Origin of the sequence: Streptomyces sp. DSM 15324, assembly GCF_001514285.1 — a bacterium.
In the GTDB taxonomy this organism is placed as follows: Bacteria; Actinomycetota; Actinomycetes; order Streptomycetales; family Streptomycetaceae; genus Streptomyces.
This window is the reverse complement of record NZ_KQ949030.1, coordinates 1-56715: the sequence shown is the minus strand read 5'-3', so window position 1 is coordinate 56715 and position 56715 is coordinate 1. Positions and strand designations below refer to the sequence as shown.

50 protein-coding genes and 7 pseudogenes (1 of these 57 only partly in view) are annotated in these 56715 nt (G+C 69.3%); 25 read left to right on the top strand and 32 right to left on the bottom strand.

Translation table 11 applies throughout. From position 1 onward, the window contains the following. Positions 1 to 128, top strand: the 3' portion of a protein-coding gene (locus tag AQJ58_RS43465; RefSeq protein ID WP_159056316.1) for a hypothetical protein. It extends 124 nt beyond the left edge of the window; 128 of the gene's 252 nt are visible here — the last part of the coding sequence; the start codon falls outside the window, past its left edge; it ends in the stop codon at positions 126 to 128. Positions 129 to 227: 99 nt separating this feature from the next. On the opposite strand, the gene AQJ58_RS43925 is transcribed toward AQJ58_RS43465, so the two are convergent. Continuing rightward, on the bottom strand, positions 228 to 470 hold the full coding sequence (locus AQJ58_RS43925) for an ATP-binding protein (protein WP_324613820.1): 243 nt from the start codon (positions 468 to 470) through the stop codon (positions 228 to 230). Further along, positions 407 to 1155, bottom strand: a pseudogene (locus AQJ58_RS24580) (transposase family protein). The gene AQJ58_RS43925 and the pseudogene AQJ58_RS24580 overlap by 64 nt, the downstream one beginning before the upstream one ends. 243 nt (positions 1156 to 1398) lie before the next feature. On the opposite strand from AQJ58_RS24580, the gene AQJ58_RS24575 reads away from it, so the two are divergent. Next, entirely contained in the window at positions 1399 to 2145 is a 747-nt protein-coding gene (locus AQJ58_RS24575) for a transposase family protein (RefSeq protein WP_067253598.1), read from the top strand. A 5-nt stretch (positions 2146 to 2150) separates the two neighbouring features. Here AQJ58_RS24575 and AQJ58_RS24570 read toward each other — a convergent pair whose 3' ends face one another. After that, on the bottom strand, positions 2151 to 2921 hold the full coding sequence (locus AQJ58_RS24570; RefSeq protein WP_199844669.1) for an alpha/beta hydrolase: 771 nt from the start codon (positions 2919 to 2921) through the stop codon (positions 2151 to 2153). Between the two features lie 1615 nt (positions 2922 to 4536). Between AQJ58_RS24570 and AQJ58_RS24565 the strand changes: the two genes are divergently transcribed. Further along, complete coding sequence (locus tag AQJ58_RS24565) at positions 4537 to 5466, top strand: catalase family protein (protein WP_067253592.1); 930 nt, start codon at positions 4537 to 4539, stop codon at positions 5464 to 5466. Positions 5467 to 5523: 57 nt separating this feature from the next. Then, positions 5524 to 6402, top strand: a complete 879-nt coding sequence (locus AQJ58_RS24560; protein ID WP_067254210.1) for a LysR family transcriptional regulator — start codon at positions 5524 to 5526, stop codon at positions 6400 to 6402. Positions 6403 to 6553: 151 nt separating this feature from the next. On the opposite strand, the gene AQJ58_RS43460 is transcribed toward AQJ58_RS24560, so the two are convergent. Further along, a complete protein-coding gene (locus AQJ58_RS43460; protein WP_067253588.1) occupies positions 6554 to 6763 on the bottom strand; it encodes a nuclear transport factor 2 family protein in 210 nt (69 codons plus the stop codon). A 112-nt stretch (positions 6764 to 6875) separates the two neighbouring features. Here AQJ58_RS43460 and AQJ58_RS45700 point away from each other — a divergent pair, with 112 nt between their 5' ends. Then, positions 6876 to 7103 (top strand): hypothetical protein, encoded by a 228-nt coding sequence (locus AQJ58_RS45700; protein WP_067253585.1) that lies wholly within the window; start codon positions 6876 to 6878, stop codon positions 7101 to 7103. A 212-nt stretch (positions 7104 to 7315) separates the two neighbouring features. Here AQJ58_RS45700 and AQJ58_RS24545 read toward each other — a convergent pair. The 3 genes and pseudogenes from AQJ58_RS24545 to AQJ58_RS43450 all read right to left on the bottom strand — a co-directional run bounded on the left by AQJ58_RS24545 (position 7316) and on the right by AQJ58_RS43450 (position 8903). Beyond that, positions 7316 to 8447 (bottom strand): annotated as a pseudogene (locus AQJ58_RS24545) (GTP-binding protein). A gap of 6 nt (positions 8448 to 8453) precedes the next feature. After that, positions 8454 to 8624 carry a 50S ribosomal protein L32 gene (gene rpmF / locus AQJ58_RS24540; RefSeq protein ID WP_067253584.1) on the bottom strand — a complete coding sequence of 57 codons (171 nt, stop codon included), beginning with the start codon at positions 8622 to 8624 and terminating at the stop codon, positions 8454 to 8456. A gap of 135 nt (positions 8625 to 8759) precedes the next feature. Further along, positions 8760 to 8903, bottom strand: a complete 144-nt coding sequence (locus AQJ58_RS43450; protein ID WP_159056315.1) for a hypothetical protein — start codon at positions 8901 to 8903, stop codon at positions 8760 to 8762. A 29-nt stretch (positions 8904 to 8932) separates the two neighbouring features. Here AQJ58_RS43450 and AQJ58_RS41355 point away from each other — a divergent pair. Then, a pseudogene (locus AQJ58_RS41355) lies at positions 8933 to 9061 on the top strand (HAD family hydrolase); the annotation flags it as partial. Between the two features lie 142 nt (positions 9062 to 9203). On the opposite strand, the gene AQJ58_RS44715 reads toward AQJ58_RS41355, so the two are convergent. Continuing rightward, positions 9204 to 9353 (bottom strand): hypothetical protein, encoded by a 150-nt coding sequence (locus tag AQJ58_RS44715; RefSeq protein WP_234360274.1) that lies wholly within the window; start codon positions 9351 to 9353, stop codon positions 9204 to 9206. Positions 9354 to 9572: 219 nt separating this feature from the next. On the opposite strand from AQJ58_RS44715, the gene AQJ58_RS24535 reads away from it, so the two are divergent. Continuing rightward, on the top strand, positions 9573 to 9860 hold the full coding sequence (locus AQJ58_RS24535; RefSeq protein WP_067253581.1) for a hypothetical protein: 288 nt from the start codon (positions 9573 to 9575) through the stop codon (positions 9858 to 9860). Between the two features lie 302 nt (positions 9861 to 10162). After that, entirely contained in the window at positions 10163 to 10723 is a 561-nt protein-coding gene (locus AQJ58_RS24530; RefSeq protein ID WP_159056314.1) for a hypothetical protein, read from the top strand. 127 nt (positions 10724 to 10850) lie between these two features. Here the strand turns inward: AQJ58_RS24530 and AQJ58_RS24525 are convergent, their stop codons facing one another. Next, positions 10851 to 11747 carry an alpha/beta hydrolase gene (locus tag AQJ58_RS24525; RefSeq protein ID WP_067253577.1) on the bottom strand — a complete coding sequence of 299 codons (897 nt, stop codon included), beginning with the start codon at positions 11745 to 11747 and terminating at the stop codon, positions 10851 to 10853. A 625-nt stretch (positions 11748 to 12372) separates the two neighbouring features. Here AQJ58_RS24525 and AQJ58_RS45455 point away from each other — a divergent pair. Next, positions 12373 to 12705: pseudogene (locus AQJ58_RS45455) on the top strand (MMPL family transporter); the annotation flags it as partial. Beyond that, positions 12706 to 13860 (top strand): MMPL family transporter, encoded by a 1155-nt coding sequence (locus AQJ58_RS45980; RefSeq protein WP_420712184.1) that lies wholly within the window; start codon positions 12706 to 12708, stop codon positions 13858 to 13860. It abuts the pseudogene before it with no gap. Positions 13861 to 14215: 355 nt separating this feature from the next. Here the strand turns inward: AQJ58_RS45980 and AQJ58_RS24515 are convergent, their stop codons facing one another. From AQJ58_RS24515 to AQJ58_RS24480, 8 genes are all read right to left on the bottom strand, one after another. Beyond that, entirely contained in the window at positions 14216 to 15145 is a 930-nt protein-coding gene (locus tag AQJ58_RS24515; RefSeq protein WP_159056313.1) for an alpha/beta hydrolase, read from the bottom strand. A gap of 50 nt (positions 15146 to 15195) precedes the next feature. Further along, positions 15196 to 16173 (bottom strand): alpha-L-rhamnosidase-related protein, encoded by a 978-nt coding sequence (locus AQJ58_RS41345; RefSeq protein ID WP_234360272.1) that lies wholly within the window; start codon positions 16171 to 16173, stop codon positions 15196 to 15198. 254 nt (positions 16174 to 16427) lie between these two features. Further along, positions 16428 to 18674 carry a glycoside hydrolase family 3 C-terminal domain-containing protein gene (locus AQJ58_RS24505; RefSeq protein ID WP_067253569.1) on the bottom strand — a complete coding sequence of 749 codons (2247 nt, stop codon included), beginning with the start codon at positions 18672 to 18674 and terminating at the stop codon, positions 16428 to 16430. Between the two features lie 174 nt (positions 18675 to 18848). Continuing rightward, the gene (locus tag AQJ58_RS24500) at positions 18849 to 20135 is read right to left on the bottom strand and encodes an MFS transporter (RefSeq protein ID WP_159056312.1); all 1287 of its coding nucleotides are present in this window, start codon (positions 20133 to 20135) and stop codon (positions 18849 to 18851) included. Between the two features lie 86 nt (positions 20136 to 20221). Continuing rightward, complete coding sequence (locus tag AQJ58_RS24495) at positions 20222 to 20992, bottom strand: SDR family NAD(P)-dependent oxidoreductase (RefSeq protein WP_067253564.1); 771 nt, start codon at positions 20990 to 20992, stop codon at positions 20222 to 20224. Positions 20993 to 21324: 332 nt separating this feature from the next. Further along, positions 21325 to 21960, bottom strand: a complete 636-nt coding sequence (locus AQJ58_RS24490) for a TetR/AcrR family transcriptional regulator (RefSeq protein WP_067254207.1) — start codon at positions 21958 to 21960, stop codon at positions 21325 to 21327. Between the two features lie 55 nt (positions 21961 to 22015). After that, on the bottom strand, positions 22016 to 24454 hold the full coding sequence (locus AQJ58_RS24485) for a glycoside hydrolase family 3 protein (RefSeq protein ID WP_067253562.1): 2439 nt from the start codon (positions 24452 to 24454) through the stop codon (positions 22016 to 22018). A gap of 60 nt (positions 24455 to 24514) precedes the next feature. Then, entirely contained in the window at positions 24515 to 26008 is a 1494-nt protein-coding gene (locus AQJ58_RS24480) for an MFS transporter (protein WP_067253561.1), read from the bottom strand. Positions 26009 to 26527: 519 nt separating this feature from the next. Here AQJ58_RS24480 and AQJ58_RS24475 point away from each other — a divergent pair. The 11 genes and pseudogenes from AQJ58_RS24475 (at position 26528) to AQJ58_RS24430 (ending at position 38394) form a co-directional block, all read left to right on the top strand. Then, positions 26528 to 29374 carry a glycoside hydrolase family 78 protein gene (locus tag AQJ58_RS24475; protein ID WP_067254205.1) on the top strand — a complete coding sequence of 949 codons (2847 nt, stop codon included), beginning with the start codon at positions 26528 to 26530 and terminating at the stop codon, positions 29372 to 29374. A gap of 45 nt (positions 29375 to 29419) precedes the next feature. Next, complete coding sequence (locus AQJ58_RS24470; RefSeq protein ID WP_159056311.1) at positions 29420 to 30472, top strand: alpha/beta hydrolase; 1053 nt, start codon at positions 29420 to 29422, stop codon at positions 30470 to 30472. A gap of 400 nt (positions 30473 to 30872) precedes the next feature. Beyond that, positions 30873 to 33239 carry a SpoIIE family protein phosphatase gene (locus tag AQJ58_RS24465; RefSeq protein ID WP_079079168.1) on the top strand — a complete coding sequence of 789 codons (2367 nt, stop codon included), beginning with the start codon at positions 30873 to 30875 and terminating at the stop codon, positions 33237 to 33239. Between the two features lie 462 nt (positions 33240 to 33701). Beyond that, positions 33702 to 34136: a cytochrome P450 gene (locus AQJ58_RS24460; RefSeq protein ID WP_067253557.1), complete on the top strand. Its 435-nt coding sequence runs from the start codon at positions 33702 to 33704 to the stop codon at positions 34134 to 34136. Between the two features lie 5 nt (positions 34137 to 34141). Next, positions 34142 to 34465: a 2Fe-2S iron-sulfur cluster-binding protein gene (locus tag AQJ58_RS24455; protein ID WP_067254201.1), complete on the top strand. Its 324-nt coding sequence runs from the start codon at positions 34142 to 34144 to the stop codon at positions 34463 to 34465. 42 nt (positions 34466 to 34507) lie between these two features. Then, a pseudogene (locus tag AQJ58_RS44705) lies at positions 34508 to 35335 on the top strand (NAD(P)/FAD-dependent oxidoreductase); the annotation flags it as partial. A 134-nt stretch (positions 35336 to 35469) separates the two neighbouring features. Further along, complete coding sequence (locus AQJ58_RS44700) at positions 35470 to 35763, top strand: oxidoreductase C-terminal domain-containing protein (protein WP_324613819.1); 294 nt, start codon at positions 35470 to 35472, stop codon at positions 35761 to 35763. Then, a complete protein-coding gene (locus AQJ58_RS24445; RefSeq protein WP_067253554.1) occupies positions 35760 to 36281 on the top strand; it encodes an HtaA domain-containing protein in 522 nt (173 codons plus the stop codon). Before AQJ58_RS44700 ends, AQJ58_RS24445 begins: the two co-directional genes overlap by 4 nt. Next, positions 36278 to 37354 carry a hypothetical protein gene (locus AQJ58_RS24440; RefSeq protein WP_067253552.1) on the top strand — a complete coding sequence of 359 codons (1077 nt, stop codon included), beginning with the start codon at positions 36278 to 36280 and terminating at the stop codon, positions 37352 to 37354. The genes AQJ58_RS24445 and AQJ58_RS24440 overlap by 4 nt, the downstream gene beginning before the upstream one ends. A gap of 33 nt (positions 37355 to 37387) precedes the next feature. Beyond that, entirely contained in the window at positions 37388 to 37732 is a 345-nt protein-coding gene (locus AQJ58_RS24435) for a zinc-binding dehydrogenase (RefSeq protein WP_067253550.1), read from the top strand. 311 nt (positions 37733 to 38043) lie between these two features. Next, positions 38044 to 38394 (top strand): hypothetical protein, encoded by a 351-nt coding sequence (locus AQJ58_RS24430; protein ID WP_067253547.1) that lies wholly within the window; start codon positions 38044 to 38046, stop codon positions 38392 to 38394. 72 nt (positions 38395 to 38466) lie between these two features. Here AQJ58_RS24430 and AQJ58_RS45695 read toward each other — a convergent pair whose 3' ends face one another. From AQJ58_RS45695 to AQJ58_RS24370, 13 genes and pseudogenes are all read right to left on the bottom strand, one after another. Then, on the bottom strand, positions 38467 to 38652 hold the full coding sequence (locus AQJ58_RS45695; RefSeq protein ID WP_324613827.1) for an ATP-binding protein: 186 nt from the start codon (positions 38650 to 38652) through the stop codon (positions 38467 to 38469). Next, positions 38649 to 38987: an ATP-binding protein gene (locus tag AQJ58_RS45690; protein ID WP_324613818.1), complete on the bottom strand. Its 339-nt coding sequence runs from the start codon at positions 38985 to 38987 to the stop codon at positions 38649 to 38651. Before AQJ58_RS45690 ends, AQJ58_RS45695 begins: the two co-directional genes overlap by 4 nt. Then, positions 38981 to 39430: a DUF6262 family protein gene (locus tag AQJ58_RS41330; RefSeq protein ID WP_079079163.1), complete on the bottom strand. Its 450-nt coding sequence runs from the start codon at positions 39428 to 39430 to the stop codon at positions 38981 to 38983. The genes AQJ58_RS45690 and AQJ58_RS41330 overlap by 7 nt, the downstream gene beginning before the upstream one ends. Beyond that, positions 39427 to 41583, bottom strand: a complete 2157-nt coding sequence (locus AQJ58_RS24415) for a tyrosine-type recombinase/integrase (RefSeq protein ID WP_067253542.1) — start codon at positions 41581 to 41583, stop codon at positions 39427 to 39429. Before AQJ58_RS24415 ends, AQJ58_RS41330 begins: the two co-directional genes overlap by 4 nt. Continuing rightward, positions 41573 to 42709 (bottom strand): tyrosine-type recombinase/integrase, encoded by a 1137-nt coding sequence (locus tag AQJ58_RS24410; RefSeq protein WP_199844668.1) that lies wholly within the window; start codon positions 42707 to 42709, stop codon positions 41573 to 41575. Before AQJ58_RS24410 ends, AQJ58_RS24415 begins: the two co-directional genes overlap by 11 nt. A 152-nt stretch (positions 42710 to 42861) precedes the next feature. Further along, positions 42862 to 43209: an ATP-binding protein gene (locus AQJ58_RS24405; RefSeq protein WP_324613817.1), complete on the bottom strand. Its 348-nt coding sequence runs from the start codon at positions 43207 to 43209 to the stop codon at positions 42862 to 42864. Beyond that, complete coding sequence (istA, locus tag AQJ58_RS24400) at positions 43206 to 44801, bottom strand: IS21 family transposase (protein ID WP_067253539.1); 1596 nt, start codon at positions 44799 to 44801, stop codon at positions 43206 to 43208. The genes AQJ58_RS24405 and istA overlap by 4 nt, the downstream gene beginning before the upstream one ends. Positions 44802 to 45451: 650 nt before the next feature. Beyond that, positions 45452 to 46007, bottom strand: a pseudogene (locus tag AQJ58_RS24395) (IS5 family transposase); the annotation flags it as partial. A gap of 216 nt (positions 46008 to 46223) precedes the next feature. After that, positions 46224 to 46685, bottom strand: coding sequence for a hypothetical protein (locus tag AQJ58_RS24390; protein ID WP_067253537.1), 462 nt, complete (start codon positions 46683 to 46685; stop codon positions 46224 to 46226). Between the two features lie 179 nt (positions 46686 to 46864). Further along, positions 46865 to 47569: a helix-turn-helix domain-containing protein gene (locus tag AQJ58_RS24385; RefSeq protein WP_067253536.1), complete on the bottom strand. Its 705-nt coding sequence runs from the start codon at positions 47567 to 47569 to the stop codon at positions 46865 to 46867. A gap of 224 nt (positions 47570 to 47793) precedes the next feature. After that, positions 47794 to 49017 carry a tyrosine-type recombinase/integrase gene (locus AQJ58_RS44695; protein ID WP_234360269.1) on the bottom strand — a complete coding sequence of 408 codons (1224 nt, stop codon included), beginning with the start codon at positions 49015 to 49017 and terminating at the stop codon, positions 47794 to 47796. Positions 49018 to 49509: 492 nt separating this feature from the next. Further along, positions 49510 to 50601 (bottom strand): sensor histidine kinase, encoded by a 1092-nt coding sequence (locus AQJ58_RS24375; RefSeq protein ID WP_107122158.1) that lies wholly within the window; start codon positions 50599 to 50601, stop codon positions 49510 to 49512. A gap of 38 nt (positions 50602 to 50639) precedes the next feature. Further along, a pseudogene (locus AQJ58_RS24370) lies at positions 50640 to 51316 on the bottom strand (response regulator transcription factor). Between the two features lie 250 nt (positions 51317 to 51566). Between AQJ58_RS24370 and AQJ58_RS43920 the strand changes: the two are divergent. The 3 genes from AQJ58_RS43920 to AQJ58_RS41320 are packed head-to-tail and all read left to right on the top strand — an operon-like array spanning position 51567 to position 53033. Continuing rightward, the gene (locus AQJ58_RS43920; RefSeq protein WP_234360268.1) at positions 51567 to 51983 is read left to right on the top strand and encodes a hypothetical protein; all 417 of its coding nucleotides are present in this window, start codon (positions 51567 to 51569) and stop codon (positions 51981 to 51983) included. Continuing rightward, a complete protein-coding gene (locus tag AQJ58_RS24360; RefSeq protein WP_067253528.1) occupies positions 51980 to 52441 on the top strand; it encodes a nucleotidyltransferase domain-containing protein in 462 nt (153 codons plus the stop codon). Before AQJ58_RS43920 ends, AQJ58_RS24360 begins: the two co-directional genes overlap by 4 nt. A gap of 16 nt (positions 52442 to 52457) precedes the next feature. Next, complete coding sequence (locus AQJ58_RS41320) at positions 52458 to 53033, top strand: alpha-isopropylmalate synthase regulatory domain-containing protein (protein WP_079079159.1); 576 nt, start codon at positions 52458 to 52460, stop codon at positions 53031 to 53033. Positions 53034 to 53107: 74 nt separating this feature from the next. Here the strand turns inward: AQJ58_RS41320 and AQJ58_RS24355 are convergent, their stop codons facing one another. Further along, positions 53108 to 54103 (bottom strand): Lrp/AsnC family transcriptional regulator, encoded by a 996-nt coding sequence (locus tag AQJ58_RS24355; RefSeq protein WP_067253525.1) that lies wholly within the window; start codon positions 54101 to 54103, stop codon positions 53108 to 53110. Between the two features lie 127 nt (positions 54104 to 54230). Between AQJ58_RS24355 and AQJ58_RS24350 the strand changes: the two genes are divergently transcribed. Next, positions 54231 to 55703, top strand: a complete 1473-nt coding sequence (locus AQJ58_RS24350) for an MFS transporter (RefSeq protein ID WP_079079158.1) — start codon at positions 54231 to 54233, stop codon at positions 55701 to 55703. Between the two features lie 329 nt (positions 55704 to 56032). On the opposite strand, the gene AQJ58_RS24345 is transcribed toward AQJ58_RS24350, so the two are convergent. After that, on the bottom strand, positions 56033 to 56647 hold the full coding sequence (locus AQJ58_RS24345; protein WP_067253522.1) for a hypothetical protein: 615 nt from the start codon (positions 56645 to 56647) through the stop codon (positions 56033 to 56035). Positions 56648 to 56715: the final 68 nt, after the last annotated feature.

Sequence of the window (56715 nt, the reverse complement as noted above, 5' to 3'; positions counted from 1 at the left end):
GTTTTCGATCTGAAGGCCAGTGGACGGTCGATCTATTGGGCTGTGTGGTGTGGAGCATTGTGCTGACTGTTTTGGGGTGGTGGCGGGCAGGACGTCGATTCATTACATCAATGAGCGATCACGGATAGTTCGTGACGGGCCAAGGGGCCGCACGTTCAAATCCTGTCAGCCTGACGGGCAAAACAGGGCCGTTGACATTGCCGACTCGCCAGTATTGCGTCTGATCTTTATTCAGCGGGCTCGGCGGCCGCGGGTACGCGACCCAGATCTTTTTCTTTCAAACGGTAGCTGGTGCCCTTCGTGGCGACCACCTCGGTGCGGTGGACCAGCCGGCCGATCATCGCGCCAAGCACGACCTCGTCGCCGAAGACCTCGCTCCATTTCCCGAATCCCTTATTGAGCTCCTTCAGTGTTGCCGCTCCAGGGTGAGGACGGCTTTGGTGATTGACGTCATGCGGTTGGGGCTGCATCGGGACCTGCGGAAGATCCGCCAGGACTTCAGACGCGCGACACCGCGTTCGACCGGCGCCCGTGCCGCGGCCAGGGCCCGATTCCGGGTCTTCTCGGTGAGGCTGAGTTCCTGCAGGGGTCTGCGTTTGATGCCCATGGTCAGCCAGGGGCCACCGCCCTGGTAGGCGAGATCGGCCAGGATCGGGACGCCACGGCGCTCGCAGATGCGGATGATCCGGTGGGTGCGGGCCGCGGTCAGGTCGTGAGCTCGGCCCGGCAACGCGGGTGGGAGCCACAACAGCCGGCCGTCCGGATCGGTGACCACCCGCACGTTCACGCCGTGCCGACGGTGCTTGTGGGAGTAGTCGGCCCGTCCGTCGCCGACCCGGTCGCACTCGGCGAGCGTGCCGTCCAGCAGGACGAAGTCCGCATCGGCCTCGCGCAGGACTTTCAGCAGCCCCGGGGCGCGGTAAAGCCAGCAGGTTGATGATGGCGCTGCTGTAGGCGTGCGGTGGACTCGCTGATCCCGAACCCGGCAGCGATCTTCGCCAGGGTGGTGTGCTCGCGCAGGTACATCAGTGCCACCATCGCACGCTGAGAGGGGCGGAGCTTGCAGCGGCGGTCGCCCTCACGGATGACGACGAGCATCGTCACCCACTCCACGAGCGCATGTGGCAGGTCGAGTGCGGCAGGATAGATGACCAACGAGGCCCCCGAGCAACGTGATTGAGACGTCAGACACCTCGATCAACAGCCCGGGGGCCTCGCTCGTTGCGCTTCGCGGCCGTCACCTGATCGGTGGCCAACTCGAAGAAGCTCACTGAGCGTTTTCAGCGTGACCACTGATCGGGTGACGCCTGTGGGGTCGAGGTGAGGGCCGCAACGCACCAAGCCCCCGCGCCGTTGGGGAGGTGTTCGAAGTCTCAACCCATCGGCACAGGAGCCCTGTTGGCTCCCTATCCTGCCGCACTCGACCTCCCGCATGCCCTCGTCGAGTGGGTCACGATGCTCATCGTCACGCGTGAGGGTGACCGACGGTGCAAACTCCCGCCGCACCAGCGGGCGCTCGTCGCTCTGGTGTACCTACGCCGCCGCGACACCCTTACCCGGCTCGCATCCGGCTTCGGGATATCCGGCGGCACCGCCCACGGGTATGTCACCGCCGTGACCGTCCTGCTCGCCGAAGGGGCCCCGGGCCTGCTCAAGACACTGCGCGAGCATGATCCGGAGTTCGTCCTGCTGGACGGGACACTCGCCGAGTGCGACCGCGTCGGCGACAGCCGAGCCGACTACTCGGCCAAGCACCGCCGGCACGGCGTGAACGTCCAGGCCGTCACCGACCCCGCCGGAGAGGTCCTGTGGATCTCGCCCGCGCTGCCGGGCCGCACCCACGACCTGACCGCAGCCCGCACCCACCGCATTATCCAGATCTGCGAACGCCAGGGCGTCCCGATCCTCGCCGACCGCGCCTACCTGGGCGCCGGCCCCTGGGTCACCACGGGACTCAAACGGTCACCGGGTGGTGAGCTCTCCCTCACCCAGCGCACTGTCAACCTGGCCCTGGCCGCGGCGAGAGCACCAGTCGAACGCGGCATGGCACGGCTGAAGTCCTGGCACATCCGCAGGTCCCGGATCAGCCCCGACCGCATGACCGTCATCGCCAGAACCGTCCTCACCTTGGAGAGGCAACGCTGAAACGCTCAGTGCACGGTGTTGGCGGCGGCGACGATGGCACGGTCGACCGCTCCCGGGCTGATCGAAGGAACATCGTGGCCCGAGCGGGTGTAGCTGATGTGGGCGCCCACTCGGCGGGCCGCGAACTTCTGGGCGACCGTCGGCACGGCGTGGTCCTCGGTCGAGACGACCGCCCACTTCGGCGTCTGCGCCGGTGGATTCACCGTGGCTTTGTCGGTGAACGCCGAAAGGGCGACCGGCTCCTGAGTGACCGAGGCGACCTGGATGTCCGACTTCGACAGCCCATTGCCGTAGACGGTGCCGAACTTGTCGGCCTTGAGGTACACGTCGGTGTCACCGCCGGGCAGGGGAATAGTGCGGAAGTTCTCCGGAATGAGCTGCGATCCGGGGAACTGTCCGATCAGGGAGCCGGCGGTTTCTCCCGCCTTCGGAATGAGAGCCGCCACGTACACGAGGGCCTTGACCTTCGACGTCTTTGCGGCGACCTGGCTGACGACCTCTCCTGCGTAGGAGTGGCCGACCAGCACGACGGGGCCCTTGATGGTCTTGAGCTGTGCCTCGACGTAGGCGCTGTCGAAGGCCAGGCCGCGCAGCGGGGTGTCGATCGCGAGGACCGGGTAGCCGTGGCGTCGGAGGTAGCCGATTTCGTTGTTCCAGCCGGAGGAATCGGCGAATGCCCCGTGGACCAGGACCACCGTCGGCTTCGCTCGGTGCTCCGTCTGCTTGGCGACGGTGTGATGATTCGCGCCGGTCGCGACAGCGCTCGCGTTCGTCACGGCCAGCGAGGCTACGAGCGCGCCACTCGCAAGCCCGGCAGCCGCCAGCGCTTTGATTCGAACGGTGGACTTCATGTGGCGTTATTCCTTTGGTCAGTTGCTTAGCGAAATTTGCTGGGGAGGCGGTCGTGGTCCGTGTGAATCGGAACTCCATCGGGGTGCCCACCCGCATTGCTTGGTGAAAACGACTATGGCGGCCGCAACCGCAGTCCGCCAATGCCGATCCTGCTTCCGTCCATGCCGATTCGGCATGAGTCGGCTCTAACGTTCCTTGTTCTCAGCGGGCAGGCCCGAGATGTCAGAATTTCCGGAGCTGAATTTCTGACCTTTGCCGTACCGAGTTCGTCGTGCTCCCGGCCTGACTCGCCGATTTGTACTGTCGGCCCGGTGGCATTGCCGCCCTCTCGCGGAGGCTGCCGTGGTGGTGCTGACGTAGTGATCGGGAACTGCCGACGGCTCGTCGCAGCAGCGCATCGCGAGGCTTCCGTCTGATGTCCCAGGGGGCGAGGTCGGGCCCAGATGTCGGTGCTGTGGGTGTGGCCAGGTCGAGCAGGGTGGCGTTCGGACAAAGAGGGGATCCGGGCGCGGGCCGGCCCTCTCGTGAGAGTGCTCCGGTCAGGATCTGCGGCCTGAGGCTGCAACGGGGCGTGGCTGGCATCGGTGTTCGCGAATCGAGGGTGCGGGAAGGTCGTCGCCTGGACGGTGAGTCGTTCGCGTGGTTCGGATCGTCTGGTCGCCGTCATCGCTACGGCGACTGGCGACGGTGAGGAGGGCCTCTGTACTGCTGTCATGCCGGTTCGACATGACAGTGCAGGTGATCGGCATTGGCATGAAAAGTCGGGTGACGCAATGCTCGGTGGAAGACGGAACTCGGCTTGAGGAAAAGGTTTTGACAATGCGTCGTCGCGGCTCGCTGGTGCATGAAGGACAGATGTCCATGCACCTCTGTCCTGTGCCGCAACGTGACGGAGCTGGGGGCTCTCTCGGGCTGGCCGCTCGTTGGGCGGTAGGTGAACCCCCTGGTACCGCATGTTCCCGCAGAGGCCCACCAACTCGGTGACCTCGCTGCCGGGTCGGGCTTCCGGGCACCGGCAGGCGGGGGCAGGAACATGACAACGTTCCACAACATCGTCGGCACCTCAGATCGGGATGGACGCCCTCGCTGTCGCCGACTCGGAGCTGAAAGTGCACGGCGTCGACGGTCCGTGTGTCGTGGACCCTCGGGGTTGCCGTCCATGTGCAACACCGGAGTCAACGCGACTGTGCTGCTCGTCGCCGAACGGGATGCCGATAATCTCCGGCACGATATGCCACATCCCTGAGTACCCGTTGGGAGAAAGGCCGCACGGTGGCCCTGAATGCGAATGAATGAGAAGGTGCGGTAGTGATGAAGTTCTTGTGGCGGATGGTGGATGAAAAGCTCGTCGGAGCAGTGATCTACGCACTTACGTGCAGGCTGCTCCGCGGCTTGCCTCGAATGGGCGTCGCGTGTGTGGACACACAACAACCACGAACGCCTGCACAACAGGGCTGAAGTCCCTGGGCGCCGACGCCGGCGTCAGGCCGTGGCCGCCTTCTGTCCAGCAGAGGGCCCGAACAATAAGAAGGTTTACCTATGCCGAGCACTCGATGGCGCGAAGTGTTTCTGCCTGATGAGAGTACCCAGCATGAGGAACAGGCGCACGTTTTCACTGAACTGCAACGCAAGCGCATGAAAAAGCAAGGCCACGGCAGAGCGCTGCACCGTAATCAAGTGGCTGCTCTGAGAGCCGCCTTCGTGGTGGAAGAAGATCTTCCTGATTATGCGAGGCAAGGAATTTTTGCCACTCCTACTGCCCTTGAGGCGCATGTTCGGCTGTCCAACGGAAACTTCTCCGCCGACCGGACTCCCGACATCCGCGGGTTCGCGATCAAGGTGTTCGGGGCTTCGACGCCGTCGTCCGCCGATGTCGAACAGAACTTCACGCTGGTCAGTCAGGAGACCCTGAACGTCCGTGGCAGCGCGGACGTCGTCGGAATCGTCGACCTCTCCACGAGTGCGCCCGGCGCCGCGCTCCGTAAGGCCGCGATGAAGCCGCAGCTGACCCGCAGTGCTGTCGCGAACTTCCGGGACATGGTGAAGCCGTTCAGCGGATTCGCCACGCATGACTTCTTCAGCGTCATGCCCATCACGTTCGGCGGCTACGCGGCACGGTTGAAGCTGTGCGCCGCCTCGTCGGAGATCAGCAAAGAAGCGCGCAAGGATCTGGCCGCCGACATCTGTGCGCGACTCGCCGACGGCGACCTGGAGTTCCTCTTCCAGGCCCAGTTCTTCGAGGACGAGAGTCGTACGCCGATCGAAGACTCCTCTGTCTCATGGGACGCGCCGTGGCTCACCGTGGCGCGGCTGCGCTTGCCTCGGCAAGCGCCGGACGAGGCATTGGCGGAAACCGTCGAGAAGAGCAGCTTCAACGCTTGGATCGCGGCAACGGAGCATCGACCTCTCGGAGAACTGATGCGTGCCCGCCAGGCAGCCTATTCGCTCAGCTGGCGCAACCGGTCTTGACGTCGGTGCTCTGGCCCGGCCCCACCATCACCCATCTGTTCGATTATGATGACCCTCATGGACCTCGAATTACGCCGGGTTCGCTACTTCGTTGCCGTGGCGGAGGAGTGCAGCTTCGTGCGGGCAGCGAGCCGCCTCTACATGACGCAGCCGGCGCTCAGCCGTCAGATCCGAGCGCTGGAGGAGGATCTGGGCGTGGTCCTCTTCCAGCGCGACCGGCAAGGCACCGCACTGACGCGGGCGGGGCACCAGTTGCTGGAGGACGCCCGGCCGTTGCTGGCGATGGCGCAGGCGGTGCAGCAGCGGGTGCGGACGGCGAGCCGGGAGGTGAACCAGTTCACCATCGGCTTCATGCCGGGTGTCATCGTCACTCCCATCGTGCGGGAGTTCGCCCGGATGGCGCCGCAACTGGACATCGATGTCGTCCACACCTCGGTCACCGACCAGGTTGACTTCCTGCTCGACGGGCGGGTGGACGTCTGCTACGTCCGACTGCCGCTGCCTGAGGGCATGTTCGAGGTGGTCCCCCTCTTCCCGGAGCCACGCGTGGTGGCGTTGTCCAGTGAGCATCCGTTCGCGGAACTCAAGGCGGTACATGTAGAGGACCTGCGCGACATGACCTTGTTGCAGGATCCGAGGGACGTACCCGAATGGCGCGGCCGCATCCCGCTCGATCCGGTCGCGCCGCCGGGGGACAGCGGACGGTTCCCGTCGACGATCGAGGAATGCCTGCAGAACGTCGCCTTCGGGTCCAGTTGCTATGTCATGCCGGCCGGCATGGCCGGCTTCTACCGCCGTGACGACGTCGTCTACCTGACGCTGGAAGGCGTCGCACCGCGCATGGTCGCCCTGGCCTACTCCAAGCACCGGACCATGCCCGAGCTGCTCCAGTTCGCCGAGCTCTCCCGCCGCATGCTCGGCCCGGGCCCGGATTGATGCCCGGGCCCGCTCGCCGAGCATGATCGGACAATGACCGCTGCCCGCCCGGCCCCGGTCAGTCAACAGCGGGTTCCATCGATGAGACGGGGCCCTCGGGGACGGTGTACGCCCCTTCTGCTTACGGTGCCGAAGGGGGCCGGTCAGCTGTTCAGCCCAAGGGCGGCAGGAGGCCGGTCTGCACGAGGAAGCCCGCGAAGTTCCAGTAGTCGCGGTTCTCGGTGATGAGTCCGTCGCTCCGCACGCCGATGGTGACGCCGGGGCACTCGAACCGCTTGCCGGTGGCAGGTATCCCCAGTTGGGTGTTGGCGCGGTCGTGGGTGCCGGAAAGGATCCACTCGAACGAGTCGCCCGATTCCACGACCTTCCCCAGAGCGAAGAAGTAACAGCAACAGGAACGGGACGCCCCGGACGGCGACGGCCGTGAAGACCGTCCACCAAGCCGCGAAGGGCGGGGTAAAGAGGTCGAGCGCGTGCGCAGGCCCGAGGACCCAGGCCACCCTGGCGACCGCGACACCGCCGAGGACGACGTCCACGAGCGTCCGCGTGACGAGGCGTACTGCATCGGCGAGCCCGCCACGGCCCCCCGCGCAATCCTGATCGCGCACACCACTCGCTTCGCCGTACGACACCACGGACGCACCGCACGCGCGATGGAGGCCGTGCACCCGCACACCCCCGGCAGGAATCAGGCAGAGTGACGGCTGCGTGGTTCCCAGACCAGGGACCTTTCAGCGCCGGCGGTGGCGGAACCTCAGGTGACTGGAGCCCTTTCGCTCGGGCGTGGTATAGCGGGCGCGCCGGTTCTCGGCGCGACAAGCGCATCCGTTCTCTCCCATGACGGTCTGCCGTATCGGAGTGGGTACCGGGCCGGGCGGTGCAGTGGCCGCGTGCGCCGCCCGGCCCGGGGTCTTCAGGCGCCTGCCAAGAGTCCGGGATGCTCATGCTCGCAGGTGTCGTCGATGCCGTAGGTGTCCCAGGCGGGGAACGGGTCCGTGGGTGGCGGGCTCTCGTCGTAGGCCATGAGGCAGTCGGTCAGTGCCGCGTGCAGGGCGTCTCTGTGCAGGTGCGTGCCGATGAAGACCAGTTCCTGGCTGTCGGCGCTGTCGGTGTCGCGGGCGGCGGAGGGCTCGAAGCGTGCGACGGAGCCGGCCTGTGACCACAGGCCCGTCACGTTCGGGCGGCTGGCCAGCGTGAAGAACCCCTTGGAGCGCAGGATCTGCCCGTACGCGCCGCTGTCGAGGTCCTCGGTGACGAACGTCGGTCGAGGAGATCCCGTACTCCTCCGTCTCGGGGACGTGGTCGCCGTTGAGCTCCCTCACCCAGCCGGGGGCCTGTTGGGCCCGTTCCAGATCGAACAGCCTGGTGCCCAGTACGTCGGCTGCTTTCACACGGCCCTGGACGGCGGGGACGATGCGCGCGGCCGGGTTGAGGCGGGTGAGCGTCGCCCGCAGCCGGTCGGCCGACTCCTCGTCGACGAGGTCGAGTTTGTTGAGGACGATGACGTCGGCGAACTCGATCTGGTCCATCAGCAGGTCGCTGACGGTTCGTTCGTCGTCCTCGTACTGGTCCAGGCCGCGCTCGGTCACCTCGTCGCCGCTCGCCAGCCCGGGCAGGAAGCCGGCGGCGTCGACGACCGTCACCATGGTGTCCAGGCGGGCGATGTCGTCGAGGGTGGCGCCGTCGTCGCGGGCGAAGGCGAAGGTGGCTGCCACCGGCATCGGTTCGGAGATGCCCGACGACTCGATGAGCAGGTAGTCGAAGCGGCCCTCGCGGGCCAGCCGGTCGACCTCCTCGAGCAGGTCGTCGCGCAGAGTGCAGCAGATGCAGCCGTTGGTCATCTCGACCAGACGTTCCTCGGTGCGCGACAGGGCTGCCTCGCCGCCGCGCACCAGGGCGGCGTCGATGTTGACCTCGCTCATATCGTTGACGATGACGGCGACGCGCAGTCCCTCACGGTTGCCGAGGACGTGGTTGAGGAGGGTGGTCTTGCCCGCACCCAGGAATCCGGACAGAACGGTGACGGGCAGTCGGTCGAAGGGCATGTGCGGTCAGCCTCCGGGGCGCAGCAGCCCACGCTCGTACGCCTTCACCAGCCGCTGAGGCACCAAGTAGGGAACGCCGTCGACACTGATCGGGACGAGCGCCGGCGTGGTCGCCTTCCACTGGGCGCGGCGGTGGCGGGTGTTGCTGCGGGACATCTTCCGCTTGGGAACGGCCATGGGTCCTCCTCCTGAGTGGGTGAGCAGGAAGCACGCTATATGAAAACGAATGCCATTACTACTTGTGAGGGTCGGCTGTGCCTCGCGGTCTGCTCCACGGCGCCCGAGGTGGGCGATGTGGAGTGGTGGTCCTGGTCAGTGCACCCGCCGCTCCTCCAGTGGTGCGGCGCGCGGGTGTCCGGCGGTGTCGCTCGACAGGTGCGGGGTGTGGCCCACGAGGCGTGCGGAGCTGGCGACCACGGCGATGCTGCTGGTGTTGTGCAGCAGGGAGGCGAGCACGGGGATGATGGAACCGCTGGCGCTCGCGGATCGGAATCACTGACGTACGAGCCGGACTCCTGCCACAACACAGGGCGAGCGCGGTGCAGGAGCTGGAGGGCGCGGGCCGCAGGGTGCTGGTCGTCGGGGACGGGGTCAACGACGCGCCCGCGCTGGCAAATGGAACGGCTTCAACGTAGGAACATCAGCCCCACCCGCATGAGCGGGGGAACCCTTGCTTCACGTGTTAACCGCGGATGTCACGTCAACGGCGTGTGTCGAGCGCACGCGGAATGCGGGGGCGGGTGGGCTGGCCCATTGTCACCGTCTTGCAGCGGAGCCCAGTTGGCTCTCGTCAGAGGAACCCACGGCCGCTCCGGCTGCGATGACGGCGACTGCCATTGCATGCGCGAGCGCGGTGCGTGAGCGAACCCCGAACTTGCGGTAGACCCGCGACAGGGCACCTTCCACCGTCTTGACGCTGATGAACAGCTCCGCGGACTTCCCGGTTGGTGGCCCTGCCGCCGATCAGTCCGGCGATCCTGGCTTACATTCCTCGGCATCGACCCGGCCACCCTGGACCCCGCCCCACCCCACCCGGCGCACGCCGACTGGCTCGCCCGCATCGACATCCACTCGCCCGACCGGCGCCGCTGCTCCTGCGGGGCGCTCGCGGTAGCCACGCGCGTCGTGGACGTCGTCGGCCTCGGTCTGCGCTGGCACGACCAGTGCCGGGATTGCATGATCGCGGGGATCCGGCTGAACTGGGCGGCCGGCAGGCCGGTGGCGGGCCGGCACCGGGTCACCGTGTGCGCGGGGGAGCGGCCGATGCTGGAAGGCTGGTGGGACGAGGTGGCCACCGCGGAGGACAAGACCACGAGGTGGATCGGCGCGTACGGGGGCGGAGACCGAACCCGCATCACCCTGGACGACGAAGCGACGGGCACCCGGCTGATGAGCTGGCCGGAGGAGCCGTAGACCCGAGGGGCGATCGCGGAGGCTGATCGATCACTGGCGATGCCCGCGGCTACGGTGGCTGCCGATCGACCGTTGTCGCAGCGCTCATCGGGATCGGGCGCTGCGGCCGTAGCCCAGCTGGATCTCGCCTTGTGCGGCGGCGAGTCGCAGGAGTTCGGGGACGCCCTGTGCATGGGCGTAGGGCTGGAAGGGGGGAGCAGGTCGTCGACGAGGCGGACGCAGCGGGGGGCTCCGATGCGGCGGGCGCGGAGCAGGGACTTGGTGGCGGCCGCTGCGGCGGGTTCGGGTTCTTTCCGGTCGAGGTGGCTCGCGGCGCGGTAGGCGAGGAAGACGCCCCTCGTCTTGTCCCGGGAGGGCGGCAGGAGGCTTTCGCCTTCGGCGATGAGCTGGTGGGCGCGGCCGATGTCGCCGAGGTCGAGGAGGGCCTGGCCCGAGTCGACGGCGAGGTCGGCTTCGGACACCCAGGCGCACCAGGCGGGCCGGTCGGTGCCGGCGTCGTTGAGGTGTTGCTCGGCCGCGGACAGGGCGCGCAGGACCGTCCGGCGTTCGCTGCGGCCGCCGTGTGCGGCGAGGGTGCGGGCGAGGCGGAGCTGGAGCAGGCAGCGGGCGGCGGGGTTCTGGGCGCGGGTCAGGGCGTGCTGGAGGATGCTGGCGGCGGTGGCGTGGTCGTGCCGCCAGGCGACCTGGTAGGCGAGGTCGCCCAGGAGACCGGCGCCCATGTCGTGGTCCCCGGCGGCGTGGGCGTTGTGCAGGCCGGCGACCCAGTTCTGGCTGGCGTGGGTGTGGCGGCCCGGGTCGAAGCGGTGCCAGGCGGTGGTTATCTAGAGCTGCCGGGGAACCTAGCAGGTGAGAGCGCTGTATGAGTGGCAGGCACGCAAGGCACGTCTTGCTGATGTAGTCCCAGCGGAAGCGGGTGGGCCATTTCGTTGAAGGGGGCAGCCGGTTGGCTTCCCCCTTCAACGCGCTAGCCGGTGGTGTGTGCTTTCCGGGTCACACGGTTAGGTGATCAAGGATGTTGGCCAGCTCCGCAGGTTTGAGCAGAAAACCGACGTGGCTGGTGGTGAGGGTGTGCACGTCGTACGGATTGTCGGGCGTCAGGGCGTCGGCTTCGGCGATCAGGCGGTCCTGCATGGCTGCGGGAAGCGTCCGGTCGTCGGCGAGGCGGATGTAGCTGCGGGGGATTGTGCCCCAGGTGTCGGCGTGGCCGCGTGCGTCGGACATCATCACCGCCACGGACTCGTCCGGCTGCAGGATGTTGAGGAAGGCCCGGAACTGCTGGTCAGTGCCGTCTGCCATGATCGCTGCCTTGGCGGCGGCGAACAGGTTTGAGTCGGCGGTGCGGTAGTTGGCCCGTCCGACGCCGAGTTCGGCGGGGTTGCCGACGTTCAGCGCGGCCAGTGGGGCGAGCAGGTTGTCGCCGAACTCGGGCTCCTGCATGTACTCGATGGGGTTCGATCGTTGCACGCACGCCCATGCGGAGATGTAGACGAGCCGGCTCACCAGGGCAGGGATCGTGTTGCCCACCCCCGTGATGGTGGTTCCGCCGAGGCTGGCGCCCACCAGGACCACCGGTCCGTGCTCGGCCACCCGTCGGACGATGTCGACGACCATGTCGATGTTGTCCTGCAGGGTGACTCCGGCCAGTGTCGACGGCTCGGCTGCCCACGCGTCGAGGTCCTGGGGGGCCTGGTAGGCCGCCGGGTACTGCGCGTCGAAGCCGTGCCCCGGCAGATCGACGGCGAAGCTGCGATGGCCGAGCAGCGCGAGCTCGCGCTGGACAGGAGCCCACATCAACGAACTGGAGCACGAGCCGTGCACGAGCACGAACGTCGTATTCGCATCGCGGGCCTGCCGCGGACGGGTGGCGTTGTGGGAGAGAGATGTCATACGGGTCAGTCCAATGTCCGGTGGGCGGCCCGGCAGGCAGGCATGGCTGATGGGCCGATGCCGGCGCGGTGAGCCGCCGAAGCTGAAGGAGAGACGGACGTGCCTGTCGCCAGGCGCATCGCGGTTCACTGGCCGGGCGCATGCAGGCCGGTGGCAGCGGTCAACCACCGCGTGCCGCCAAGGGCAGCACGCGAGGTGGATGCGCTCACCGGCAAACGGTGCGCGTCGACGGTCAGGTCGAGCGATACCCGCAGGGCAGTGCCGTGAGACCGCGGTGGTCTCCTGCGGGTTCCTCGACTGGCGCCGGTCGCAGAGCGACTGCGGCGGCAGACGTCTTAGGCGGTCCGGCGGCGGACGAACATGTAGGACATGACAAGGACCCTACCTGATCACGGATCATTGCCGAGGCCGATGTGTGTCCCAGCAAGGAAGCTGCTGGTCAGGGGTCGTCGCGGAGACGGATGTCTGGGTCAGGCGTTCTCGGCGCGGATCATTTTGCGCAGACTGCTGCGGGCAGTCGGCAGGTCCTTCTCCTCTCGTGCGCTTCCGCGTCCACATCGCCCCGGTCCGCCGCTGACCACCACCGTCCAGGACGGCGGTACCTGGACCAGCCGTCTCCCGCCACCAGATCCAGGTCAGGGAGGGCATGGACCCCGAGGAGTCGGCCGGCCTTGCGAACGGCACGGCCGGCGGCGCGGTGGTGTTCGCCGGCGCCACGGTCGTGATCGCGCTGGCCGCGCTGTCCGTGGTGAACATTCCGTTCCTCACCGTGATGGGGCTGGGAGCCGCCGCGACGGTGGTGGTCTCCGTGCTGGTCGCTGTCACCCTTCTCCCAGCAGTGCTCGGTCTGATGGGTGCCCGTATCGCCACCAGCACCGTCCCGGTGCTGCGCCGCTCCACGGAGCGTGCTGCACGCCGTACGGAGCGAAAGGGCGCGGGGTGGCGTTGGGCGACCCTCGTGTCACGGCGCCGCTGGACCGTGCTCGTCGTGTCCCTTCTGGGCCTGGGAATCCTTGCCGTCCCGGCGGCCGACCTGCAGCTCGGCCTCGGCGGCACCCAGGACCCCGACACCTCCGCGGCGCGCGCGCAGCGACTCGTCGACGACGGCTTCGGTCCCGGCTACAGCGGCACCCTGGTCGTTCTGGTCCAGGGCGCCACCAGGACCGTGGTCGCCACTGCCGAGGAATTCTCCTCGACGGTCCGGGACCTGCCCGGCGTCCGCGCCGTGTCCCCGGTGGTGACCGCGGCATCCGGCGACGCCGCCCTGATCAGCGTCACGCCGTCGAGCGGGCGCGAGACGGAGGCCACCAAGGGGGTTCTCGCCGAAATCCGGCACGCGCGCGACGCTGTCGAGGAGCACACGGACACGGACATCGCGGTCACCGGCACGACCGCCGTCAACATCGACGTGGCGGACAAGCTCTCGGCGGCCCTGCCCGTCTACTGCCTGCTGGTCATGAGCCTGGCGCTACTGCTCCTGGTTATCGTCTTCCGCGCGATCGCCGTACCGGTGAAGGCTGCCGTCGGCTTCCTGCTCTCGCTGGGGGCTTCGCTCGGCGCACTGGTCGCCGTCTTCCAGTGGGGATGGCTCTCCGGGCTCCTCGGTATCAAGGACACCGGCCCGGTGCTGAGTTTCCTGCCGATGCTGCTCGTCGGCATCCTCTTCGGCCTGGCGATGGACTACGAGGTCTTCCTCGTCTCCCGGATGCGCGAGGAGCACGCCCACGGTCGGCCGCCCGCCGAGGCCATGATCCGGGGGTTCGCCCACGGTTCCAAGGTCGTCACCGCGGCCGCCCTGATCATGATCGCCGTCTTCGGGTCCTTCGTCTTCGCCGATATGCAGGTCATCAAGGGCATGGGATTCGCCCTCGGGATCGGTGTGCTCCTGGACGCGTTCGTCGTCCGTATGACGCTTGTGCCGGCGGTGATGGCGATCCTCGGCGGCAGTGCCTGGTGGCTGCCGCGCTTCCTGCAGCGGGCCCTGCCGGACGTGGACATCGAGGGGGAGAGGCTGGCCCGCCGGACGACTCACCCGGCCTCGGCGCCCGGCGCGCCGCCACGGCAGACGGATGCCGCCCGGGTCGCGGTGGGCACCGGGGGAGGCGATGCGTAGCCAGTCGAAAATCTACTGACTTTCGGGATTAGGGGGATGAATCAACCACCTCGGACGATGTTGCGAGCGCACTCCGAACGCGGCCCGAGTATTCGTCAATGCCCAATAGGGGTGCACGGCGGCGCGGTGACCCCTAGCCAGACCTGGAGCCGGGCTCCTCCCCACAGGCAGAGGGCCCCGTCGCCGTGCCCCTCTCGGGGCGCGATAATCGTGACCTGAGCCGTCCGCATGGCCACCTCCCCTGACGACGCGAGCCACGGCTCTCTCCGGAGACCGAGGACCGCCCGGTGAGCTGGAGGCCACGAGCTGCTCATCGGATGTCGGGCCAGCGGGCCCTCCGACAGTAGCCAGGCTGTCAGGCCTCGTCGAGAGTCGCGGGACCGCCGAGCAGGGCGGCCCCGTCGACGACCCGGCCTTCGGCCACGCGGTTGATGAAAGCAGCCGTGCGGGCGGCGGCTTCGGTCGCCTCGGGGACGAAGCCTGCGGCGATCTGCCAGGCATGGGTCATCTCCGGCCACACCTCCAACTCCACGTGCACTCCCGCCCGTGCCGCTCTCGTCACCAGCTCGAGTGAGTCGTCCAGCAGCATCTCGGTGCTCGACACCTGGACGAACAGCGGCGGCAGTCCCCGCAGGTCGGCAAGGAGGGGCGAGATGAGGGGCGCGTCCGCGTGGTGGTCACCGATGTAGTCGGTGGTCATCGCGCTGTCCGCGCCTGCGAGGATGAGGTCGGTGTCGCGGCGTTCGACCCAGCTTCCGGAGCTGTAGCGCTCGATACGCAGGTCGAAGACGCCGGAGTAGAGCACGCCGGCCAGGGCCCGCGTGTCCTGCTGCGCCTTCGCGTGCAGCAGCACCGCGGCAGCGAGATTCGCGCCTGCGGACTCCCCGGCGACCACCACGCGCGGGGCGAGGGTCGCGGCGTACTCGAACGCGGCGACACAGTCGTCCGGACCTGCGGGGTAGGGGTCTTCAGGTGCGAGCCGGTACTCGGGGAGCACCACACGCGCCCGTGTGCCCAGGGCCAGATGGGCGGCGAGCGGCCGTGCCATCGCCGCCAGCCCGGTCCGGAATCCTCCGCCGTGGATGTAGAGGATCACCAGATCCCCGCGGGGCTGGTCGGGGGTCATCAGGTAAGACCCGTCCCGCAGGTCCGCCAGGGGTTCGTCGCGGACTCCGGGGACGGGCCGGTACATCGCTGCGATGTCGGCCTGCTGTCGCCGGTCGGCGGCCAGGTCCGCCGGCTTCGCGGCCGTGTCCGTCTGCCCCGACTTGATGATGTCTGTCATGAGGCTGAAGGCATTACTGGGCATCGCTCTGGTCCTCCGTGTCGGTGATCTCAGGATGTCGGGCAGGTCTCGTGGTGCTCGCCGGGGCCGACATCGAACACCCGCCCGTCCGGCATCGTCACCGTCGCCGTGGTGCCCGGTGGAACCTGGACGGTCAGGTGGAAACGGCCGTCCGAGATGCGCCACCGGGAGGCGATGCGACCGTACGGGGAGTCGAACTCGGCCTCCGCTGATGCGAGGCCGCCCCCCGGTTCGGGCCGGACGTCGAAGTGCCGGTAGGCCGGTGAGTCCTGACGCGGCCGGATGCCGGCGACATGGCGGTGAAGGAAGGAGACGACGGCGCCCTTGCTGTAGTGGTTGAGCGACGCGTGCGGGGTGCCGTCGTCATCGACGCCGTTCCAGTCCTCCCAGATGGTGGTTGCGCCCTGGTCGACCATTGCGAGCCACGACGGGCATGTGTCCTGGAGCAGCAGTTCGTAGGCGACGTCCAGGTGGCCGGTGTCGGCGAGCATCGGCAGCAGGTACGGCGTCGCGAGGAAGCCGGTGCCGAGGTGTGTGTCCGCAGCTCGGATGAGCTCCACGAGGCGCTGTGCGGTCCGGGCGCGGAGTTCCTCCGGCACCAGCCCGAACGCGAGGGCGCGCACGTGATTGGCTTGTGTATCGACGGTCAGTGAGCCGTCGGGCCGGATGAACTCGGCGCGCCACGCCTCCCGTACGCGGGCGGCGAGTTCGCCGTACTCGGCGGCCCCGTCGGTCTTGCCGAGCACGGTCGCGACGCGGCTCAGCAGGTGGGTGGACCAGTACAGGTACGCCGTCGCGACCGGGCCGTGGTCCTGCAGGTAGAACGGTGTGTCGTCGGCCTGCCGGGGTTCGAGCCACTCGCCCCAGTGGAATCCGCTGTCCCACAGATAGAGGCATCGACACGGGTGACAGTCCGCGGGCTCTGGGGAGTTGGCCTTACCTTGGTGGCCTGGGTATTGACGACCACGACGGCACGTCTCGCTTCGCCAAGGCTCCTTGCGAGCCACGTCGCGCGAGCTGCCCGAATGGGCCGACAGGGTCCTGCCGCTCAGCTCGGGCCCCGGTCGTCCTCCCTCCCGAACGTGAGCCGGTCTCCGGCCGCCGCCCAAGGCAGGGGAAGGGCCGGCCTTGGGCTTTCGGTTGCGACCCTGCGGAGCCGTCGCGCCGGGCACGGTCCGTGCGTTCAGGTCCGCTGCTGCACGGCCACGACGGTCATGGCTTTCCCGGCCCTGGCCGCCGGCTGGCCCGTCCGCTCACTCCGTCATGCAAGGGTGCGGCTCGACTGCATCAGCTGTTCCAGGAGCTCCTCGGGCAGTGGATTCGGCAAGAACGCGAGGAACTGACGCATGGGCATGGACTCGACCATGCGCATCGCGAACGCATTCTCCGCTGAGAAGGCGGCCTGCTCCTCGGTCAATCCCGACTCGACGGCCTCGGTGAGGGCGGGGCCGACGGACGCGTGGCCGAACCACTCGCCGACCGTGGAGTCCAGCGTGAGCGGCTTCGCCAGCAGGTCGCCTGCGAGGTCCAGGGGCGCGGAGGCGGCGACGGTGTGGGCGTTCTCGGCGAGTTGCACCTCGTACCGGCCTGCGGCCACGGTCCAGTCGGCGCGGGTGATGTCCCAGTAGGCGAACGCGCGGCGGTCCAGGTCGATCTCGACGACCGTGCTCTCGCCGGGCGCGAGGTCCACTTTGGCGAAGCCGCGCAGTTCCCGGGCCGGGCTGCTGACCGGTCGCTCGGGGGCGGCGACGTAGACCTGGACCACGTGCTTGCCTGAGCGGTCGCCGGTGTTGGTGACCGTGACGGTGGCCGTCGCCGTGTCCGGACCGGTGGCGGTGACGCGGAAGTCGCTCTGCTCGAAGGTGGTGTAGCTCAGGCCGTGGCCGAACGGGTAACGGACCGGGACGTCCGCGCTCTCGTAGTAGCGGTAGCCGACCATCACGCCCTCGCCGTAGCGGACGTGTCCCTGCTCGCCGGGGAAGTTGAGGAAGGACGGTGTGTCCTGGAGCCGGAACGGGATGGTCTCGGCGAGACGGCCGGAGGGGTTGACCCGGCCCGCGAGCACGTCGGTGATCGCGCCCCCGCCCGCCTGTCCGGGCAGCCACGCCTCCACCACGGCGTCCACCTCGTCGTGCCAGCCCTCCAGGCTCACCACACCGCCGTTGAGGAGTACGACGACTGTGCGGCGGGCCGCGCGGGCCACCTTCTGGATCAGCTCGACCTGATCCCGCGGCAGGTCGATGTGCTCGCGGTCGAAGCCCTCGGACTCGTCGGCCTCGGGCAGGCCGACGACGAGTACGGCGGTGTCGGCCTGCGCCGCGCGCGCGACGGCTTCCTCACGCAGGTGAGCCGCGTCGGCCTGGCCGGTGGGGTCGTACCCCTGGGCGAAGTCGATGGGGGCGTCGGGCAGTGCGGCGCGCAGCTGTTCCAGCGGGCTGTCGACGCGGGTGGCGTTGACGTGGGAGCTGCCGCCGCCCTGGTAGCGCAGGGTCTGCGCGAACTCGCCGATGAGGGCGATGCGGCCGGTGGGGCCGAGCGGCAGCGTCCGCTCCTCGTTCTTGAGCAGGACAAGGCAGTCGGCGGCGATCTCTCGGGCGAGCCGGTGCTGCGCGTCATGGTCCACCTCGGCCGGGGCGCCCTCGGACCGGACACGTTCGGCGAGCGTGCGCAACCGGGCTACGGCCGTGTCGACGACGCCCTCGTCCAGTTCGCCCGCGCGCACCGCCGCGGCGACCTCCGCGTCGGTGACGCCGCCGTTGCCGGGCATCTCCAGGTCCGTGCCGGCGAGCAGTGCGGCGACGCGGTCGCTGACGGCGCCCCAGTCGGAGACGACCAGGCCGTCGAAGCCCCATTCCTCGCGCAGCACCTGGGTCAGCAGCCGGCGGTTCTCGGCGGCGTGGACGCCGTTGACCCTGTTGTAGGAGCACATGACGGTGGCCGGCCGCGCCTGGGTGACGATGCGTTCGAACGCCGGGAAGTAGATCTCGCGCAGGGTGCGTTCGTCGACGTCGGAGCTGACCCGCATGCGGTCGGTCTCCTGGTTGTTGGCCGCGAAATGCTTGACCGACGTGCCCACGCCCTGGCTCTGCACGCCCCGCACGTAGGCGGCCCCCAGGACTCCGCTGAGCAGCGGGTCCTCGGAGAAGTACTCGAAGTTGCGGCCGCACAGCGGTGAGCGCTTGATGTTCACGCCCGGGCCGAGCAGAACGTCCACATCGAGGTGGCGGGCCTCGCGGCCGAGGGCTTCGCCGAGGCGGCGCAGGAGGCCGGGGTCCCAGCTGGAGGCCAGCGCCACAGCGGGCGGGAAGCAGGTGGCGGGCTCGCTCTGGTGTACTCCGATGTGATCGGAGTCCGCGCGCTGGCGCCGCACTCCGTGCGGGCCGTCGCTGAGCACCAGCGAGGGGATCCCGGAGGCCTCGGCGGCCTCGGTGCTCCAGAGGTCCCGTCCGGAGAGGAGCGCTGTCTTGTCGTCGAGACTCGGCTCGACGGCCGGGTGGGCGTGAGTCATTTGGCGTATCCCTCGGGAGATCTGGGCGGCTGCCGGGTGCAAGAGGCGCGGACCAGTGCGCCGACGGGTGGAGCGACGGCGGGTTCGGCGTTGCGGGAGAGGCGGCGGCGGAGAAATCCTACCGCCAAAAACGAATAATGCTAGGTTTTAGAGCTCGGAAACAACACATACGCGTCAGCGGACGCCGCGGACGGGGCGGACCGTCAATCCGCCGGCCACGGCGACGCCCGCCGCTGTGAGAAAGAGCAGTGTGTAGTTGTCGCCGCCGCCGATCGCGAGGATGAAGGGGGCCATGAGCGGCGCGAGTGACTGCGGCAGGGCACTGGCGATCCCGAAAACGCTCATGTACTTGGCGCCTTCGGTCTCCCGGTTCGGGATGACGTCGGTGACCAGTGCGATGTCCACCGCTCCGAAGACGCCCGCCCCGAGCAGGATGATCTGGGAGCCGATCATGACCTGCGGGAACGAGGGGGCGGTCGCCACGATGGCGAAGCCGACGGCGAATGCGGCCGCGGCGGCGTAGATGAACGGCTTCCTGCGGAGCAGGCGGTCGGAGAGGATGCCGCTGATCACGGCGCCGGCGGACGTCATCAGCAGGCCGATCCCGCCGGAGAGCGCGAGCAGACCCGTCACCTCGCTCAGCTTGTAGCCGAGGTGGTCGGTGAGGAAGTAGAGCTGGTAGGTGGACAGGAACATCAGGCTGAGCTGGATCAGGAACCGGCCCGCCCAGGTCCACCCCAGGTCCGGGTGGCGCCGCGGGTTGAAGGTGAGGCCGCGGAACACGGCGGCGAAGCTCTGACGGTCCTTCCCCGCGACGCGTACCGCAGGGTCGGGGAGGAGGAAGACGACCGGCAGGAGCGCGAGGGAGGCAAGAGCGGCCGGGACGAGGAACAGCAGGAGCCCGGAGCTCTTCAGAGGTTCCGCGAGCTGGAAACCGGCCACCCCCGCGATCTGTGCGGTGAAGCCGAGCAGGCCCGACACCTTGCCGCGTTGCTGCTCGGGCACCTGGTCGGGAAGCAACGCCTGCATCCCCGTCATGATCGAGCTGAGCCCCAGCTGACCGATGACGAAGCCGACGAGCACCATGCCGACCGACGAGGCGAGACCCGTGACCACGGATCCCGCGAGCAGCACCGGGATCCCGGCGATGATCCAGGGTCTGCGCCTGCCCAGGCGCGCGGTGGTGTGGTCGCTCAGGACTCCGATGACGACGCCCGCCACGATGCTCACCAGTGTTCCCGCGCCGACCACCAGGCCGAGGCTTCTGGTCTTGCCGTCGGGGTCGATGTCCTCGAGTCGGATCGCGAGCGACACCAGCAGCGGGGTCAGCACCGCCAGGTACAAGCCGAGGTAGGCGATGACGTAGAGGGTGATGAACCGGCGGCTGACCGGGGCGGGAGCGTCGGAGCCGCCTTCGGGCACGACTGCTCGGGCGGGGAGCTCGGCTGGGGGGTGGGACATGGCGGCCTCCGGCCGGTCGGGCATATTCATGCGCGAGTGCGGTGGGGGAGCGTCGGCGCGGGGCGCGGGATGCTCCCCCGCAGGTGCTACTGGTGGGTGCCGCCGTCGATGCGGATCTCGGTGCCGGTGATGAAGGCGCCGTCGTCGGAGACCAGCATCGCCACGACGCCGGCGACGGTGTCGGGCGCACCCAAGCCCTCGCCGAGGGCGGGAGTGAGCTTGGTGAAGAGGTTCCAGTCGGTGTCCTCGGGGACGAGCGAGAAGATGTTCTCGGTGATGCCGCTGGAGATGCTGCCCGGGGTGATGTTCACCGCGCGCAGGCCCTGCTTGGCGTACTCCTGGGCGATGCTGTGGGTGAAGGACAGGATCCCGCCCTTGCTCGCGGAGTACGCGGCCATGAACGGGTGGGCGAACTGGGCCGAGGTGGAGCTGAAGTTCACCACCACGCCCCGGCCCGTCTCCAGCAGTGCGGGCAGCGCCGCCCGGGTCACCAGGAAGGTGCCGGTGAGGTTCACGGCGATGACGCGGTTCCACAGTTCCAGGGAGCATGCGTGGGTGTGGGCCCCGCGCAGCATGCCGGCCACGTTGACCAGGGCGTCCAGGCCGCCGAGTCCGGCCACGGCGTCCGCCACGACGCTGTTCACCGCGCTCTCGTCGGAGACGTCGAGGAGGGCCGTCCGGAGCCGCTCACCGGTTCCTGCCTCGGCGGCAAGCCCGGCCGTCTCCGCCAGGCCGTCCTTGTCGATGTCCGTAGCGACGACGCGCGCCCCCTCGGAAAGGAGCCGAAGGGTGGTCGCACGGCCGATGCCGGAAGCGGATCCGGTGACGAGGATGCGGCGGGTGTTCAGACGTTCCATAGGGCTACCTCTTTGTCTTACGGCGGACCGCTGAGTGCGGTGCGCGCACGCATCGCGGTCGTTTTCGAGGAGAGGGAAGAGGCGCCGTATCCCGCGCTGCGGCCTGCGGCGGGGGCACCTGCGCCGAACACGTGGCTGTTCAGGCGCGACGAAACGGAAGGGCGTCGACGACCGACTCTAGGAGCAAAAAGCGAATGGCGCTAGGTATTGGATGCTGCGGAGATGCCAGGACCGCGGAGAGGCCGTCGAGGGCGTGCGGGAGTGACCGCGAGGCCCTGTGGCAGTGCGCGGTGGTTTTGAGGCGGTACCGCGGTGGGTCGTGGCGTCGAAGCTCAGGCGTGGTCGCGGGAAGACGCCTGAGGCGCCGGCCGGCTGGTCTCCTCCGACCAGGCCAGGCACATCCGGTTGAACGCGTCGATCGTCTCCGCCATGTCGACGCTCGGATCCAGCAGCCACTGCAACTGAAGCCCGTCCGAGAGGGCCACCAGCATCCGCGCCATGTGCCGCGGCGCGATGTCCGGGCGGATCTGCCCTTGCAGCTGGCCCTTGTCCAAGCCGTCCTCGATCTGGGCACTCAGGTCCGCGTACCGCTGCTTGAAGAACGCGTGAGCCGGATGCTCCGGGTCGGACGCGGCGGCGGACAGGGTGACGAACAGGTCCACCAGGCCCGGCTGCTGGGCATTGTGTGCCACGGTCCGGGCCACGGCTTCACCCGGGGACGTCACGTCGGCGACCGACTCGGTGTCCAGGGCGTCCCGTTCGGCCAGTACGGCCAGGAGCAGTTCCTCGCGGGAGTCGAAGTAGTGCAGCACACCCGCCTGCGACATGCCCACGCGGTCGGCGATCTCCTTGAGCGACGAACCGCGTTCGCCGTGCTCGTTGAAGACCTCCAGGGCGGCCCGCAGGATCTGCTTCCGGCGTTCCAGGCCCTTGCGGTAGGGGCCGCGGGGCTTGCGTGGTGTGCTCACGCTCCGACCGTACTTCACCGTCCGTCAGCTCGGCACACCCGGGACTCGCAGGCGTTCAGCCTGGGCGTGCCACGTGGGTACGGAGCCGGGTGTCCAGGACCGAGCGTCCGACCCGGAGCAGGTGCGGCCCGGAACGGGGGCCCCAGCCGCTCCCGGTCCAGCGGGCAAGAGCCTGTGCGGGCACCTGGATGGTGGCGACCGCAGCCGCACCGGCCTCCGCCTCGATGGCGGTGAACCCGACCAGGCGGGCCGGTTCGGAGCCGTCGGCGGGTTCCAGATAGGCCTGGACGACCTCGCGACCGGCCCTTGAGCCGGTGTTGCGGACGTTGACGCGGACGCCGAGCCCGCGCGCCAGGTCTCCGGTGACCACGAAATCCTGGTACTGCCAGGTCGTGTACGACAGCCCGTGGCCGAACGGGAAGAGCGGTGCCGTTCCGGACGCCGCGTAGGCGCGGTGCCCGATCAGTGACCCTTCCGCGTAGTCGAGGACGCCGTCGACGGGCTGGGTCGACAGCACCGGAACGTCCTCCTCGACCGCCGGGAAGGTCGTGGGCAGTCGCCCGCCCGGCTCGGTGCCGGTCAGGATGTCCGCGATCGCGTCGCCGCCCTCCTGGCCCGGGAACCACGACCACAGCAGCGCGGCCGGTTGTTCGGCCCAGGGCATCAGGAAGGGCGAGCCGGCGTTGACGACCACGGCGGTGCGGGGGTTCGCGGCGCAGACCCGTTCGACGAGCCGGTCCTGCAGGCCACGCAACCTGAGGGAAGCGCGGTCGGCGTTCTCGGTCTCGGTGTCGGCGTCGCTGCCGATCATGAGAACGACGACGTCCGCGTCCGCCGCGGCGTCTGCGGCCGCCCGCAGTTCCTCCTCGTCAGTGCCGCGCGGGACGTCGTAGCCGAGGCCCAGCAGAGTGATGGGGTAGGGGAGGTTGCGTTGGGGGCGTACCCGCACGAGGATCTCGGTCTCGCCTCGCGCTGCGGGGAAGACGAAGGTGTGCGACGGCGGGTTGAGCAGGAGTGCGGCGATGTCGTCGCCTTCCTGCAGTTCCTCGTGGGTCTGGGGCTGCTGGCCCGGCACGTGCAGCGTGAAGTGGCCGGTTCCCAGGACGGACAGGCGGTGCTCGCCGGACTCCGTCAGGGTGAGCCGGGTCCGCAGGCACAGTTCGTCGACGTCCTCTCCGAGGAGGATGGGGAACCACCAGGCCGAGGGGTCTTTGTGCTCGTCGGACATGAGTCTGCCGTCCGCCGAGCGGTACTCCAGGCGCACACCTGGCGCGCCGTCCACGGGGTCGGTGACCAACCCTGCGTGGATCGGGGGCAGTTTGGCGTGCGGGAAGACGCCCGGGTGGACGGTGACCTCGACGTGTTCACCGAGCGCGCGGCGCAGTCCTTCCGCGGGTGTCACGACATGCTCGGGCGTGACATGGGCGCTTCCGCCGCCTTGCGGTGCGAAACGGACCGCGTTGGGTCCGATGAGTGCGACCTTGCGGAGCGCGGCAGGGGCCAGGGGCAGCAGGCCGTCGTTGCGCAGCAGGACCGACCCGCGGACGGCGAGGTCGCGCATGCGTGCGTGCACGTCCCCGGGCACGGCCTGCGCCGGCGGCGCGTCGACCCCGTCAAGGGCGCCGGTGCGGGCCGCGAGCCGCAGGATCCGCCGTACCTTGTCGTCGACCACGGACTCGGGCACGCCGCCCTGTTCCACGGCGGCGACCAGCGCGTCGCCCCAGGGTCCGTCCGGTCCCGGCATCACCAGGTCGAGGCCGGCCAGGGCGGAGGCCTCCAGGGACCGGGCAGCCTGCCAGTCGGAGACGACGACGCCGTCGAAGCCCCATTCCTGCTTCAGCAGGCCGGTGAGCAGCTCGGTGTTCTCGGTCATCGTCGTGCCGCCCACCGAGTTGTAGGCCGCCATCACCACCCAGGCATCCGCCTCCCGCACCGTCGCCTCGAAGGGCGGCAGATACGTCTCGCGCAGCGTCGTCGGGTCGATCCGGGCGTCGTACGTCATGCGTTCGGTTTCGGAGTCGTTGCCGACGAAGTGCTTGACGGTGGCGGCGACACCGGTCGACTGCACCCCCTTGACGAAGCCGGTGGCGATGCGTGCGGTGAGGTGGGGGTCCTCGGAGTAGCACTCGAAGTGCCGGCCGCCGAGGGGTGAGCGGTGGAGGTTGACGGTGGGGGCGAGCAGGACGTGGATGCCCATTTCGCGGGCCTTCAGTCCCATCAGCCGTCCGGCCTCGCGGGCCAGGTCCTCGTCCCAGGCCGCTGCCAGCGAGGTGGGGCTGGGGAAGAGCAGTGCGGCGGGAGCGTCGCCGCCGAACGTGGTGCCGCGGGGGCCGACGGGCCCGTCGGACAGGGCGAGGGAAGCGAGGCCGGCGGCGACGACCGGTGTCAGGGTCCAGGCGTCGCCGCCGGTGAGCAAGGTCACCTTCTCTTTGAGGGACATGGCGTCCAGGCGCCGGGTGAGATCCGCTTCGTCAACCGACTGCCGACGGGTCATGGGGTTGCCTTTCGGTGGGGGGGTCTGGTCCGCCGGGGGCGGACCAGCCGGGGAGCACGGTCAGGAGTGGCTCAGGGCCTCGCCCGCGGTCACGTCCTCGGTGCGCTTCAGCTTGGGGATCAGCGCCACGGTCAGGAGCCCGACCGCCGCGAGAGCGGCGCCGAGGAGCATGGCGTTCTTGTAGCCGTCGTCCAGGTAGAAGCGGGTGCCCTGGACGACACGGCTGTCCTGGGCGAGGACCACGTAGACGAGTTGGGTGATCACCGTGGTGGTGACGCCCTGTATGAGGTTCTGCAGACCGTTGGCGGTGGCCTGCTCGTCGGGGCTGACCGCCTGGATGATGAGGACGGGCATCGACGCGACGATCATGCCGATGGCGAACGCGGAGACGGGCCCCAGAATGATCAGCTGGAAGGTCGTGTAGTGCCAGGTGTGCGAGAGCACGAAACCGAGGCAGGCGAGCGCGGCGCCCAGGGCCAACGGGATGCGGGCGTCGAGGCTGCGCAGCAGGGCGCCGGTGCCGAAGCCGACGACGAGGATGAGGATGCTGGAGGGGATGCCGATGACCGCGAAGTGGGTGGCGGTCATGCCCAGGCCGTCCGAGACCGTGGGGATCTTGGGGAAGAGGACCAGCAGCTGCGTGATGACGCCGGTGCCGAAGATGGTTCCGGCGATGAGGGAGGTCGCGACCATGACGCTCCACACCGGGCGGCGGGACATCATCGTGAGGTCGAACAGCGGGTTGGCGGACTTCTTCTCGATGACGACGAAGAGGATCACCGCCAGCACGCCACCGAGGATGAATCCCAGCGTGCCGGCGTCCGTCCAGCCCCACTCGCCGCCCTTGCCCACGCCGTAGATGACCGACGCCGCGCCGAGGCCCAGGAGCAGCCCGGACAGCCAGTTGAAGCCGGTGCCGCGCACCCGGTGGGGTGTCTCGGGCACGACGGTGAGCAGGAGAACCAGCCCGACGGCCGTGGCGATGGCCAGTGCCCACAGCACGCCGCGGAAGCCGAAGGAGTCCAGCAGCCACCCGGTGAGGAAGGGGCCGCCCAGGGCCACGAAGGCGATGCCGCTGCCGATGAACCCGCTGGCGGTGCCGACCTGCTTGGGCGGGAAGAGCTCGCGGACGCTGGCGTAGGCCAGGGCGGCGATCGGCGCGTAGAAGCCGGCGATGGCGCGGCCGATCAGCAGGGTCTCGTAGTCGGTGGCGAGGGCGGCGACGATGTCGCCGACCAGGCCGAGCACGGTGATGGCGATCATCGTGTTGCGCTTGCCGTACAGGTCGGCCGCCTTCACGACGAAGGGCAGGATGACCGTGCCGACCAGCGCGTTGACGAGGATGAACCATCCGATCTCCGCCGTGTGGAAGTGCAGGGCGACGGATGCCTGGGCGTTGCCTCCGAGAAGGCCGCTCAGTGACAGCAGCTGGGTCGGCCACATCAGGGCCACCGCGATCAGTGCCAGACGGGCACCGAGACCTGCGGGCTCGGCGGTGGTCGGGGACGCCGGTGTGGTGGGCGGGGGCGCGGAGGGGGTGGTGGATGAAGACACGGCAGTGTGGCCTCTCGTCAGAAGGCGGCCCGCGCGGTGCGGCGGACTACGGGAGGGCGACGGCACCGCCCGCCGGTGGGCAGCGGTCGGAGCGCGTCGAGCGATGGTGAGCGGCAGTCGAGCGCGACGTGCAGGCGCGGGGCGCAGCAGGCGCGTCGGTGGGGGACTCGGACGGAACCGGAAGTGCGGCTGGCGGCGGCGAGGTCTGATGCCGACGCGAGGGGTTGGAACCTTTCAGATCCGTAATGGCCATGACGGGAACCATGGCCTGAACCGTCAACCCTTCCCAGTGGTGACCTGCTGGTCACTGTTGGAGGGTGGAGCGACGGGAAAGACTGCTTCCTCCTGCATGTGAACGGGGGTGATCGGGGTTCGTCGGAAGTTCACACGGCGGAAACCTAGTAGCATTCGGGTTTCATGGCTAGGGTTTCAGCCACACACTTTTTCGAGCCCCTTCGGACTGCTGGCCAAGGTGCGGCTCACTGATTGAATCGATTCACAGAATGGGGAACCCTCGTGATCCAGGCAGCCCGCACCCCTACCGTCACCGTCGCCGAGGTCCGGTTCGAGCATGTGCGTGAACCCGTCGGCCTGGGCACTGCCACGCCCCGTCTGTCCTGGACCACGCTCACCGACACCGCGAACTGGCAGCAGACGGCTTACGAGGTGGAGTTCACCGGGCAGGGGGGATCGGAGCCGACCGTGCTGCGGATCGAATCCGACGATTCCGTCCTTGTCCCCTGGCCCTTCGCACCGCTGACGGCCCGCGACCGAGCCACTGTCCGTGTCCGCGTCACCGGGGCCGACGGTGCGAAGTCCTCCTGGAGCGAGTCGGCGACCGTCGAGGCGGGCCTGCTCGCTCCCGACGACTGGTCGGCGTCCTTCATCACTCCCGACTGGGAGGAGGACGCGCAGCTCGACCAGCCCTCCCCGCTCCTGCGCCGCGAGTTCGACCTGCGCGGCCCCGTACGGTCGGCCCGCCTCTACGCCACCGCGCTCGGCGTCTACGAGGCCGAACTCAACGGCAACCGGGTCGGCGACCACGTCCTCGCACCCGGGTGGACGGCGTACGACAAGCGTCTGCGCTACCAGACCTTCGACATCACCGGCCTGCTGCGGCAGGGCCGCAACTCCCTCGGCGCGGTGCTCGCAGACGGCTGGTTCCGCGGCCGTATCGGCTTCGACGGCAAGACCCGGGCCGTCTACGGCGACCGCCTCGCCTTCCTCGCACAGCTGGAGGTGACCTACGAGGACGGCACCACCGAGCGTGTCGTGACCGACGGCGCATGGCGGGCGGCAACCGGCCCCGTCGTCGCCTCCAGTCTGTACGACGGCGAGGCGTACGACGCACGGCTGGAACGGTACGGCTGGTCGGAACCCGGGTACGACGACGCCGGCTGGCGCGCGGTCCGCACCGTCGAACGTGACCTCGCCACCCTGGTCGCCCCCGATGGACCCCCGGTACGCCGTATCGAGGAGATCGCTCCGGTCTCCGTCACCACGACACCGTCCGGCAGGACACTCCTCGATTTCGGCCAGAACCTGGTCGGACGCCTCCGCGTGACGGTGACCGGCGAGCCGGGCCGGCACCTGGTGCTGCGCCACGCCGAGGTCCTCGAAGACGGCGAACTGTGCACCCGCCCGCTGCGCACCGCCGCAGCAACGGACACCTACACCCTGCGCGGCGAGGGCACCGAAGTCTTCGAACCCCGCTTCACCTTCCACGGCTTCCGCTACGCCGAGATCACCGGCGCCCCCGACGACTTCGACGCCGCCACCGCGGTGAAGGCCGTCGTCCTGCACTCCGATCTCGCCCGCACCGGCACGTTCAGCTGCTCCGACGACCTCGTGGACCGCCTGCACGAGAACGTCGTGTGGGGCATGCGCGGCAACTTCCTCGACCTGCCCACCGACTGTCCCCAGCGCGACGAACGCCTTGGCTGGACGGGCGACATCCAGGTCTTCTCGCCGACCGCCTCCTACCTCCACGACAGCGCCGGCTTCCTCACCTCCTGGCTGGCGGACCTCGCCGCCGAGCAAGGCGAGAAAGGCGTCGTCCCGTTCGTCGTGCCCAACGTCGTTCCGGGAGCCGACTCGGCAACCGCGGCCTGGGGCGACGCGGCGGTCATGGTGCCGTGGGTGCTCTACGAACGCTACGGCGACACCGGGGTCCTGGCGGCGCAGTACGACTCGATGCGCGCCTGGGTCGACCATGTGGCCGGCCTCGCGGGCGAGTCCCGACTGTGGGACACCGGCTTCCAGTTCGGCGACTGGCTCGACCCGACCGCCCCGGCCGGACGCCCGGACGCCGCGGCCACCCCGGGCGAGCTCGTGGCCACGGCCTATTTCGCCCGCTCCACCGAGCTTCTCGCCCGCTCCGCCGAGGTCCTCGGCAAGACCGCCGACACCGAGCGCTACCAGGCGCTGGCGTCCGAGGTCAGGTCCGCGTTCCAGGAGGAGTACGTCACCGGCGCCGGCCGGATGATGGCCGACGCCCCCACCGCCTACGCCCTCGCCCTCTGCTTCGACCTGCTCGCCACAGCCGACCAGCGCGTCCACGCCGGAAACCGGCTCGCCCAGCTGGTGCGGGGCAACGGTTACAAGATCGCCACCGGCTTCGTCGGCACCCCACTGATCTGCGACGCTCTGACCGGCACCGGCCATGCCGACACCGCGTACCGGCTGCTGCTCCAGCGCGAATGCCCTTCCTGGCTCTATCCGGTCACCATGGGCTCCACCACGATCTGGGAGCGCTGGGACAGCCTGCTGCCCGACGGCACGGTCAACCCGAGCGGTATGACCTCCTTCAACCACTACGCGCTGGGCGCCGTCGCCGACTGGCTGCACCGCACGGTGGCGGGCCTGGCCCCCGCCGCACCCGGCTACCGGCGCCTGCGCATCGCACCCGTGCCGGGAGGCGGGCTCACCCACGCAGAGGCAGCGCTGCGCACGCCGTACGGCGAGGCGGCCGTTTCCTGGTCCCTGTCCGGAGACGAGCTGACCGTCGAAGCCCTCGTACCGCCGAACACCACCGCCGACGTGCTCCTGCCCGGCCAGGAGGAACTCCAGGTGGGCTCGGGACGGCACACCTGGACGGTGCCCTTCGCGACGGATGACATTGCGCGTGCGCCGCTGTCCCTGGACATGCCCATCGACGTGCTGCTGGACCGCGAGGACGCGATGCGCGCCTTCAAGGACCTGCTCATCGCGCACATCCCGGAAGCCGCGGCCTACATCGAGGACGGCGCCTCCTCCGCCCCCGCCGGCACCACGGTGCGCTCCGTCGCGAGCATGCTGCCCAACGGCGAACAGTTCCTGGTGGACCTGGAGGAGAAGTTCGCTGCTCTGGAGGCCGCCGGTTCCTGAGTGCCACCGCACCAACGCTCACCCGCATCATCCCGAGGAGGACCCGTGTCCCCACCCGTTGGTACGAGCAGCCGTTCACGGCGGCTGCGCATGAAGCTCGCCGGACAGGTCCTGCGCCGACTCCCCGCGCCGGTGCTGGGGTCGGTCCTGCGACGCGGGGCGCAGGGCGGAAAGGCCGTGCTACCGCCCTTCGGCGAGTTCGTGGCCCTCCTGGAAGGGCTGGGACCAGCCGCAGAACGCGTCATGGACCAGCACAATCCGATCGATCTGGTCGCACGCTTTCCGGAGCTGGCAACGGTGACGGTTCGCCACCTGCGCCTCGGGCCGGCGGGGGTACCGGCCCGGGTGTATCGCCATCCGGACAAGCCGGTCGTTTCGGCACTGGTCTGGGTCCACGGCGGCGCCTACGTCAGCGGCAGCCTCGACATGCACGAGTCCCACTGGGTGGGCCTCGCCCTCGCCGCCCGGGGCATTCCGGTGCTCGCCCTCGACTACCGCAAGGCCCTGCACGGCGTGCGCTATCCCGTGCCCCGCGACGACGTGCTGGCCGGCTGGCACTGGGCCGTCGAGAACAGCACCGACGCCCTCGGCACCACGGCCGACACGCTCCACCTCGGCGGCGCGAGCGCCGGCGGCAACCTGGTCGCCACCGCCACCCGGCATCTCCTCGACCAGAAGCAGCCGACCCCGCGCACACTGATCCTGGCCTACGCCTCCCTCCACAGCGGAATCCCCGACTGGGACCCTGCAGAGCTGGCCGCCATACGGGAGGCCACCGACGGCACCAGCTTCGAACCGCACTGGCTGACGGAGAAGAACCTCCACTACGCCGGCCCAGACCATATGAACGACCCGGCAGCCTTCGCCGGGCTGGGCGACCCGCTCCCCGGCCATCCCCCCACCCTCTTCCTGGACTGCGAGAACGACACGGTACGACCCTCGGCGGACCTCTTCGCCCGCCAGCTGACCGACGCAGGCCTGCCGTGTGAGCGCCACCTGCTCACCGGTGCGTCACACGGCTCCCTGGACAGGCCCGAGTCCCCGGACGGCCAAGAGGCACTCGAGGTGCTGGCCAAGTGGATCGAGGTTCGTCCGTGAGCCGGTGACTCGGCGGGGCCCGTCGGAGGGACTGAGGGCCGGCTTCACCTGCAACTCCCTCCATCAACGGCCCCTGGTCGAGCGCGCCATGGGACGGCGAACCGAGCTGTCGGTGCGGACCTTGGGGATCTCCAGGTCCAGGTCGCCGGCCAGCGTGGTGAGCACTTTCTCGCGGTGTCCGGCGTTCGACTGGGCCGCATGCTGGTCGGCCCAGTCGAACGCGATTGCCTGCCCAAGGCGGTGACAGCCGCGGGCTGAACGGACAGGAGGGCTCTCTTCCACAGCCGTGGGCCTGGTCGCGAGCCGGCGGCTGTTCCGGGCAGCTTGCCTTGCCAGGGTCAGCCCCCTGGATGACGATGGGGGTGGCCGCCCCCGGCGGCCCCGACGCAGGCAAGGCGCTATGACGGAAGGCACCACGGCATCCGGTCGGCTCTCTCCGAAAGTGCTGGCGGCAGCACGTTCAACGGATGCTGTCCTCGCCACGGACGGCAGAGGTGCGGTGACTCTATGGAGCGCCGGTGCTCAGGCGCTGTGGGGATGGTCCCGGCAGGAAGCCGTTGGTCTGGAACTGGCGGATCTGTACACGGCCGACGGAGTACCTCGGCACAAAGACGGCCACACCTTCGACGCGCCGACGCAGATCACTGCGCTGACGGTAGAGGATCAGCGCGTTGGGTTCCTGGTGACGGTCGATGACGGGGCGGAGCAGCAGGCGCCCGACAACGCGCTGATGTCCTGGCTGTTCGATCAGTTCCCGCTCGCGATTTCGATCATTGACGGCGAGGCCCGTGTTCTGAGGAACAACGAAGCGATGTGCCGGCTCACGGGGCTGAGCGAGGACGACGTCCGTGCACGGCTCATCACCGAGGCGGTGCCGGGGGCTGTTATCGCCGAAGATGTCCGGCGTGTGCGCCGGGTAGCCGCGACGGGCGAACCAGAGACGACAGAGAGGTTCGTGAAAGTCCCGGGTGAGCCGAAGGCCCATGCGTGGGCCGCGGACTTGTTCCCGCTGCGGGACTCCGTCGGCCGAGTGCGCGCGGTGGGCTGTGCGGCATACGACTACTCGGAGCAATATGGTTCGAGGGAGCGCCTGGCGCTGACGAGCGAGGCACGAACCCGGATCGGTGCGAGCCTGGATGTCACGGGAACCGCCCAGGAAGTGGTCAAGGTCGCTGTACCACGCTTCGCGGACGCCGTCAGCATCCATCTGTGCGAGGTCATATTCCACGGAGAACTGCCCGCTCCCGTCCTGTCCGGCCCCGTGGCGCTGCGCCGTGCGGACCCTCCTCCGCAGCCGGCCGGCGGGAAACCTGCCGCCTCCGTCGAGACGGTGCATCCCGAGTCCTCACGCATCGCCCGGTGTCTGGCCGCTGACCGCGCCGAACTCCTGCGTGTCGGAGCCTCGGAGATAGATCACTGGTTCGGTGACGCCTCTGGACCAGCGGCCGGCCTGTCCCGGGACGAGCCCCACTCGCTGATCGCTGTACCGATCCGTGCGCGCGGTCTCACTCTGGGCCTGGCCCTGTTCCTCCGCTACACGCCGGCGCACGAGCCCTTTTCCACCGACGATCTCACGGTCACCGAGGACCTGATCGCCCGTGCGGCGATCTGTCTGGACAACGCCCGCCAGTTCACCCGTGAGCACGGCATAGCAGAGGCGCTGCAGCGCACCCTTCTGCCGCATGGCTCGACCTCGCATTCGGCCGTGGAGACCACGGCGCGTTATCTGCCCGCCGGGGCCGGAGCGGATGTAGGAGGGGACTGGTTCGACGTGATCCCCCTTCCCGGTGCCCGTGTCGGACTGGTCGTCGGCGACGTGGTGGGCCACGGCATCACCGCCTCCGCTGCCATGGGGCAGTTGCGTACGGCCGTACGCACGCTCGCCGACATCGAGCTCCCGCCGGATGAACTGCTCACCCACCTCGACGACGTGGTGACCCCCGGGACGAATGAGACCTGCACCGATGAGCTGCCGGGCGGCGTCGGAGCCACGTGCCTTTATGTCGTGTACGACCCGGCCGCCCGGGTGTGCTCGATGGCCGCCGCCGGACACCCGCCTCCGGTCCTCGTGCGCCCCGGCGGCAAGGCCGAAGTGGTCGATCTCCCTGTTGGCCCACCCCTCGGCCTGGGAAGCCTGCCGTTCGAGGCGACCGAAGTCGCCGTCCCCGAGGGGAGCGTCCTCGCGCTCTTCACCGACGGGCTGATCGAATCCCGCGACCAGGACGTGGATCCGCGTCTCGATGAGCTCAAAGCAGTGCTGGGGCGCCCCAGCGCTTCGCTCGAGAGCATGTGCGACGCCGTGCTGGACACGCTTCACTCCCGCCCCACCAGCGATGACGTCGCTCTCCTCATGGCGCGCACCAAAGGCTTGGACCACGGCCAGGTTTCCGAATGGGAGCTCAACAGCGACCCCGCTGTCGTGGCAGGCACACGGCGCCAGGTTGATAACCAGCTCAGTGCGTGGGGGCTGGAGGAGGCCACGTTCACGACGGAGCTGGTCGTGAGCGAGCTGGTCACGAACGCGATCCGGTACGGCTCCGGCCCGATCCGACTGCGCTTGATCAAGGACCGTTCGCTGATCTGCGAGGTCTCGGACGGCAGCACCACGGCCCCGCACCTGCGCCGCGCCCGGCTGCACGACGAGGGCGGCCGTGGACTGTTCCTGGTCGCCCGGCTGACCGAGCGATGGGGCACGCGGTACACGCCGACGGGCAAGATCATCTGGGCCGAACAGGCACTGGCCGCACGTGAGCTTGCATGGGAGTAACAGCTGCCGGGTCCGCCTCCCGATGGTACGAGTAAGCGCCTCCTGACGCTGACGGGGACAGGAAGCGCCGACCAGGCGTGCTCGCAATGAACCCCGTGACCCGGAGCCCGTTCCCGCTGTGGACGCCGGCGTGGCCCTGGAGCGCAGTGCTGAGCTGAGCGATGTGCTGCGCGGCCGCCGCGCCCGACTCAAACCCAGTGACGTGGAGAGGCCTGCGACCAAGGCGCAAAGAGTGCGCAGTTGCCTGTGCCACTTGCTCGACTCCATCGCAGGCGTCCCCGCGTATGTCATCGGGAGCCGCGCCGAAATACTGGCGTGGAATGGGATGGCGGCGGCACCTTTTCGATGACTGATCACAGCTGCCCGCGCGCGAGCGCAACTGGGCGCGCCTGATCTTCCTGGACCCCGGCTACCGCAAGTGCGCTGATCCATCTCACCCAGCACCCGGACCAGGCGGAAGGGGTGCGCACAGACGCCGCTTACCGGAAGAACGCCATCGAGGAATTCCTGCGGTTCTGGCCACCGGGGACCGGCATGGCCCGTACCGCCGTACGGGACACCGAGATCCTCGGGCAGCCGATCGCCCGTGGGGAGCGCGTCCTCATGTGGATGGCCGGCGCCAACCGCGACCCGCTGAAGTTCCCCGACCCGGACCGGCTCGAGGAGCGGGACAACGCGCGCGACCACGTCTCCTTCAGCACCGGACACCACCGCTGCCTCGGCTCGCCCCTGGCCAAGGCCGAAATCGACATCATGCTGGAGACGATCCTCACCCGGCTGCCGGACCTGCGCATCGACCCGGACGCCGTGGTCGGCTACCCGAGCATCGGGGGCGCACACGGCTACATCTCGGTCCCCGCGACCTTCACTCCCACTTCGACCCCGACGGAGGTGTGACGAACATGCCCAAGGTCACTTATGTGTCCGACGCCGGTGAGGTCCGCGTCGTCGACGGCCTGGCCGGCGACTCGGTGATGCAGACCGCAGTCCGCAACGGCGTCCCCGGCATCACCGGCGAATGCGGCGGCGTCCTGTCCTGCGCCACCTGTCACGTCTTCGTGGACGAAACCGACCTGGACCGGCTGGAACCGGTCAGCGGCCTGGAGGACGAGATGCTCGACGGCACGGTCGTCGACCGCTGCCCCAACTCCCGGCTGTCCTGCCAGATCAAGCTCTCCGAAGAGCTCGGCGATCTGCGAGTCACCACCCCGGAAGCCCAGGAGTAGCACGCCATTAACAGCACCGCCGTCGCCCCGCGCGACACCGGCGTGCTCGTGGTGGGGGCGTGTCAGGCCGGCATCCAGCTGGCCTGCTCGCTCCGCGAGTACGGCTACACGGCCCCGATCACGGTGGTCGGCGCCGAACGGCACGCGCCCTACCAGCGTCCACCGCTCTCCAAAACCCTCCTGCAAGCGGAGACACCGCCCGACGCGATCGCACTGCGTTCGGAGGCGTTCTACGCCGACCAGGGCATCCAGCTGGTGCTCGGGGAACGCATCATCCGGGTCGACCGGGGCGACGGCGGTGCGGGGGTCGCGTACGCGCACTCCGGCCGTAGCTTCGCGTTCGACCGGCTCGCGCTCACTGTGGGCGCCCGCCCGCGCCGACTGCCCTTCCCCGGCGCGGATCTGGCCGGCGTCCACTACCTCCGGGACACGGACGACGCGCTCGCCCTGCGTGCGGCCCTGGCAAAGGCGGTCGACGTCCTGGTCATCGGCGGCGGCTTCATCGGACTCGAAGTCGCGGCCAGTGCTCGGTCGCTCGGCTGCGAGGTCACCGTTACCCTCGCCGACAACCGACTGCTCGAACGAGCCGTAGGGGTCCCGACCAGCAAGTTCTTCCTCGACGCCCACACCCGGCGCGGGGTGCGAGTGCACCTCGGAGCGCCGCCGGTACGCCTCTTGGACGACGGTCACGGGCGCGTCCGTGGCGCCGAACTCCCCGCCGGCAGCGTGCTGACGGCCGATCTGGTGATCGTCGGGATCGGTGCCGTGCCCCGCACCGAACTCGCCGAGCAGCTCGGACTGACCGTCGACAACGGCATCGTCGTCAACGAGTACGGCCTCACCTCCGACGGCACCACGGTCGCCGCAGGCGACTGCGTCGCCTGCCCCCCGCCGGTGGAGTTCCCCGACGGCCCGGCCCGGATCCGCTTCGAGTCGGTGAACACCGCCATCGGCAGGCGAGGACCGCCGCCCTGCTCGCCCACAGACCGGTTCCCTACTGGGCCGTGCCCTGGTTCTGGTCCGACCAGTACGACCTCAAACTTCAGGTGGCGGGCCTTTCGACCGGCCATGACCGGTACGTCGTACGCGGTGACCCGGTCACGGAGAAGTTCGCCGTCCTCTACTACCGCGGCGGACACCTGGTGGCCGGTGACTTCGTCAACCGGCCGACCGACTTCCTCGCCGTACGCTCCGCCTTGGCCGGGGGCCGGACCATCCCGCCCGAAGCGGCCGCTGACATCACGGTGCCTTTGAAGAAGCTCATCGCCGACAACGATCCCCGGCAGGCAGTGGCATGACCGCCGGGCCGGCCGCCCTGCCCGGACTTCGGTGGAGCGTCAAAGTCCCGTTCCTGCGCTACATCGCCCGCTCTCCAGAGGGCCGGTGCTCGGTCACCGTCGACAGCGCCTCGGTCGTCGACGAGCACACGTTCCTCTTCAGCCCGGACGACGCGTCGGCATTCGACGCCGACACGGTCACCGGCCTGCTGAAGTTCCGGGGAGATGTACGCTTCGCCGCCCACTACGGGCTGCTCTTCCTCAGCATCGCGGACCCCTGGCTGTCCGTCACCGGCGGCGCAGGAACCCTGACCATCGCGGCACCGCCCGGCCAGTCACCCGAACGCATTCCGCTGACCACCCTCCACCTGCGGACCGTCGATCCGACGGACACCGGCTCTTGCCTCGGCACGCACGTCCGGCTGACGGCTCAGGGATCCGCACTCTTCAACGGGGTCTACCCCGCGGACGAACCATTCGACGACCTGACCCTCCTCCTCACTCCCTCCTCCACAACCGTCCTGGAGAAGACACCATGACGACCCTCGCCCCGCATACGGAAACGACCCCCTGGCCGACCGAACCCACCCCTGACCTGCTGACCCGGATCAGCGAGACACGGGCCAAAGGGGTGGCCTGGCTGCGCGACCGCATTGCCGACGACGGCCGCCCCGAAGGCGCTGAGACCGCCAACTCGTGGTGGCGCGCCCCCTGGGCCCTGTGCGTCGGCGGAGCCCCGGACGCTGCCGCCGCGATGATGGGCTGGGCCGAACGCGAGGCCCTCACCGACGAAGGCGACCTCCGCCCCGGCCCTACCGACGCCCCCGGCGGCACCAGCCCCGTCTACCACCTCTCCCCCCTTGCGATCGCCTCCTGGTTGCTCGGCCGCTACGACACGGCGACCGCGATCAACACCACGCTCGCGCGCTTCCAGAACCCCGACACGGGCGGAGCCTACGACCTTCGCGACTTCGCGCAGGACCCCCTGGAGGACAACCTCAAGACTGCCCAACTGGGCTTCTCCGCGCTGGTCACTGGTGACCGTCACACCGCCGACGGCGTCCACCGGTGGCTGCATCGCAACCTCGCCGACCAGCCCGACCTGCCCCACCGGCTGTTCCCCAGCCGCCGCGGCGACACCCTGGTCACCGACTTCCCGGACGAGGCAGCCTTCCTGCGCGTGGTCGACTTCCAGGCGCCCCGGCAGGCGTACTTCCACCCCGGCATTGCCGCCGCCTTCCTCGCCGGATACGCACAACAGACGAGCGACGCCTCCGCGCTCCGGCTGGGCCGCGAGTACCTCGCCCTCACCACAGGCGGCACCGAGGAGCAGTACGACGACCTGACGTCCGTGCAGATCTGCAAGTTCGGCTGGGGCGCCGCCGCCATGCTCACGGCCGACCCGGACGGCGGCCACCTCCCCTGGACGGTCCGGATGGGCGAGTGGTTCGTACGGCGTCAGCGCCACGACGGGGCCTGGGCACCGTCGTCATTCACGACGCCGCGCCCCGGAATGCTCGACCTGTACTGGAAGACGGCCGAGCACGTGATGGAGCTGGCCTACATCGAGCAGGCCCTGCGCTCTACGAGCGCCGGCACCGCCGCCGCCTGACGAATTGATGCGCACGGCCGAAGACGCGTCCAGGTGCTCGACGCCGTCCGCGCCGTCACCGGCCCCTTCGGCGCCCACTTCACGTTCGAGAGCACAGGTCTGACGGACTGCATGGCGCAGGCCGTCTCCGCGGCCCGCCCGGGCGGAATCGCGGTTCTTCTGGGCATGGCGCCCGGTCCCTGCGCACGTGCCCTCGACAACATCGCCGACATCATCCTCCAGGAGAAGGTGATCACCGGCTCGCCGATGGGCAGCGGCTATTCGGCTCGCGACTTCGCCGTTCTGGTGCGCGATTGCCTGGAGGGACCCTCAAGCTCAACGAGCTCATCACCCGGCGTCGTCCTCTGGGCTAGATCAACGAGGCCACCGCCGACCTGAAGTCGCCCACCGGCCTGCGAACCGTCTTGACGTTCTGAGCCCTCTCATCCGGCTCCACCCCCTCGACGCGGGCACGGAGGTCCCGCAGCACTGCACTCGACAAAACCGTGACGACGTCACCGCCGGGACGACCTGCGAACCGATGAGGCCGTCCAAAACCGTGCCGTCGCCGCTGCACCGAGACTGCTGTCGACGGTCACGTAATTCCCCGCGGCTAACTTCACGTAATTCCCCAGGACGTCGTCCCTCCGCTGGGGGCACCGGCTTCGTGCGTCGGGAACCTGGACGATCGGCTGATCGTCTTCTTGAGCATGCCCCGCGTTCTAATTCTTGGAATCGACCCGCGTGCAGTGCCCGGGATGGACGGAGACGCCATCCGAGCGGCCCTTGAGCAGGAACTGGCCAGATTCGGCGATCACGCCATCGATGCGTCCATGACGCTGATCGAGCTGGACGAGTCGGCCGAGTCGACGATCGTTGCAGCGCTGTCCGAGCACAGCTGGGACGTCGTCGTCATCGGGGGTGGGATCCGCAAGCCGGAGCCGCTCATGCCGCTGTTTGAGCAGGTCGTGAATCTGGTTCGGCGGCATGCGCCGAAGGCGGCGATCGCGTTCAACACGAGCGGCGGTGACAGCGTCGAAGCCGCTCAGCGGTGGCTGTGAGCCGGAGTGTGTCGACGGTGATCCCTCAGGGGCTGTGGCCACGCAACTGCCCAGCCCCTGAGGTGGTTTCGCCTATTTGACCGGGGGCTTGGTCGGGTCGGTAGGGCCCTTCGGTCGTTTGTTGGGCCGGTAGCTGGGGCCGTTCATGATGACTTGGTGGCTGGCGTTGATCAGCCGGTCGAGGAGGGACTCCGCGACGACCGGGTTGGGGAAGAGGGGATACCAGTCGCTGGGTGCCCTGTTGCTGGTGATGATCAGGGACCGGCCCTGCCGTTCGGAGACGAGTTCGTAGAGGTCGTCGGCCTGGGCGGCGGACAGAGCATGGCGAAGTCGTCGAGGATGAGCACGTCGGGCCGGATCAGTTCGCGGATGCGTTTGTCCCAGGTGCGGTCCGCGTGACCGCCGGCGAGCTCGGCCAGGACGCGGCTGGTCTTGGCGAAGCGGACGTTGGCGCCCTGGCGGATAGCCTGGTGGCCGAGGGCCTGCGCGACGTGTGTCTTGCCGACCCCGCTCGTTATCGCTGGTTCGTTCGCGATCTGAGCACGCTTTTGCAGCTCAGCACGGTTCTTCGATCGATGTGACGTGGTCAGCAAGGGCCGATGGTTCGAGCCCGTGGGACGGGGACGTCTCCGCCGCGGTGGGTGAGTTCGCGTCGGAGGTCGAGGTTCTCGCCGTGGGCTTGTTCAAGCGCGTCCCGCAGCGCCTGTACTTCTTCTCGGTGTTGCTTCTTCAGGCGGGTGATCTGGCCGGTCAGGGCGAGGATGAGGGTGCTCTGCTCGTCGTCTGGCGGCGTGGGGGCGGGAACCGGCCGGGCCTGGGCCCGGAGTCGTTCGATGCGTCCGCGCAGGTCGGGGTGGTTATAGAGGAACGCGTGGGAGACGTGGGCCTCGCGCTGGACGGCCTGGAAGGTGATTGGCTCACCGCGTTTGACCAGGGTGCGGATCGCCTTCTCCGCCGCAGCGGTCTTGGCCTGGGATTTGGCCTTCGCGGCGGTGGCGAGGGTCTGGGTGCGTTTTGCGCGGGCATCGTCGGTCATGGCCGGGTCCTTCGGTGACGGACGAGGTCGAGGGTGAGTGGGACGGAGCCGGTGGGGACGGCGCCGCAGCCGGCGCCCTGGACGGCGCATCCGGGCTTGGAGTGGAGGGTGTCCAGCAGCTTGGTGAGGGCCGCGTGTTCGGCCCGCCGTTGCAGCAGCCAGACGTTGTCCTCGGGCATCGGGCGTCCGTGCCGCTCCTGGAACGCGGTGGTGCTGCGGTTGATCAGGGACTCGGTCTCGGTCAACTGCCGTTCCAGGGCGCTTTGGTGAGAGGCGTCGGTGACGAAGACCGAGCAGGTCAGGCAGGCGTTTCCTTTGTCGCAGGTCTGCAGGGGTGGCAGCAGGCACCAGCCGTGGGGCAGGAACCGGTCGGCCCGGTTGAACAGGTGGAGGCTGTCGTGGTCGTCTCTGGAGAAGCTGACGTGGGTGCCGTCCGCGCGGAGTTTCGTGGTGGCCAGGAACGCCTGCTCGGCGTGTTCCTGGCGGGCGGCGACGTAGTGCATCGTCATCGACGGGGTTGCATGCCCGGCATAGCGCATCAACACGTGGACGGGCAGGCCGAGTTCGGCGAGCCGGGTCAGCTTGGTGTGACGGAAGCGGTGGGTGTGGCTGAGCCCGATGGGCTTGCCTTGGCTGTCGGTGATCTTCACGATCTTGCTGAACTCGCGGAGCATCCAGCTGTAGGTGCCCGACGGGTAGGGCTTGTCGCCCTGCCGGTTCCCGGTCCGCTGCAGGAACAGGTGGCGCGGGATGATGCCGGGGAAGTGGTCGCGGAGCCACTGCCGTTGTTCCTCGATGACCGCGACGACCTCGGCGTCGACGAGGATGTTGTCCGGCGCGATATCGATCTTGCTCTGTGCGTAGTGGAAGCGGGCGATCTGTTCGCCCTCGGCTGCGTCGACGGCCCGGTCGGGGACCGGGGAGAGGCACTCGAAGCGGCTGGTGCGGATCTCGCTGGCCCGCCGTCCGGTGAGAATCTGCAACAGGATCATCCGCATGGCCTGCGGGTCGTCGAAGCCTCGGGCGGTGACCTGCTGCCCGTCACCGCGGGTGAGAAGCATCTGCTCATCACGAGCGAGCCCGAGCAGGGGCAGGGCGGCGGGGATCTGCGCGAGTGCGTGGTCGTCGACGTAGTGCTCGTCATTGAGTTCGCGCTGGTGCGGGATGCGGGAGACCTGGCGGAACCAGCCGGCCGCGTGCGCATCGGTGACCCGCGACCAGGGGTTGGGACCGAGGATTTGGCGGGCCTCGACGGGGTTGGCGGCGACGAACGCCAAGAGTTCGGCGACGGCCCGCAGGTCGTCGTTGACCAGGCGGGGATGGACGGGCTGCTGAGCGAACCGCTGCTCGGAGCGTCGCAGAAGCCGGTTGGCGGGGTCGGTGTCCCAGCGGCGGAAGGCAGCGGCCAACTGGACCGCGTGGGCCGGGTCGCCCAGGACGTCGAGGGGGTCGGTGAAGGTCTCCAACCACCGGTCGAAGCGGGCGAAGCACCGCATCCGCTCCTGGCTCACCGTCGACCAGCGCAAAGTGCCGGCCTCCAACTGCGTGCCCAGGCACCACTTCACGGCCTCCCGCAGCCACGGCTGAGTGATCCTTGAGGGGGAACAGCCGTAGTGGGCCTGGGGTTCGTGCTCGGCCAGCGGGATGCGCGGGTCGCAGCGCGGGTGCCACTCGTCCAGAGTCCACCAGGGCCCGTCCGAACAGCGGGCGAGCAGGGCGAGGCGACTGAAGCGGAAGATCACCCGCAGCCGGGCGACGCTGCCGCGAGGAATAAGCCGACCCCAGCGGGTGGCATAGAACCACCGCTGCAAGGCGGCCGCCGTCTCCCATTCCATGGCCCGGATCGACATCGGGAAGGGATGGTTGTCGCGGATCGCGCGACGCACGATGTTCGCGAACTGGTTGGTGCCCAGCACCGAGGAGCGGGTCCCGTCCATCGCCTGCCAGTGCGCCATCCAGGCCAGTTCGGCGGCGATCACATCGGGCAGACCAGTCAGGTCGATACTCCGGTCGCCGTTCTCGGTGATCTTCTCCCAGTCGTCGATGCCGTCCCTGATCACCGGCCCCTTCCAGGGCTCGGGCAGCTCCCGCCAGAGTCGCCAGAACGGATCCTCGTCGTCGGCTGCGTGCAGATGACGCTGTTCACCGGCCATCGTCGACCTGCCAGGCGGAGATGTACGACTTCCAGTTCGCCGCGGCCCGCAGGGCCTCGTCCTCGCGAACCCAGCCATATAGGTCGAGCGTCGTCTGCACGTGTGCGTGACCGAGCCGGCGGGAGACCACCCACTCCGGCGTCCCGGCCAGCAGCAGCGCGGTCGCGTGGCTGTGACGGAACCAGTGCGGCGTCCATGAGGCCGGCCCGATGCGCTTCTTGCGCAGGGCGGACACCTTGTCCCGCACCGTGCCCTCACGCAGAGCGGCCAGCAGCGGCGGCCGCTCCAGGTTCACCAGCAACGGCGATCCGGCATCGACCTCAATACCCAACTCGGCCGCCCGGCAGGCGAGTTGGGTGAGATACTCGGCGAACAGCCGCTCCAGGTCGCAGCCGACATAGACCCGTCGCGGGCGCATCATCTTCACCCTCGCCCCGTTCGGATTGTCCTCGCGCGGCACGACCTCGACATAGGGAGTGGAGCCGCGGCCCATCACGAAGTCGCAGATCCGCAGGCCGAGGACCTCACCCAGCCGTATGCCGGTTTCCGCGAGCAGGGCGAACAACAGCCGGTCGCGCAGGTTCCCGTTCCAGTCGCCGACCGTGGCATCTGGCATCGCGCAGCCGTCCAGGATCGCCTGGATCTCGGTCGGCAGCAGCAGTGGAGGGCGCCCGCGATGCCTCTGGCGCCGGACCCTGACCAGCGAGGACGGCGCCGGTGCGGTGCGGGCGTCCAGGTGCGCAAGCAGTCCCCGGGCCGGGGCCCGGCGCGGCGTCCCGCGCATGAGCCGGCCCGCGACCGGCACCGAGAAGACTGCCTCCTGCCAGCGATAGAAGGAGATCAGCGCGGCCAGTCTCGCTTCCAGCGTCCCGGCCTCCGGGGCCTGTTCAGGCGTGACGAGGGCGTGCTCGACGGTGCGGCCGTTGCGCAGCCAGGACAGGAACCCGGCGACTGCCGGGACCCCGAGATCGCCCCACATTTCGGCCTCATCGCGCTGTTCGAGGAATGTCCACCACTGGGCCAGCGAGGTCGCATAGCCGCGGACCGTGTTCGGTGACCACAGCTGCCGGTGGGCCTCCAGCCAGTCCTCGACCGGCGCGACGGTCCGGTACTTCTCATCGATCACGGTCCACGTCCGCCGCCCGTTCGCGGGCCGGACCGCCAAGCTGTGCGCCACTGATGCCGTTCCGTCTCGTTGAAGAACTCCCGTTGATAGCAATGCATCAACGACGCAGAACGCTCACGGTGACGCTCGTCGCAGACAGAGAATCGAGGGGCTCACGCCCCGCTGATAACGACGGGGCCGAACAGGATGACGGACTCGCCGGAGTGGAGCCAGCGCAGGGCGGCAAGGTCGCGGATCTGTGCGGCGGGCAGCTTCGGGGAGGCGTTGAAGTCGAAGCCCTCCAAGGTGGCCTGCTGTTCGAACTTCGCTCTGCGCAGGCGCCGTTCGAGGGCGACGGACTCGCGGCGGGTGATCTCGTCGTGGCAGAGGACCTGGAGGAAGTCGAGGTGTCCGAGCTCGCCTTTCTGGGCCTGGGTGAGGCGGGCGTCGAGTGTTTCCAGCATCCCGGACAGCCGCAGGGTCTTCAGCGAGTCGCGCAGGGCGGTGGTCATCACGCTCATCGCACGGCCTCCTCAGCGTCACCGCGGTCCTGGTCGTCGTGAAAGTCGCCCAGAGTCTGGGTGGGGACGGTGGTGGCGAACAGGCCCTCGGGGCCGTGCAGGAAGGCCGCGGCTCCGCCGTCGCCGGTCTCGGGCTCCGGATCGGTCTCGGTGCCGGCAACCAGGATCCCTTTGACGGTGCGGTAGGAGGGGTCACCGACCGTGATGGCCTTGATGCAAGCGGCTTCCAGACGGGCATCGCCGTACTTCTTCCGCAGTCCGAGGACCCCCTGGGCCGCGCGGAGCCGGTAGAGAGCGTTGACTTCCAGCAGCTGGTCGATGACCTCACGGCAGGCATCGCCGACCTGTGATGCCTGGCCGCGGCACCAGATCGGCGTCCGCATCTGGAAGGCGATCTTCTCGGGCGGGTAGTCGTTCTTGTCGGTCCGTTTGCCCTGCTCCAGGGCGGCGTGGGTCTTGACCAGCTCACCCTCGTGGAAGATCTGGACCATGGTGGCGGTGGAGCGGACATCGACCCGGCGGCCGATGAGTTTCCAGGGCACCGAGTAGAGGGTGCGGCCGACCTTGACGTGAATATCCGGCCCCACCACAGCAGTTGACCATCTCGCCAGAACGAACGGCGTCTCGGGCAGCGGCACAAGGGCCTTGGCCTCCACCGCCTCGAACACCGACAACGGCTTCGCGCCGCCCAACGGTCGGCACTGCCGTTGGCCTGCGACATTCGTCGCCCAAAGCAGGGCCTCGGCCTGCATGTGCTCCAGCGAGGTGAACCGGCGCCCGCTCCAGAACGAGTCACGGACATAAGGCATGGGCCGCTCGACCCTGGGTTTGTCCTTCGGCTTCGAGGCGCGGGCCGGATCGACCAACGTGCCGTAGTAGGCGGCAAGTTCGGCGTACGACTTGTTGATCTGCGGGTCGTAGAGGTCCGGCTTGTCCACCCCGGTCTTCAGGTTGTCCGGGACCAGACGCCGTGGGACGCCACCGAAGAAGCGGAAGGCTTCCGCATGCGCGAGGGTCCAGGCGTGCTGGTCCATGTGCACCACCGGGCGGACGAACATGTGCCGCGAGCTGGGGAGCACCATCACGAACGCCCAGATCCGGTGACGTTTCCCGGTGGCCGGGTTGATCCACTGCCCGAGGAAGCCGTAGTCGATCTGGGCTTCCGAGCCCGGCTCGACAACATCCCGCAGCACCGTGATCTTCGAGCGGGCCGCCTCGTCGGGCAGGTTCTCATGCACCCAGCGGCGGAACGTCGACAAGGACACCTTCAACTTCCCCTCGTCCCGGAGCCGTTGGTGGATCGTGGTGACCGTCGTGGTCTCCAGCAGCGACTTGACGTAGTCGCGGTGCGGTTCGATCTCACCCCACCTGACCTGGTTCAGCTTCCGGCTGGCCAGCTCTGGGAACCAGCTTTTGAGCAGCTTGGCCCAGTCTGTCTCACTCATCGGCGGGCCGCCCGGGGTGATGCCGGCCTCCTCGGCCGGGGCCAGGTACTTCCTGACCGTCTTGCGGTCCACCCCCAGCGAGGCGGACACCTGGCTCTTGGAGCGGCCTGCGTACCAGTGCACGTAGATCTCGACGATGTCGATCACGGTGAATGTTCTCCTTGCCATCCGGCGTGTCCGTCGACCTCTCGGTTCGCAGGTCGAGGGACCGCGACGTCTCCGAGAGGGCCAGGACCCTCAACCCGAGCACCGGCATGCCCATGGGGAACCCGGTGGATCCGCAAGAAAGATCTACTAGCTACTCAAACCACCCGAAACAGGGAATATTCGCCCAGTTCGAGCGTGGTCGGCGGCACCATCAACGGTCAGCGTCTCGGTGGGGAACCGTGACCGCGAGGGTGGGGAATTGACTGACGTTGATCATGCAGATCGTGGGGAATTACATGACCGCTGACAACTGCCAGCGCCCACGGTGCTCGCCACACAACGCCGAGGAGAACCTTGTGGTCGTTACCAGCATCGATCCCGTACTCGATGCGCAGCATCCCGTACCCCGGGCGAGTTCTTCGACCCGCCGTCCAGCGCGGGCCACGGTTGGCAGACCGCGCCGCCGTGGTTCGACGGTGCGGGCTGGATCATGCCAATGGGGGGTTTCCTGGTGCGTTCGGGAGACCGGACGATCCTGGTCGACGCGGGACTGGGACCGAACATCGATATCGTCGAAACGCGCGGAAAGCTGTTCGAATCGCTGCCGATCTTGGCGTCACAGCCGAGCAGCGGCGCGTATCGAGTCGTGATCATTTGGTGGTCTGGGTGAGGTCTTTGATCCAGATCATCGAGGCGCGCAGGTGGAGGCCGGCGAGGTAGCTGTCTGGGGTCTTGTCGTAGCGGGTTGCGATGCCTCGCCAGGCTTTGAGCTTGTTGATCAGGCGCTCGACGGTGTTCCTCTCTTTGTAGAGGCCGGTGTCGTGGCTGACGGGTCGGCGGCCCCTGGTGCCCTTCTTCTTCTGGTTGGCGGCCTGGTCCTTCTTCTCCGGGATCACTGCCGTGATGCCGCGTCTGCGCAGGTGCGCCCGGTTGCCGCGGGAGGAATAGGCTTTGTCGGCGGCGACCGCGTCCGGCCGGGTGCGAGGGCGGCCGGACGGGACCGCGGACCCGTAACTTCCCCAGCACCGGGATGAATTGCGGGCTGTCGGCGGCCTGGCCCGCGGTCAGCACGAACGCCAGCGGGCGGCACTTGCGGTCGGCGGCGAGGTGGACCTTGCTGGTCTGCCCGCCCCTGGAGCGCCCCAGGAGGGCGGCCTTCAACCTCAGTTTTCGCCGCCGCCGGATGCGTCGTCGCTCTTCCCGACCGGGATCCACTTCGGCGTCCTGGACGTCTTGTGCTTCGAGGCTGCCCCCTTTGACCTGGCCTTCTCCGCCTCGGTGGCAGAAAGTCCACCGCCACATCGGGTGAGCAGAGCGGCACGGTGTGCGGCGGGCCGCCTGGCGGGTGGGCGGGTGGGCGGCACCCGCCCGGCGGCGCCGCCGCACCCGGTCCCCGCGGCACCGCCGCCCGGACCGGGGCGGTCAGATGTCGATGACCCGGTACGCGATGGTGTAGACGCCGCCGGACCCTTCGAGCGAGCGGTACTGGACCTCTGCGCCCGCCTCGCTGCCGGTGGCGAGCGTCGAGCCCAGCTTGTCGTCGGAGCTCGTGGTGTCGTAGTCCCACAGCGTCATGGTGCGGGCCTGCTGCTTGCCGAGGACGAGGGCCGCGTTGCCGTTGCCGTCCGTCATCGACCGCACGTAACCCGGGCCCATCGTCTGGTACTTGAGGCTGCCGGGCCACACCTTCACTGCGTTGCCGTTGGCGTCGGTAACCTTCAGATAGGCCTCGTCGTGATCGCTCTCGCTCTGCTGGTGGCAGGTCAGCTCCAGCAGCTCGATGCGGACGTAGTCGATCGGCTCGGCCCGGGCAGTGCCGGCGAAGCCGGCGACGCCGGTGAGCGAGAGCAGGGCGGCCGTGGCCACTCGAGCGATTCCACGCATGATGTCGGTTCCCCCTTGGATGGGTGTCGCCCCGCGTCGTGCTGCGGGGCCGTGCCGTCCCCCGGCACGCGAACCACCATGCCCGCCCGCCCGGCCCCGCATCTACGCGTGTTCCACTGAGCGGGACACGCCCTGGCGGTCCTCCGGCGCGGCCACCTGCCCGTTGCCGTGCGGGCCCGTCACCGGACCGCCCGCGCCCCGTTCCCGCCCCCGGGGCCGATGCCGGTGCCGGTGCCGGAGAGCGCGCGGGTGATGCCCGCGGCCGCCTCGGCGACCCGGCCCGCCACCACGTCCAGCCGCTGGCCCGCCTCCACCATCGCGGCCACCGCCCCCACCACGGCCCCCGCCGGGGACCGCACCGGCAGGGCGGCGCAGCACACCCCCGCCACCACCTCCTCCCGGTCCAGCACCGCGCCTCCGCGCACCGGGCCGCGCAGCGCCCTGCCCAACGCGGTGTCCAGCGCGAACGCGTCGCCGTCCCGCACCGGGACGAGCGGCTCCACGCGGCCCGGCACCGAACACACCGTCAGGGGCCGCTCATCACGCAGCACGGCCAGGACGACACTGCCCCCGGTCGCCGCCCGCAGCCGGTGCAGCGGCAGGCGGGCCGCCGCGCGCAGCCCCGGGTGCGGCTGCCACGCCTGGCCGAGCCGGTAGAGCTGGGCGCCCAGCCGGTAGCGCGGACCGCGGCGCTCGACGGCCTCCATGGCCACCAGTTGCTCCAGCAGCCGGTGCGCGGTGCTCTTGGGCACGCCGCACGCGACCGCCAGCTCGGTCACCCCCGCTTCGTCACCGTGCTGCCGCAGGGCCTCCAGCAGTGCGAAGGCCCCCTCCAGCACCCCTCGTCCCCCGTTCTTCGTGCGCACGTGTACGGCTGCGTCCATGACATCCCCCCAGATGGCGTGGCCGGCCGCGCCCCCCGAACAGCCGCGGCCCCGGCGCTTGGTGTTCCGCAGCCATGTTCCCCGGACGGGCGTACCGGGCGAAACCGTTCCGCCATGTTGCCCCGTATCCGTACCGCCCCCCCGTGTGCGGCGCGGCCGCACGTCGGTCCGGGCCCCGCAGCGTCGTGGAGAGCGTGCTGCGCGCGGGCCGTCGCCGTGGCGTCCTACGTACGCGCAGAAAGGGCGACGCCCTGAGCGTCATGCGGATCTGCACCCGCGCCGGCGCTTCGCCTGACGCTCACACAGCGCGCAGTCGCGGAGTCTCGGTTACGGCCGTCTCCTCGACCTCGACCACATCGGCGCTCGCGGCCGTCTGCTCGGCGGCGCCCGCGGGCGCCTCGTCGTGTTCGGCCTTGCGGTCGTCCAGGTGGCTCTTGAGCTTCATGCCCGCGTACACCAGCCCACCGCCCACGTCGCCGACACTGCGGCGACGCCCGCGACAACACGGGGTGACGCCGAGGTGACCCCAGAAGCCGCCAGTAGTTGATCTTGGGGGCGTCAGCCCCTCCGCCGGGCGGCGGGGTCGCGTTCGGCGACGTGCCGTGCAACGGCGTCGACACCGGGGCGGGCGTACCGCTCCAGGGAGCGGAGGGAGGCGTGGCGGGAGGGGCCAGCCGCATCGGGGTGGAGGTGCCGTCCTCGGCGTCGTGCGTGAGGGCGCTGTGGCGGAGCCGGTGGAGAGTCCAGCCATCCAGGTCCTCGATGTCGTCGGGTGAGGCGAGGGGGTTGGCCAGCAGCCGGGTGTTCTCCTCGAAGATCTCCTCGGCCCGGCGGTAGGAGAGCCGGGCCCGGCCGGTCTCCGGGCACACGTCGAGTGTCGGTGTTCCGGCCGGGGCCTTCCGCTCGGTGAGGAACAGCGGGCCGCGGGTGCGGCGGGCGATGAGGCGAGGCAGCAACTGGGCGGTGCCGGACTGCCAGTGAATCCACTCGGTCGCGCCGCCCTTGGCGGTGATCTTCCCGCGCTTGTCCTGCGGGTAGAGGTCTTCCACGTTCAGGCACAGCACCTCGTCGGCACGTGCGGCGGACTCGTAGAGCATCTTCCACTGCGCCTTCTCCCGCAGGGCGACGTCGAGGCGCCACAGGGCGGCGATCTGGTTCTCGGCCAGGGCCTTGGTGCGGTCCGGCGGCGCTGGCCGCCGCTCGATGCCGATCGTCGGGTCCCCGTCGATCCAGCCCTGGCGCTGCCACCAGCCGATCGCCTTGCGTGTGATGGACAGTTCCCGGTTGACGGTGTCGGCGTCCAGCTCGTCCGCCCGCGCTGCCGCCAGCTCGGCCAGGACCTCCGGCAGCGCCGGGTCGTCGATCGCGGCGACGGGGAAGACGGGCGGCTTCGCGCCCCGGCGGGCGGGTCCGGTCGGCGCCGCCTCGCCGGCGAGCATCCCCCCCATGTCGTCAGCGAGATCCGGTAGATCCGCGCGGAGGACTTCGCGATGCCCGCCCCGGTGAGGTACCGCTCGATGGCCGCGGTGTACGACGAGGGCGGGGCGGACAGGGGCACCACCCGGGCGGGCGGCAGGCGGGTCGCGCCCCCGCTGCCGAGTTCGGTCACTGGTTCGATCGCCATGGCCGTCCCGCCCTTCCGGCGCTGCCGCAGTAAATGCGTACACCTCGCCTGCGGCGGCCGGAGAGTCCGCCGCAGGTCGCGAAGATCACCGTAGGGGCTCTGTCGCAGTAAATCCGGCATTTAAGCGGCATCACCCTAACGCAGTGCCGCTGGCCCTCGCGCCCGGTCCAGCCCCGAGCATCACCCTGCGCTACATGTCCGTTCGCCGTAGCTATACGAGAAGAGGGCCGTATCGCCGGCCCAGGCTCCGACCACAGAACTGAGCGCCACGCAGTGCTAAAAGCCACCTGGCCGTAGCTATGCGAGAACAGCGCCGTCAGGAAAGGCAGGTGGGGAGGTGGAGAGCGAAATGCGCGCCACGAAGGCTCGGAGTGATCTTGAGGGTGCCGCGGTGGAGGGCGGTGATGTGGTAGGCGATGGCGAGGCCGAGGCCAGTGCCCCCGGTGTCGCGGGTTCGGGCGTCGTCGAGGCGGGTGAAGCGTTCGAAGACGCGTTGGCGGTCGGCCGGGGGGATGCCGGGGCCGTCGTCGAGGACCTCGATCACGGCCTGACGCTGCTGGGGGTCGTGACTGAGCCGGATGGTGATGGCGGTGTCGGCGTGGCGTTCGGCGTTGTCGAGGAGGTTGCCCAGTACCCGGGTGAGGAGGGCGGGGTGGCCGTGGACGAGGACCGGGTCCAGGGCGGAGTCGAGTTGCAGGGTCAGGTGGGTGGGCGGGTGGCGGCGGGCGACCTCCTCGCGTACCAGATCGGCGAGGTCTACTGTTTGCGCGCCGCGGTCCTCGCCTCCGCTGTCAAAGCGGGCCAGCAGCAGCAGGTCGGTGGCCAGGCGCTGCAGTCGCTGGGTGTCGCCCAGGGCGCCGTGGACCACTTGCGGCCAGTCCGCCTGTTCCGGGCGGGACAGGGCGATCTCCAACTCCGCCCGGAGTGCGGTGAGCGGGCTGCGCAGTTCGTGGGAGGCGTCGGCGACGAACCGGCGTTGCTCGTCGACCGCGGTCTGGAGTCGGCCCAGGGTGGTGTTCATGGTGTGGACCAGACGGGCGATCTCGTCTCCGGACCGGGGGAGGGGTACCCGGCGGGGTGAGCGCTGGGTGGCGAGTTCGTCGAAGCGGCCACGGATGGCTTCCACCGGGCGCAGTACCCGCCCTGCGGTGAACCATGTTGTGCCCGCTACCACCACGGTCAGTACGGCTACCGCGGTAACCAGTGACCACGCGGTGATTTCCACGCTCGGCGGCGCGTCCGGGCCGCTCGCAAGGCGCAGGGCCAGCTCCCGGCACTTGTCCGCGGACTGTGGTATTGCGTAGTCGTCGTCCGGGCTTACGAACAACCGCACCGCTGCTACGCACGCCCCGATGGCCAGGGCTGCTGCGGTCACCGATGCGGCGCGTAGGGTCAGCCGGGCCCGCATGGTCGTGGGCCGGAGCCAGTGCAGGAACCTGTGGGCTGTCACGCGGATGCCTGGTCGTGGTCGAGGCGGTAGCCGACTCCGCGGACGGTGTGGATGGTGCGTCGGCCGAAGGGAGCGTCGATCTTGCGGCGCAGGACGGAGACGTAGACCTCGACGATGTTTATGTCGCCGTCGAAGGCGTCGTCCCACACATGCTCCAGTACCTCGCTCTTGGCGACGACCTCTCCGTGGCGGCTGGCGAGCTACTCCAGGACGGCGAACTCCCGGGCGGTCAGGGCCAGTACCGTGTCCCCGCGCTGGCAGCGGCGGGCGGCGGGATCAACCTGTAAGTCGCCGATCTGGATGACGGCGGGGCGTTCGCGACGTCCACGGCGGACCAGGGCACGCAGGCGGGCGGCCAGAGCGATGTAGGAGAAGGGTTTTGTGACGTAGTCGTCGGCGCCGGTGTCCAGTCCCTCGGCCTCGTCGTACTCGCCGTCCTTGGCGGTAAGCATCAGCACTGGGGTCCACACCCCGGCCTCGCGCAGCCGGGCGCAGACCCGGAAGCCGTTCAGCCCGGGCAGCATCACGTCCAGCACGACCACGTCGTAGTCGTTCTCGACCGCTAGCTCCCACCCGCGCGGCCTGCCAGGTCCACTGCGAAGCCCTCACCGGCCAGGCCACGGCGCAGTAGTTCGGCTAATCGCCGGTCGTCCTCCACCACCAGTATCCGCATGGCCACGGAATGCCGCACCGCGGGTGAATCCAACCTGAAGTGCCACTTTGCGCTGGTCCCTCGCCCAGAAGATCACCCGCGACCTCAGTTTCCCGGCCGTGAAGTGGAATGGCCCCTCTCAGGCGATGGACGACGACACCCGTCGGGTCGCCGCCCGCCGCCTTCTGCACGACGACACCATCCGGACCGAAGACCGCCTGGCGGCCTGCTGTTGCTGCTCTATGCCCAGTGGCCCGCGGCAATATCCCGATTGACCGCCGCTCACTTCGAAGAGACGGAAGGAACGGTCCGCATCCGCCTCGGCGACATCGCGGTCACGTTGCCCGGCCCCGTCGCCGAGCTGGCCCTGAAGCAGGTCTCCGCTCGTCGCAGCCACGCGGTCCTCGCCCAGATCGACGCTCCTTGGCTCTTTCCCGGCGGCCAGCCCGGCCGCCCGATCAGCGCCTGGGCGATAGGCGAGAGGCTCCGCAAGCTCGGCATCCGGCTCGCGGACGCCCGGTCGACCGCCTTGTTCCAGCTCGCCACCGAGCTGCCCGCCGCCATCCTTGCCCGGACCCTCGGCATCCACATCAGCGTTGCCGTCAAGTGGCAGCGGGCTGCCGCCGGAGACTGGGGAGCATACGCAGTCGAGATCAGTCGCAGGCCCAAAACCCAGGAGCCCACATGACACACCACGCCGAACAATCAGCGAACCAACCCGCGATCTCCCAGGAGCGAGTCGCCGAAGTGCAGGAGGTCATCGACCGCATCACACGCTGGGCCGCCAACCGCCAGGACATCATCGGCCTGCTACTTGTCGGCTCGTACGCCCGCGATGCCGCGCGGCCTGACTCCGATATCGACATCGTCCTGCTCACGACAGACCAGCCTCAGTACTTCAACAACACCTGGGCCAACGAGCTCGCTCTCGGCGAGCTTGTCCGAACGCAATCGTGGGGGCCCATCACCGAACGACGCTATGCCACGCCCTCAGGTCTGGAAGTTGAGATCGGCATCGGCTCTCCGGAGTGGGCGCAGACAGACCCCGTCGACCCGGGCACACGTCGCGTCGTCACCGATGGCGCCCGCCCTCTGCACGATCCGGCAGGAGCCCTTGCCTTCCTGATCCAGGCATGCAGATCCTGACCATCCCGTCAGAGGCATTCGGACGGTTCCAATACCCGACTTCCGAACCACCTATATCAGCCCTGCCCTGGACAGCCCGGTCACTCTGGCCGCCTGGAACACCACCGAGCCCGTACCGGGCGAGCACCGGTTCACCTGTACGTTGCACGCCGACGGGCAGGAACACTCCTGCCAGGGCACCGGCAACGGACCGCTGTCCGCCCTGGCCGATGCCCTCGGTACCGTCGGCATCACCGTCGACATCCTCAGCTCCATCGAGCACTCCACCGCCACAGTCCCAGGCAGTCCAGCAGTCGCTTACGCCGAGTGCCGTGTGGGCGACGGCACTTGCTGGGGCGCGGGCTGGGACACCTCGATCCTGACCGCATCGGTCCACGCTGCGCCCCTTTCTCACCGTCGGCGCGCCGGACACCGCCGCTCACGTCCGTACCGTCTTCCCGATCCTGGGCAGCCCGGTCGGCTGCTCCATGTTCTCCAGACTTCGCTATGTCTCATGAGACAGATTTGGGCCGTCATCGGGGTCTCCCGCAGGATCAGCTCCTCTCGGAGCAGGCGATCTTGCGTAATCGAGAGCGTATTCCTCAGATCCTGAGGGCTCGTGGTCACCTGGCGGTGGTTCGTCGTGGTAGTCGAGCGCGCGGCCGACGACCGGAGCCGGGGCGGGGGTCAGGGCGTCCGCAGTGTCGCCGCGGCCTTGTACGTGCGCAGCACGGGGGCCGTTTCGATGTGCGTGACCGCCTCTCGCGCCAGGCGCCGCGTCAGGTAGGTGTGGAGCGCCTCCGCGTCCCGGCACAGTGCTTGGGCGACCAAGTTGGTCGGCCCGGTCGTCGCCGCCACTACAGCCAGTTCCTCGTGGCCCGCCAGCGCGGTGGCCACCTCGTCCAGGTGCGCCGGCGACATTTGCATCCACAACAGCGCCGACACGGTGACGCCCACCAGCGCAGGGTCCACGTCCACGTCGAAGAACAACGCGCCCCGCGCCCGTAGTTCGGTAAGCCTGCGGGCTACCGTCGACGCTGTCGTGCCGGTCGCCGCCGCCAAATCCGCGTAGCTTACCCGCGCGTCTTCGCGCATCGCGCCCAGCAACACCCGGTCCCCGTCGGTCAGCAGGTAGGGCTCTTCTTCGAGGGCCGCAGCGCGCCCGCCCGCGCCGGCTGTGTCCCATTCGGCGCGCAGCCGGGCCTGCTGGTCCTTGTCCAGGACGTTCACTCGGCCCCGCCACGCGGTCGGCCCGCCGAGGTAGGTGTGCAGCAGGTAGTGCGCGGAGACGGAGCTGATCCCGGCGGTGCGCGGGATGTCGCGCAGCAGCAGCGTGTGCGCGTCAGGACCGGACGGGGGTGTGTGGATGATCACCACGATCTCCGTGCCGCCGGACGTCAGCCGTACCCACGAGGTGTCCGGCCGGCGCGCGAGCGCCACGGCGATGTCGTGCGCGCTTCGTGACGCGGCCGTCAGCCGCACGAACCACTGGTGTACGCCCGCGCTGCGCGGCGTCGGCAGCGTTACCACTCGCAGCCCGGCCTGCGCGTACAGGCGTCGGTAGCGGCGGACGACGGTTTGCGTCGAGCAGCCGAGCACCTCGGCGATGAGCGTGAACGGCGCCCGCGCGTTCACCTGCAAGGCATGGATCAAGCCGCGGTCCACATCATCCAGCACGAGCATATCGATCAAATTAGCTGATCTGAATGGAAGTAAACGCCTATCACTTGCCAAGAAATGGAACCTTGCGCGGGTGGTTGGGCACGGTGGTCACCGGTCTGCCGCCATCGTCATCTCTGAGGGAGAACGCATGTCCCGCACTACCGGTGAACCCGCCACCCCGCCCGCCGCACGGCTCACCGCCTTCGGCGGCGCGCCGTACCGATGGCGCTGGATCGCGCTCGCCGCGCTCCTTGCCGCCGAGGCGATGAACTTCCTCGACGCCACGATCGTCCAGGTCGCCGCCCCTGTCATCCACACCGACCTGGGCGGAGCGGACGCCACCATCCCGTGGTTCAGCGCCTCCTACACCCTTGCCTTTGCCCTCGGCCTGCTCACCGGCGGCCGCCTCGGTGACATCCACGGCCGCAGGCGCGTCTTCTGCGCCGGGGTCATCGCATTCGCCTTGACCTCCCTGGCGTGCGCGCTCGCTCCCACCGCCCTCGTCCTCATCACACTGCGCGCTCTGCAAGGAGCCGCCGCGGCCGCGATCATCCCGCAGACGTTCGGGCTCATCCGCGCCATGTTCACAGGCCCCGAACTGTCCAAGGCCCTCGGCATGATCGGCCCCGTCATGGGACTGTCCGCCGTCGTCGGCCCCGCGCTCGGAGGGGTCCTCACCCATGCCGACCTACTCGGCGTCTCCTGGCGCGCCGTCTTCCTCGTCAACCTTCCCCTCGCCGTGGCCGTCCTGGCCGCCACCCCTTTTCTGTGCGAGGACCGCGCCCCGGTCCGCCCCCGCCTCGACCCGGTCGGCACCGCCCTGGCCATGCTCGGCACCGCCCTGCTGGTGTGCCCGCTCGCCACCGGCCACCCCGGGCCCCCCGCGTGGGCGACCGCCGCGGTCGGCGCCGCCGTCCTGACGGTGTTCGTCGCCCACCAGCGCCGCACCGCCCGCCACGGCAAAGCCCCGCTGATCGAACCCGCCCTGCTGCGCGGCCGCTCCTTCCCCGCAGCACTGGCCACATCCACGCTGTTCTTCGCCGTGATGAACGGCGTCATGATCACCATCGTCCTGCACCTCGAACTCGGCCTCCACGACGGGCCGCTCACCGCCGGCCTCACCCTCCTGCCCTGGTCCGCAGGACTGGCCGTCGCCTCCTGGGCGGCCGGAAGCCACCTCGTCCCCCGGTACGGCGGCCGCGTCATGCACGCCGGCATCGTCACCCTCGCCGGCGGACTGGCCGCCGCCGCATTCGCCTACAGCGCCGCCGCCTCCGACGCCTACCCGACGGCCCTCCCGTTTGCCCTCGCGCTGGCGGGGCTGGGCAGCGGACTGTTCACGCCGCCGTTCTTCACCACCGCGCTGGGGGCCGTCGGACCGCACGAGACCGGCTCCGCGGCGGGATTGCTCAACGCCGTCCAGCAACTCGGCGGAACCCTCGGCATCGCCCTCATCGGTGGGGTCTACCTCGACACGACTGGTCCCCGCGCCGCGGCCGAACACGCCCTCGGAGTGGCCGCTGTGCTCCTGGCCGCCACCGCGGCGGCCGCCGGCGCGATGACGGCTCGCCGTACCCGACCGGCCGTTCCCGCAGACGAGGCCCGGGATGAGGCAGGCTGACTCCGCAACCGCGAGGCTGTGTCCAACACGCAGTGCCCACAGGTAACCCACATTCCGGCATCCGAACTCGGCCGAATCGAATCGGGGGGACCGGGCAATTCGCCACCCCACACATCGCACGTCATGTCGCCGATCATCCCAGGCGCTCCAGACCCAGCCAGCTCAGGGATCAGCACGGCAACCGGCTTGTGCGAGCAACCCCGCAAACCTTCCCGGCCAGAGCACTAGGCGGGAGGGAGAGCGCGTTGAGCCGGCCCCGCCAGGGGCGGCCGCCTGTCGGGCCAGGGCGAGATGGGGGTGTCCAGGCCGCCGCTTTCGTACCCTCGGCCTCAGCCGCCTGCCACGGGCCTGGAGCCGATGGCTGCGCAGGCCGCCTTCTTCGTGGGGTAGCCGTCCGCCGGGTAGATCACCGGTCCGCCGAGTTCCCCATGGCTGTCGGCGGCGGAGGACTCGCCGCTGTCGGGCTGCGCGTTGGGGAAATAGCAGGCCGCGAACCGGGCCGGCTTGGGAGTCTGCGGCACTGTGCCCTGTGCGGGCCGGTTCCACATCCCGTCCCAGGCCGCCGCGCACGAACGCGCCGCGTCCTGCGGATCGAAGTCCTTCATGGCTTTGAGCGGCAGTTGACTCAGGTCCGCTTCGGGCGACAGTGTGCGAGCACACATGACATTGCGTCCGTTGTCGCCCCATGGCCCGAGCGTGGCCACGGCAGCCGTGGTGGCGCCCCCGAGGAGGGCGGCTGCGACCGCACCCACCATGAACAGATGCCGGCGCCTCCCGGAACCGGCCGTGGCAGGTGGCTGCTCGGTCCGTCGCAGGATCTCCTGCAGCACGGCCTGGCCGGCTTCGGAGACCGCCCAGCCGTCGGTTCCGTCGCCGGCGAGGCGCAGGGCACGGACGGCGGCGAGGTCGGGCGCCTGGCCGTGCTGGGTGACGGTCTGCTTCATGCTGACTCCCGCTGGGTGAAATGGGACTGGGAAAGAAGGTCATGGGCCGGTTGCGCATGGTCCGCACG

Excerpts from the sequence above, each read along its gene's own strand:
- AQJ58_RS24495 (WP_067253564.1), bottom strand. The coding sequence starts at position 20,992 with ATGGAACGTCTGAACACCCGCCGCATCCTCGTCACCGGATCCGCTTCC.
- AQJ58_RS24560 (WP_067254210.1), top strand. The coding sequence starts at position 5,524 with ATGGACCTCGAATTACGCCGGGTTCGCTACTTCGTTGCCGTGGCGGAG.
- AQJ58_RS24525 (WP_067253577.1), bottom strand. The coding sequence starts at position 11,747 with ATGACATCTCTCTCCCACAACGCCACCCGTCCGCGGCAGGCCCGCGAT.
- AQJ58_RS24355 (WP_067253525.1), bottom strand. The coding sequence starts at position 54,103 with ATGCTCGTGCTGGATGATGTGGACCGCGGCTTGATCCATGCCTTGCAG.
- AQJ58_RS24345 (WP_067253522.1), bottom strand. The coding sequence starts at position 56,647 with ATGAAGCAGACCGTCACCCAGCACGGCCAGGCGCCCGACCTCGCCGCC.
- AQJ58_RS24440 (WP_067253552.1), top strand. The coding sequence starts at position 36,278 with ATGACGACCCTCGCCCCGCATACGGAAACGACCCCCTGGCCGACCGAA.
- AQJ58_RS24565 (WP_067253592.1), top strand. The coding sequence starts at position 4,537 with ATGCCGAGCACTCGATGGCGCGAAGTGTTTCTGCCTGATGAGAGTACC.
- AQJ58_RS24515 (WP_159056313.1), bottom strand. The coding sequence starts at position 15,145 with ATGACAGACATCATCAAGTCGGGGCAGACGGACACGGCCGCGAAGCCG.
- AQJ58_RS24455 (WP_067254201.1), top strand. The coding sequence starts at position 34,142 with ATGCCCAAGGTCACTTATGTGTCCGACGCCGGTGAGGTCCGCGTCGTC.
- AQJ58_RS43925 (WP_324613820.1), bottom strand. The coding sequence starts at position 470 with ATGCAGCCCCAACCGCATGACGTCAATCACCAAAGCCGTCCTCACCCT.
- AQJ58_RS24445 (WP_067253554.1), top strand. The coding sequence starts at position 35,760 with ATGACCGCCGGGCCGGCCGCCCTGCCCGGACTTCGGTGGAGCGTCAAA.
- AQJ58_RS41330 (WP_079079163.1), bottom strand. The coding sequence starts at position 39,430 with ATGACCGACGATGCCCGCGCAAAACGCACCCAGACCCTCGCCACCGCC.
- AQJ58_RS44695 (WP_234360269.1), bottom strand. The coding sequence starts at position 49,017 with ATGGGGGGGATGCTCGCCGGCGAGGCGGCGCCGACCGGACCCGCCCGC.
- AQJ58_RS24430 (WP_067253547.1), top strand. The coding sequence starts at position 38,044 with ATGCCCCGCGTTCTAATTCTTGGAATCGACCCGCGTGCAGTGCCCGGG.
- rpmF (WP_067253584.1), bottom strand. The coding sequence starts at position 8,624 with ATGGCCGTTCCCAAGCGGAAGATGTCCCGCAGCAACACCCGCCACCGC.
- AQJ58_RS24405 (WP_324613817.1), bottom strand. The coding sequence starts at position 43,209 with ATGAGCGTGATGACCACCGCCCTGCGCGACTCGCTGAAGACCCTGCGG.
- AQJ58_RS24385 (WP_067253536.1), bottom strand. The coding sequence starts at position 47,569 with ATGGACGCAGCCGTACACGTGCGCACGAAGAACGGGGGACGAGGGGTG.
- AQJ58_RS24505 (WP_067253569.1), bottom strand. The coding sequence starts at position 18,674 with ATGACTCACGCCCACCCGGCCGTCGAGCCGAGTCTCGACGACAAGACA.
- AQJ58_RS24350 (WP_079079158.1), top strand. The coding sequence starts at position 54,231 with ATGTCCCGCACTACCGGTGAACCCGCCACCCCGCCCGCCGCACGGCTC.
- AQJ58_RS24465 (WP_079079168.1), top strand. The coding sequence starts at position 30,873 with ATGACGGAAGGCACCACGGCATCCGGTCGGCTCTCTCCGAAAGTGCTG.
- AQJ58_RS24375 (WP_107122158.1), bottom strand. The coding sequence starts at position 50,601 with ATGCGGGCCCGGCTGACCCTACGCGCCGCATCGGTGACCGCAGCAGCC.
- AQJ58_RS24485 (WP_067253562.1), bottom strand. The coding sequence starts at position 24,454 with ATGACCCGTCGGCAGTCGGTTGACGAAGCGGATCTCACCCGGCGCCTG.
- AQJ58_RS24390 (WP_067253537.1), bottom strand. The coding sequence starts at position 46,685 with ATGCGTGGAATCGCTCGAGTGGCCACGGCCGCCCTGCTCTCGCTCACC.
- AQJ58_RS24500 (WP_159056312.1), bottom strand. The coding sequence starts at position 20,135 with ATGTCCCACCCCCCAGCCGAGCTCCCCGCCCGAGCAGTCGTGCCCGAA.
- AQJ58_RS24415 (WP_067253542.1), bottom strand. The coding sequence starts at position 41,583 with ATGGCCGGTGAACAGCGTCATCTGCACGCAGCCGACGACGAGGATCCG.
- AQJ58_RS24360 (WP_067253528.1), top strand. The coding sequence starts at position 51,980 with ATGACACACCACGCCGAACAATCAGCGAACCAACCCGCGATCTCCCAG.